The sequence below is a fragment of the Alkalibacterium sp. MB6 genome, from assembly GCF_009935905.1.
Classification (GTDB): Bacteria; Bacillota; Bacilli; order Lactobacillales; family Carnobacteriaceae_A; genus Alkalibacterium.
On the sequence record NZ_PREX01000020.1, the window covers coordinates 1 to 47,797 of the forward strand.

Below are 47,797 nucleotides of genomic sequence, written 5' to 3' on the forward strand. Positions count from 1 at the left end.
TGTGTGGTAACTTTAAGATTAAAGGTCTCGTTTCTTTTTGTCCAATTATATCAAATACCGAGGTTTATTTTACACTAACAATAAGTATGATAACAAGGAATAAAAGCATCTCACTTGTCTGTGTCTATTGTTTTTATGTATGCTAAACTATAACTAAGGAAAAACGAGAGGATGAGAGCTGTTGGTTAAAAATCGAAAAGATATATTTAGAATGGATACAAACCCACAAGCACCAGATGAGTCGATAGTTATATGGAAAAATTACCGTTTCACTGTATTAACCTCTGCATTAATTCGTGTCGAGTATAATCCAGAAGGTCATTTCGAAGATGAAGCCACCCAAACCGTACTGAACAGAAACTTTGAAACACCCGAATTTGAGGTTAGAGATACGGATGAGAATATTGAAATTTTGACATCCCATGCCCACTTGATTTTTTATAAGGAAGAAGGCGGTTTCACTAAACACAACCTCCGCATTGAAGCGATTGGGAATTATAGTCTGTATCACAGCACGTGGTATTTTGGTGAAATGCCAGAAACGTTAAAAGGAACGGCTCGTACCTTGGACTTTACAGACGGGGCGATTGAACTTGAAGAAGGCTTAATGAATAAAGACGGTTTTTCTGTATTTGACGACGGAAAATCCATGCGATTAACCCAAGACGGCTGGGTTGAAAAACGGCCGACTGATTTAGTCGACATGTATTATTTTGGTTATGGCCGGGATTATTTAGGAACATTAAGGGCGTATCACAAGTTAACGGGTAAAACGCCACTCCTTCCACGTTATGCTTTAGGAAACTGGTGGAGTCGGTATTACCCTTATTCGCAAGAAGGTTATAAAAAATTAATGATGGAATTTGAGAATAGAGGGATTCCTTTTTCAGTAGCTGTTATTGATATGGATTGGCATTTAACAGATGTTCCCCCTGAATATGGATCAGGTTGGACCGGTTATACATGGGATAATGATTTATTTCCTGATCCCGAAGAGTTTTTATCTTGGTTAAAAGATCACGGACTCTGGTCTACTTTAAACCTTCACCCGGCAAACGGTGTACAACCTTATGAAGAAATGTATGAACCGATGGCTAGAGAATTAGGGGTAAATGTTGAAAACAAAGAATCGATAAACTTTGACATAGCTAACCCCGAATTCCTTGATGCTTACTTTAGGCATTTACACCATCCACACGAAGACATGGGTGTTGATTTTTGGTGGATTGACTGGCAGCAAGGTGGGATTTCAAAAGTAGAGGGCTTAGATCCGTTATGGATGTTAAACCATTACCACTTTATGGATCATGGTCGCGGAGATAATCGCCCACTTATATTTTCACGCTATGCTGGATTAGGATCTCATCGATACCCTATTGGATTCTCTGGAGATACGGCCGCATCTTGGGCGACGCTTGATTTCCAACCTTACTTTACGTCAACTGCATCCAATGTGGGTTACAGTTGGTGGAGTCATGATATTGGTGGACATATGGGTGGAGAGAAAGACAGTGAGTTGTTTGTCCGTTGGGTTCAATACGGTGTGTTTTCACCTATTAACCGATTACACAGCCAGGACGGTGAGTTTAACGGTAAAGAACCTTGGCGCTACGGTAAGAAAGCAGAAACCATTGTGACGGACTTCATGAGACTGAGACACCGAATGGTTCCTTATCTCTACACAATGAATGTGTTGAATCACACAGATGACTTGCCACTCATTCGTCCAATGTACTACCATCACCCGTATCAAGACGAAGCGTACGATGTGCCTAACCAATACTACTTTGGGACGCAAATGATCGTTGCTCCGATTACGACGAAGGTAAATGATAACCTGAAGCTGGGTGGCGTAAAAGTGTGGTTGCCAGACGGCTTGTGGATGGATTTCTTTAATGGTCGCGTGTATGAAGGGAATCGTACGATAGACGTCTATAGACCATTATCGACCATGCCTGTGTTTGTAAAAGCAGGTGGGATGATACCGATGAGTCAAAGTTACAGCAACCATGTGAATAACCCTGAAGAGATGGAAATTAAGGTCTTTGCTGGGGCTGACGGAAACTTTACCCTCTATGAAGATGACGGTTTAGGAAAAGGCATCGAAACGGCATCGACAAAAATGTCTCTTATTTGGAAAGAGGAAAATGATGATTGGGCTATTTTCCAAATTAATCCCCCAGAAGGAAATACGGATGTGTTGCCTGAAGAGCGTCAATTCAAACTGACTATGATGAATGTGTCAAGCAGTCAAAAACCTGAAGTGTATGTCAATGATGAGTCGGTTGATGTAGAGGTCACCAGAAAAGGAAAAGTAATGACCATCACCATACCGAAACACGCCATTGATAGTTCTTATAGGGTTTATTTCAAAGGTGTGAGCATTAAAGGCAATGATATGCACGGCGAATTGTTCCGTTTCTTGGATCGTGCTGAGTTATCAACTGATTTAAAAGATAAGATTTACACGACAGTTGTGAAAGGTAAAACCAGTTCAAGAGTCATTAGTGCATTGTTGGCTCTCGACTTAGAGATGCATTTGCTGGATGCCATTAGTGAAATTGTCTGGGCCAATCCTCAAGAAGTAGATTAAGTCACTTAAATACAAGCCATGCGTTAAAAGATATATTAAAACATAAATGAAAAGGAAAGGAAATCGCTTGTTAGAAAGCTGATATTCTTTCCTTTTTTGCGAGTTTCCATTTAAAATACATGTTACAATATTGATTAGTTTGTAAGTGCGTAAAAGAGAATTTAATTAGAAAGAGAGAGCGGCATATGACGAAAACAGTATTTTTTGATATTGACGGGACATTGGTCAACAAGCATAATCAGATTCCAGAATCTGCCAAACGAGCAATTCAGCAATTAAAAGCAAATGGCATTGTTCCAGTTATTGCAACAGGACGTTCGCCTCTTTTGATTCATGACATTAGTAAAGAGTTAAGTATTCAAAACATCATCGCCATGAATGGGCAACTCATTATGTATGAAGGGGATATTATTTTTGATAATCCTATAAAAAAAGAAACCGTTGATAGATTGGTGAGTCAAGCAGCTGAGCGGGAAAACGGCATTATTTTATGTGGCAGTGAAGATATTTTCAGTAACAGCATCGTCTCTTTAGCTAAAAGAAGCTCAGTGTGGACGGCCTTAAAGACTCTTGGGAAATTAATTCCTGGTAAGTATCAACTGTCATTATTTAAACGAGCTATAAAAAGACCACCCAATCCTAAAGAATATGAAGGAAAAGCTATTTATCAAGTTATCTTGGAAACGTCTATGGAAGAAGAGGAGCAATACCGAGCGGACTTTCAAGACTTGCATTTTGCACGGTCCAATCTGTATACAGTGGATATCATCAGCGCAGGCATGTCAAAAGCGGTCGGCATCGAGAAGTTTTTAGAAAAAACGGGTGCTAAAAAAGAAGACACCTATGCTTTTGGAGATAGCCCGAACGATTTTGAAATGCTTAAGTATGTGCATACTGGCGTAGCCATGGGTAATGGATGGGATGAAATTAAAGACATAGCGGATCACGTGACAGCCAGAGTAGATGACGATGGCATTGAAAAAGCATTAAAACATTTTGGTTTAATTTAAGTCTAGGTTCATACCGAACTTTTTACTGGGCAAAAGCTATGCTATACTGGTAAAGATAAGCTGCTAAATTTTATAAAGAAAAATATTGAAGCATTGTAAAAGGAGGACATTCACGTGTCTGAACGAAACGCATTTTATATAACAACCCCTATTTATTATCCAAGTGGTAAGCTGCATATTGGCAATGCTTATACGACTATTGCCTGTGATGTCTTGGCCCGTTACAAGCGATTAAACGGGATAGACACTTTTTATTTAACAGGTACAGATGAGCACGGCCAAAAAATCGAAACAAAAGCTCAAGAAACTGGCCAAACACCTCAAGAGTATGTAGATAGTATGGCTGAGAGTATTAAGTCTTTATGGAATACTCTGGATATTTCACACGATAAATTTATTCGTACGACGGACCCTGAGCACAAAGCCGTTGTCGGTAAAATCTTTGAAAAGCTATTGAACAATGGTGATATTTACTTGGGTGAATACACTGGATGGTACTCTGTATCGGATGAAGAATTCTTTACCGAAACGCAGTTGGCTGAAGTTTACCGTGATGAATTTGGAAAGGTGATTGGTGGAGTGGCCCCGAGTGGTCACGAGGTGGAGTTAGTCAAAGAAGAATCATACTTCTTTAGAATGAGTAAATACGCTGATCGCCTGCTCACTTATTACGATGAACACCCCGACTTTATTCAGCCCGAATCGCGTAAGAATGAAATGGTTAATAACTTTATTAAGCCTGGACTAGAAGATCTGGCTGTTTCACGTACAACATTTGACTGGGGCGTCAAGGTACCTAGTGACCCTAAACATGTTATCTATGTATGGATTGATGCACTGACTAACTATATTACCGCTTTAGGTTACGATCCTGACTTGGGTGGCTATGATAACCAGCCTGAGCTCTTTAGGAAGTTTTGGCCTGCGGATGTTCAAATGGTTGGGAAAGAAATCGTTCGGTTTCATACCATTTACTGGCCAATTTTATTAATGGCCCTGGATTTACCGCTGCCGAAACAAGTTTTCGGTCATGGATGGCTGTTAATGAAAGACGGGAAGATGTCTAAATCAAAAGGAAACGTTATTTACCCTGAACAATTAGTCGAACGCTACGGCATTGATGCTGTAAGGTATTATTTAATGCGTGAAGTGACTTTTGGAAGTGACGGAGTATTTACTCCAGAGGACTTTGTACAACGAATCAATTCTGATTTAGCAAATGACTTAGGGAATTTACTAAACAGAACGGTTGCGATGATGAATAAGTATTTTGATGGCACTGTTCCTGCTTATAATGGAGATGTGACGCCATTTGATGCTGATCTTCGCTTAACGGCTTTAGAGTCGATCAATGAGTACACCATTCACATGGATAATATGCAGTTCAGTTTAGCTTTGCAAGAAGTATGGAAACTCATCTCTCGTACAAATAAATACATTGATGAAACAGAGCCATGGGTACTGGCCCGTGAAATGAAAGAAGATGAAGAAAAGAGAAATAGCTTAGCAAGTGTCATGGTACATTTGGCAGAAAGCTTGCGTATTACAGCTGTTCTTCTCCAGCCTATCTTACTTCATACATCAAAAGCCATTGCAGAACAACTAGGATTAACTGAAGAAGCGATTCATTTTGATAAAGTTGACTTCTTTAACTTCCCTGAAAATAGAACGGTTATTTCAAAAGGGACCCCTCTATTTCCACGTCTTGATGTAGAAGAAGAGGCCGCAGAAATTAAAAAATGGATGGGTGGAAGTGACACCGAAGAAACTGAAGAGGCGGCCATGGAAGACGCCTTTAATCCTGAAGAGGTCACTCTTTCTTCTGTAAAAGAGAAAGCAATTAAGTATGATGTCTTTGATCAAGTGGAATTAAAAGTGGCAGAAGTCATTGCTGTATCGAAAGTTGAAAAAGCAGATAAACTGCTGAAATTCAGATTGGATGCAGGTGATGAGGGTGGACACCGTCAAATACTATCAGGCATCGCTGAGTTTTATCCTAACCCTGAAGAGTTAGTCGGTAAAAAAGTGCTCGTTGTAGCTAACTTGAAACCTCGTAAAATGCGTGGTGAAATTAGTCAGGGCATGATTTTATCCGCCGAAGATACTGAAGGCAACTTAACACTAATCGAAGCACCCGCACACATGCCAAATGGCTCTACTGTAGCCTAATAAAAAAGTATTCCAGTGAAGAGGCTGACAGGCTTCTTTATTGGAATCTTTATTATGACAAGCTAGACTAGAAGTGACATGACGAACACAATAAAGGAGAAATAGGATGCTTTTTGATACGCATACACATATAAATGTTGACCAGTTTGAAGGAGAAGAAGAAGCTGTTATTCAGCGTGCTGCTGATCATTTGGTAACTAAAATGGCAGTGGTAGGATTTGATACAAAAACCATTCAAAAGTCAATGGAGTTGAGTCACCGACACGAGGGTATTTATTCCATTATTGGTTGGCATCCAACTGAGGCAGCTACTTATACAGAAGAAATAGAGCGTGTGTTAATCGAACAGCTCCAAGATTCTAAAGTAGTGGCTATGGGTGAAATGGGATTGGACTATTACTGGGACACCTCTCCAGCGTCCGTGCAAAAAGATGTCTTCCGTAGGCAAATACGTGTGGCTAAAGAATTAGGTTTACCCATTAGTATCCATAATAGAGAAGCCACTGAAGATACCTATGAAGTCCTCAAAGAAGAACATGCCGGTGACACAGGTGGGATTATGCATAGTTTTAACTTGGACACCTATTGGATGGAAAAATTTCTAGATATTGGGATGCATATTTCTTTAAGTGGTGTGGTCACTTTTAAAAATGCACCAGAAGTCAAAGAAGTGGCGAAATCCGTTCCTTTTGATAAGCTACTTGTTGAAACCGATGCACCCTATTTGTCTCCCATGCCGTATAGAGGCAGACGAAACGAGCCTGCTTACGTCAAATATATTGCAGAAGAAATCGCTAAGCAGCGCGACCTAGCTTTGGAAGAAGTGGCTCGCCAAACGACAAACAATGCACTGAAACTCTTTCAAATTGAAGAACGTGGGAGTCGCTAAGTGGAAAAGATAAAAGAAATTATCGTGGTTGAAGGTAAAGATGACACCAAGAGAATCTTACTTGCTGTTAATGCCGATACGATTGAAACGAATGGATCGGCGATTAATGAAGCTATTTTGAATCAAATTACCTTAGCTCATGAAACAAGAGGCGTTATAGTTTTTACTGATCCAGATGGACCCGGTGAAAGCATTCGAAAAATCATATCGGAACATGTCCCAGGAGTGAAGCATGCCTTTTTAACAAAGAGTGAAGCAAGAAACCGAACAAAAACGAAAGAAAGTATTGGCATCGAGCATGCTTCTATAGACGCGATTCAATCAGCGCTTAACCACGTGGTGGAAGAGAAAATAGACTATCAACCGACTATTTCCAAGGTCTTCTTGATGAAAGTTGGGTTAATCGGTACCCCTGAAGCAAGTGATAGAAGAGAGAAGCTTGGGGAGTATTTACGGATTGGTTATACAAATGGGAAACAACTTGAGAAACGTTTAAACATGTTTGGTTTTTCTGAGGAAGACGTGACGCAAGCGTTGGAGACCATACGAAAGGATAAAGTGGATGACAGATCATAAAGATATCGCAACACCTAAACGGACGATGGAGATCCTTAAACAATATGACTTGGCTGCGAAAAAGAGCCTAGGACAAAACTTCATTATTGATACGAATATCCTTGAGAATATAGTCAGTGCAGGTGATGTGACGAAGGACACGACAGTCATCGAAGTAGGGCCAGGTATCGGTGCATTGACTGAACAATTGGCTAAAAAAGCTGGGAAAGTGATTGCGTTTGAAATTGATGAACGCCTGCTTCCTGTATTAGAAGATACCTTGTCACCCTATTCCAATGTCACCATACTGCATCAAGATGTGTTGAAAGCAAATTTAGAAGAGGTGTATGAGACCTATTTAAAAGAGGCTAAAGATATTGTCATGGTGGCTAACTTACCATATTATATTACAACACCTATTATTATGCGGTTTTTAGAATCAAGCCTACCGATTGATCGCATGGTATTGATGATGCAAAAAGAAGTGGCTAATCGACTGTCTGCCAGTCCAAGTACGAAAGCATATGGCTCATTATCCATTGCCGTCCAGTACTATATGAAGGCAGAGGTAGCCTTTATTGTGCCTAAGACAGTCTTCGTACCTCAGCCGAACGTGGAATCAGCAATTATTCGGTTGACCAGATTGGAAGACAAGAAACTCGTCGTAAAAAATGAAGAGTTGTTTTTCGCTATAGCCCGAGCAGCCTTTGTCCAAAGACGTAAAACACTATGGAATAATATGGTCAATGCGTTTGGTAAAGAGCCGGAAGTTAAGGAGCAATTGGAAGCAGCGCTTAATGAGGCTGGAATAGATCCAAAGCGAAGAGGGGAAACCTTATCCCTCAACGAATTCGCGGTCCTTTCTGACACGATATCAGCTAGAGGCCTTGAGTTAAAAAGCGACAACCTTTAAACTAAAACAAAATTGAATAACCGAATACCCGAATACCCTGGGAGAGTTCTTGGTGGCCGATGTGCCATGAGTAGTCCTGAAAGTGGCGAATAAGCCTTATCCCTATCAGAAAAGTGAAAGCAATTCTGACGTGACCTGAACTGGATCATACCAGCGGAGGGAGTGGGTTAAGCAGTGTGGAGATGACTCTCTCTTAAGGTATGGAGCAGTCTCGTTTGTTTACTGACTTTACAGCACTTTATCTGTTGATTTAATTGACGGATAAAGTGCTTTTTTAATTGTTGGGACAACGTGTTGAGCCCCCTCAACTCCATAATAGCTTTACTAAGGTTACCTATCAGCTTCTAAAGGCTGGTAGGAAGCCTTTTTTAATTTCTAAACTTTGCTTACAAATGCTATATACCATTACTACTGGAAAAAGGGTAATGGTTTTTATTTTATTTCAGATATTATTATCCTGATTTTTAGTCAAGTCCATAATCCTGTGTAAAATACTATACAATGTTTTACAGGTCTCTCATTGATCAAACTTAATATATTTTCTTGTAGAACTAAGCCATTCATCATGAAGGTCCATAAGGACAGCACCAATTAATCGATTGGCGGACGATCGGTTGGGAAAAATCCTGATAATCTTTTCTCTTCTGCGGACTTCCTGGTTCAGTCGTTCAAGAAGGTTGGTGCTTTTTAGCCGATTGTGGCTACTTCCGATAACCGTGTATTGAAAGGCATCTTCAAAGCCATTATCTAATGTTTCGCAGGCTTTTGTATATTTAGACTGGTAGATATATTCACCGACTAAGGCATTCTTAGCTGTTCGAGCGAGTTCAATATCCGTAAACTTAAAAATCGTTTTTACTGCTTCTCTAAACGATTTTGAATTCTTTTTTGGGCGGGTCAGCGATTGTCCGGAAATTGAAGGACAGTACCTATCAACCGCAGCCGGTTAAACGGGTAGAAATACCCAAAGCAAACGGCGGTGTCCGTCGTTTAGGAATACCGACTGTCAGGGATCGTGTTGTCCAACAAGCGATTTTACAGGTCATTGACCCGATTATTGACCCACATTTCTCGGAATACAGTTATGGCTTCCGTAAAGGCCGGAACGCGCATCAAGCAATCGAGCACGTGATTGGCTACTATGAAGAAGGCTATCGAGTGGTGGTAGATTGTGATTTGAAGAATTATTTCGACACTATCAATCATCAGATTTTAAGAAATAATCTCGAATACTATATTCATGACAAAGTGATATTAAGAATTATCTGGAACTTTTTGAAGTCCGGTCTGCTTTGGTACCGGACTCCTGAATTTTTCCCATTTCCGTCCATACTTGGTCAAGAACTGTTCTTTATCCGTCTCTCTTAAAGATCTCCATAATTCGGGCAGTACATCGTCGAGCTGATGAATGATGGATTGGCATCGTCCATTTCATTCAGGCTCTCCATGTCACGTTTTTATCTTTTAATGGTTCCTTCTCCGTAAGTGTGTCACATTTTTTTGAGCGCAATTCCATGCAGTTTCACTTCTTTCTTAGACCAGTCCACCATTGTTTCCAGAGGAATAAATCCATAGTATTTTACACAAGGTTATGGGCTTGACTGAACTTGTAAAAGAAGCCCTCTAAAACAATTAAAATAAAACTTAGTGAGATTAATAAACGATTTAAAGACGATCTAACGAATAATTACTCTGTTTTTAATTTCTAGGACGGTCTACTTCTTTATTGTAGAACCGCTTCTCAACTATTGAAAAAATGGTAAACAGACATAAGTCTTTACTTGTAATTAATAAAAAATCGAAATGTTTGACAATGTAGATAGACAGCCATAAACTAAGAACATAGTCTATATCTACATCTGTAGATGAAACTTATTATTGGAGGAGATAAATTGCTGAGTCAATTGAAGTTAAACTGTAACAACGAATATTTATATGGTGGATTATCAGCCAACAGATGGGAGGAGGTCGCTCTTTATCATAAATGGTTTGTTGAAGAGGAATTAGTTCAATAATCACGATTGGTACATTAAAATACTTGTCGATTTTAAAATTTTTTAATAATAAAAAATTACTAAGAAAGGAAGTTTAACTGTGAATAAATATATACGTTTCGGATTAATGATTTTAACTTCTACTGTTGTGATGTACTTTCTAATGTTTGTGAATGTTAATGAATTTGCACATATTTACTTTAGTCAAACCCGTGTTTATATGGCTATTCTAATGGGGGCTGTCATGGCAATAATTATGATGGGTTTTATGTGGAAAATGTATGATAATAAAAAATTAAACGCCGTTATAATGGGGCTTTCAGTCTTACTCGTGTTGGGATCGTTTGGGCTTATTCAAAACCAAGTTGGCGTAGACGATACTGCTTGGATGAGAGCCATGATTCCACACCACTCTACCGCTATTATGACTAGTGAAAATGCCAATCTCACAGATTCACGAGCACAGCAATTAAGCGAAGAAATTATACAAGCACAAGAAGAAGAAATTGCTGAAATGGAACAATTGATAGAAGACATAGAGGAAAATGGGAAGCAAACTCTAGATGATTAAACAGCATAGATTGTCATACTAATCTAAACTGATTTCTGCGGTGGGAACGTAAAAGAATGTTCAAGTTACTATTAACCGACCCATTTTTATAATTGAATTTATAAAAGAATTATGTTAGTATGAACTTTAAATTTAGAGCTTTATTTTTTAAAATTCAGGAGGAAAAAAAATGAAACAGAATAAAAAATGGATAGGAACTATTTTACTGTCATCTGCCTTATTACTTGGAGCATGTGGCAGTGACGAGATAAATGAATCTACTGGAACAGATACAAATCAAACGACAACCGAAGAAACATCTTCAGAAAGTGGTGATCACGGTGGCATGGTGCACGATGAATCTGGTGAAATCCCAGCAGGTTTGGAAGAAGCTGAAAATCCTACCTACAACGTGGGGGAGACGGCAACAATCACAGACGGGCACATGGAAGGCATGGAGGGGGCAGAAGCCACGATTGTGGGCGCTTTTGACACTGTAGCCTACGAGGTATCCTATGATCCTACGAATGGCGGCCCGCGCGAAGAGAATCACAAATGGGTAATTCACGAGGAGATTGCGGATGCAGGAGAGGAACCTTTCGAACCAGGAGACGAGGTAACCTTGGAAGCCAACCACACGGAAGGCATGGAAGGCGCAACGGCTACGATTGACGATGCTAAAAGCACCACAGTATACATGATTGACTACCAGCCAACCACGGGTGGAGAGGAAGTCAAGAACCATAAATGGGTAACCGACTCGGAGCTTTCTGCTGAGTAAGAAACAGGGATGTATCTAAAAAAGAATATTGGAAGAGCAGCCGAGAGGAATTCTCAGCTGCTCTTCTTTTTAATTTTCCAAAAAGAACTATTGACGTGATTTGTTTACCTGAATAGGCTGCGAGCATACAAAGGAATACAATCGTAAACTAACGTAAGATTTAGATTCGACCTATCGAATTGGGCTTTCGATGAAACAAATTCTAAATTTATGATAAAGAATGTCTTTGAAGAACAACGAATTTTTTGTTCTTAACTAAGGATTAAATAGCTTGACAATTATAGTTTATAACTGTAATCTATAATCGTTAAGCAGATTACAGTTGTAATCAAAATAAAAAAAGAAGGAATGAGATTAAATGACAATAAAAATAGCTATTAATGGGTTTGGTCGTATTGGACGCTTAGCATTTCGCCGTATTAAAGAGTTGAGGGACTCAGAACTACAGGTTGTTGCAGTAAATGATTTAACAAATAATGAGGATTTAGCCTACTCTTTAAAATACGATACTGCATATGGGATTTTCCCTTATGATATCGAGGTAAGAGGCGATTCAATTCTGGTTGATGGCAAAGAAGTTAAAACATTCGAAGAAAAGGATGCCAAAAAACTACCATGGTCCGATTTGGACATTGATATCGTTTTGGAATGTACAGGCTTCTACACAACTAATGAAAAAGCACAGGCACACATAGACGCTGGAGCTAAAAAAGTAATTATTTCAGCACCAACTAAAGATGAAGAAACGAAAGTCGTTGTCTTTGGTGTCAACCAAGAGATTTTGAGTCCAAGTGACAAAATTATTTCCGCCGCTTCCTGTACGACAAATGGTTTAGCCTTAATGACAAAAATATTAGTGGACGAGTTTGGGATTCAACGAGGCCTGATGTCAGGATCGCGTGCCTATACAGCGACACAAAACATGCAAGATGCTTCCGGGGGACGTAAAAGTCGCGCAGGTGCTCAAAATGTCATTCCTGTTACGACTGGCGCTGCCAACGCATTAGGAAAAGTCATTCCAGAGGTTAAAGGGATCATTACGGGTACCACCACACGGGTTCCTGTCATTACTGCGGGCTTTGTAGAACTGTTCTCGGTTTTGGATAGAGAGGTAACCGTTGATCAGATTAACGAAGTGATGAAGGCAGCCGCGAATGATTCATATGGGTACACTGAGGATGAAATTGTTTCCTCCGATGTCGTGGGTGATACACATGGATCCGTTTTTGATGCAACGTTAACAGAAGTATTAGATGCAAATGGGAGACAATTGGTTAAAACAGTTGCTTGGTATGATAACGAATATGGCTTTGTAAGCAATATGATCCGTCTTGTAGAACACTTTTCGAAGTTGGTTTAACTCCTTATTCATCTGATGCCTGGTATCTATATGGAAGGTGCGTGTATCATCTAAAGGTAGATAGGTATTTTTAATGCTTTATATGAGACGCAATAAAAATTCCTTGACAACAACAGTTTACGAGTGTAGACTATGGTTGTAGGTTACGATTGTAAATGTAAAAGGGAAGTGAGAAATAATGGTGATGAATATCCAAATTAAAATTACAGACGCTGAATGGGAAGTCATGCGGGTTGTTTGGGCACACGGGTCAGTGACCAGTCGAGAAATCATCGAAATTTTAGAGAGTAAAATGCAATGGAAGGCCCCAACAATCAAAACGTTGATAGGCCGTTTGGTTGAAAAAGGCGCACTGGCTACTTCTCCAGAAGGAAGAAAGTTCATTTACACTGCGAAAGTTAGTGAGCAAGAGAGTATGGATGTATACACAGAAGATATCCTTTCTCGGGTTTGTAACAAACATAATGGCAAGGTCATTGCTGATTTGGTAGAGGAAGCAGCACTGAGCAAAAAGGATATTGCAAGTTTAATGGAACTATTGCAGAAAAAATCAGAAAGCGCTTTGGAAGTAGTTCCGTGTGAATGTGTAATGGGACAATGTGAATGTCACTTACATCATTCCTAACAGAGGGGGATAAGAATGGAAAGCAAAGTGTTTAGTATTGAAGGTATGACCTGTGCGTCTTGTGCGCAGACAGTAGAAAAAGCAGCAAAAAAGGTAAGTGGGGTAACAAAAGCTTCCGTGAACCTAGCAACAGAGAAGTTAAGTATTGAGTACGATGAACCAACTTTTTCGGTAGAAAATCTACAAAAAGCGGTGGATAATTCAGGGTATGAACTGATTGCCCAAGAGGGAAAGACGCAAACCTTTGCAATTGAAGGGATGACCTGCGCATCCTGTGCACAGACAATTGAAAAAGCCGTCGGAAAGTTGTCGGGCGTAGATAAAGCTTCCGTCAATTTAGCGACAGAAAAAATGCAAGTTTCCTATAACCCGTCGGCAATTTCAGTATCTGATGTGACTGGTGCTGTATCCAATAGTGGTTATGCAGCCGTATTAGAGACTACGGATACTCAAGATCATTCACGAGCAGAGAAGCGTGAGAAAAAAGAAAAAAGAATGAAGCAACTTTTAAATCGCTTTTGGGTATCAATTATATTTACGGTTCCTTTATTGATTATATCCATGGGTCATATGGTAGGCATGCCACTACCAAATATCATTGACCCAATGACAAATCCATTAAATATGTCTCTTTTACAAACTATTTTGACAGTGCCGATTATGGTAGTGAGCTGGGAATATTTTCAGAAAGGATTTAAAAGCTTGTTTAAAGGGCACCCCAATATGGATTCTCTGATTGCGCTTGGTACGGCTGCCGCGTTCGTCTACAGCCTTGCTGCGACAATCGGGACAGGCCTGGGTTACGGCAACTTTTCCGATTTACTTTATTATGAAGTAACTGGAGTTATCTTGGCGCTCCATACATTAGGGCTATTTTTAGAAGAACGCTCAAAGGGGCAAATGTCCTCAGCTATTGAAAAATTAGTTAACTTGGCTCCTAAAACAGCTCGAGTAATACGTAATGGTGTGGAACAAGAGATTACTGTGGACGAAGTCGCTTTAGGAGATGTTATTCGAGTTCGTCCGGGAGAAAGTATGCCTGTAGATGGTGTTGTTGTTGAGGGACGCACTTCAGTCGATGAATCAATGCTGACAGGAGAAAGTATCCCCGTGGAAAAGAAAAGTGGAGACGAGGTTATTGGGGCTAGTATCAATAAAAATGGTTCCATTGATTACCGCGCGACTCGAGTGGGAAGTGATACAACTCTATCTCAAATCATAAAATTAGTAGAAGATGCTCAAGGGTCTAAAGCACCCATTGCTCGAATGGCCGATATCATTACCGGATATTTCGTACCGATTGTTATAGCATTAGGCGTTTTAGCAGGGATTGCTTGGTTAATTGCAGGTCAATCTGGTATATTTGCTTTATCCGTTATCATAACAACCCTTGTCATTGCTTGTCCATGTGCCTTAGGTTTGGCGACTCCAACAAGTATTATGGTTGGAACCGGAAAAGGGGCAGAACATGGTGTCTTGATAAAAAGTGGTGAGGCGTTAGAAACCACTCATAATTTAGACACGATTGTATTTGATAAAACAGGGACACTGACAGAAGGGAAACCTATCGTGACGGATGTTTTGGTAACTCCTCTTATTACTAAAGAAAATCTTTTATATTATGCAGCTTCCGGTGAAACAGGTTCTGAACACCCATTAGGCGAAGCCATCGTACAGAAATCAAAAGAAGAGAACATGACATTAGCTAAACCAGATCATTTTGAAGCGATTCCTGGACACGGGATTCGAGTTGAAATTGAGGGCAAAGATATGTACATTGGAAACCGTAAACTGATGCTAGAGCAAAAGATTGATTTATCAAGCATGGAAAAAGAATCCGATCGTTTAGCAGACGAAGGAAAAACACCGATGTATCTCTCTGTTGATGGAGAACTAGCTGGAATTATCGCAGTAGCTGACACACTCAAGGAAAATAGTATGAAGGCTGTTAAAGAACTTAGAAGACGCGGTGTTGAAGTAATCATGATTACTGGAGATAACAAACGTACAGCCAAAGCGATTGCTAAGCAAGTGGGTATAGACAGTGTATTAAGTGAAGTATTACCTGAAGATAAAGCAGAGGAAGTCAAAAAACTACAAGAGGCAGGCAAGAAGGTAGCGATGGTTGGAGACGGCATTAACGATGCACCCGCATTAGCTCAAGCAGATATCGGAATTGCAGTTGGGTCAGGTACGGACGTGGCGATAGAATCAGCTGATATTGTCCTAATGCGTAACGATTTAACGGCTGTATTGACTGCGATTGATTTAAGTCATACAACGCTACGAAACATTAAACAAAACTTGTTCTGGGCTTTTGCTTACAACCTTGTAGGTATTCCAGTTGCGATGGGTCTCTTGTATATTTTTGGCGGACCATTGATGAGTCCAATGTTTGCGGCAGTCGCCATGAGTTTCAGTTCCGTATCGGTCTTGCTCAATGCTTTACGGTTAAGACGATTCAAACCAGCAGTTGTTTAGAAAACACGTAGCTTATCTGGGATTTAAACTTCTTCCTATTCTATATAATAGGAGAAGATAAAAAAAAAGGGGAATAAAATAATGAAAAAAGAAGTCTTATTAGATGGCGTAAAATGTGCAGGTTGTGCGAACACGGTGCAAGAAAGATTTTCAGCTATTGAAGGGGTTGAATCTGTAGAGGTTGATTTAGCGACTAAAAAAGCAGTACTGGAAAGTCAAACAGAGATTGATACCGAAACACTCAATGCTGCGCTAGCCGATACGAAATATTCTTTAGTGAAATAGAAACGAACTATAATTAGTGCAAATGTCACACGTATATTCATAAGACGGACCTCACATTTTTATATCAAGAAGAAAAAGTGAGGTCTTTTTTAGAAATTTAGGAGGAGCGTATATGGGTAATAAACACAGCAATCATTCGTCGCATAAACATACCGCGGACAATAAAATGAACCATAGCAAGATGGACCATAGTACGATGGATCACGGCAAGATGGACCATAGTCAGATGGATCACAGCAAGATGGATCATAGTGCGATGGATCACAGTGAAATGGATCATGGCGCAATGGGAGGGCATGCCCACCACCATCACGGTAGCTTTAAGGAGATTTTCTTGAAGTCACTCCCATTAGGAATTGCAATCTTACTCATTACTCCTATGATGGATATTCAGTTGCCTTTCCAAATTATCTTTCCTTATGCAGACGTTGTAGCAGTTGTATTGGCAACAATTCTATACATTTATGGCGGAAAACCATTCTACATGGGTGCGAAAGATGAGTTTAATTCAAAAGCTCCAGGCATGATGTCCTTGATTACTTTGGGAATAACGGTTTCTTATGCCTATAGTGTTTACGCAGTGGCCACTCGCTATGTGACCGGAGAACATGTCATGGACTTCTTCTTTGAGTTTGCAACGTTACTTTTAATCATGTTATTAGGACACTGGATTGAAATGAAGGCATTGGGTGAAGCAGGGGATGCGCAAAAAGCTCTAGCAGAATTATTGCCAAAAGACGCTCATGTTGTTTTAGAAGATGATTCGATTGAAACTCGTCCTGTGTCTGAACTTCAGGTTGGAGATGTTATCCGTGTTCAAGCAGGAGAAAATGTTCCAGCTGATGGTATCATTATTCGCGGAGAATCCCGTGTAAACGAGGCCCTCTTAACAGGTGAATCTAAGCCAATCGAAAAGAATGTTAAAGATCAAGTCATTGGTGGGTCAACAAATGGTAGTGGTGTCCTATATGTAGAAGTAACAGAAACAGGGGATAAGTCCTTTATCTCACAAGTACAAACATTAATTAGCCAAGCACAAAGCCAACCATCTCGAGCAGAGAATGTGGCTCACAAAGTAGCTAGCTGGTTGTTCTCCATTGCCGTTGTAGTATCTTTAATCGCTCTAATAGTCTGGATGATCATTGCGGACCTACCCACAGCCGTTATCTTTACTGTGACTACGTTAGTTATTGCCTGCCCACATGCTTTGGGTCTTGCTATTCCCTTGGTAGTATCACGTAGTACTAGTTTGGGTGCAAGCCGAGGATTACTGGTTAAAAATAGAGAAGCTTTGGAATTAACTACTAAAGCGGATGTTATGGTATTGGATAAAACAGGTACTTTAACAACTGGTGAATTTAAAGTGTTGGACGTCACTGTTTTGAGTGATAAATATTCTGAAGAAGAAATTACAGGCTTGTTGGCGGGTATAGAGGCGGGCTCCAGTCACCCGATTGCCCAATCGATTGTGAACCACGCTGAAGCGAAAGGCATTAAGTCAGTTTCCTTTGACTCCATTGAAATCGTTTCGGGAGCAGGAATAGAAGGGGAGGCGAACGGCCACCACTATCAATTAATCAGCCAAAAGGCATACGGAAAAGCATTGCGTATGGATATTCCGAAAGGCGCCACTTTAAGTATCCTTGTAGAAAATAATGAAGCAATCGGCGCTGTCGCATTGGGGGATGAACTGAAAGAAACCAGCAGAAACTTGATCGAGGCGCTGAAAAAATATGGTATTGAACCACTCATGGCTACTGGTGATAACGAGAAAGCCGCACAAGGGGTCGCAGAAATTTTAGGTATTCAATACAAAGCCAATCAATCGCCAGAAGATAAATATAACTTGGTAGAATCAATGAAAAATCAAGGTAAAACAGTCATTATGGTTGGTGACGGCGTTAATGATGCACCCTCCCTAGCGATGGCAGACGTAGGGGTTGCAATCGGAGCTGGAACGCAAGTAGCTTTGGATTCTGCGGATGTTATCCTTACTCAGTCTGATCCAGGGGATATTGAATCCTTTATCGAGTTAGCAAACAAGACGACACGTAAAATGAAACAAAACTTGGTATGGGGAGCAGGCTACAATTTTATCGCGATTCCAATTGCTGCTGGCCTCCTTGCTCCTATCGGCATTACCTTGGGTCCGGCCTTCGGCGCCGTCCTCATGTCCTTATCGACCGTTATTGTTGCCATCAATGCTATGACATTGAAATTAGAGCCAAAATAAACAGTTATTTGGCACATGAAATAATTGAATGACCTTATCGTGTAAAAATACAATAGTTTCACAGGAAAGGAAGAGATGGAATAATTTAAAAAATCATCTCTTCCTTTTTTAGTTTATAAGGAGGAAAAATTATGAGGCTGGTCCTTTTAGGGTTACCCGGTGCTGGGAAAGGCACTCAAGCTAAAAGAATCGCAGAGAAGTACCACCTGACGGCTATTTCAACTGGTGAAATGTTACGAGAAGCAGCCAAGGAGAAAGATACATTCGGACTCAGAGTGCAAGAATATATGAATAAAGGAGAGCTAGTTCCAGATGAGTGGATAAACTCATTGGTTAAGAGTCGCTTACAAGAAAAAGATGTTGAAAATGGCTTTGTTCTGGATGGTTACCCACGTACCCTACATCAAGCAAAAGTGCTCGAAGCTTACCTACAAAGTCAAAATCAGAATTTAGACGCTGTTTTCTTTTTAGATGTAAGTCAGGATACGTTAAGACATCGGTTAGCGCAACGAGGGAATCTTCGTTCAAAAGAAAAACAAGGAAATTCCCAAATCGAAGCAAAAAGGGAAAAAATTCGACTGGATGACAAACCAGAAGTGATTGAAAATAGGCTACACATTAATAAGGAATTAATGGAATCACTTATTCACTTCTACAAGGAGCAAAATCTGCTTTACGTTATCAATGGTGAAGGGGATTTTGACAATGTGTTTGACAATATAAATGAGGGTTTATTGTCTGTAAACAAATAACTACACAAATTGAACTTAAATTATGTGATTTAAAACAATTAACTAATGTAAGCTATGAAGGGGATTGAAGAATGAATGTTTTACTTAATGTAATCGATCCAGTTGCTATTTCAATTGGCCCGATAAAAATTTATTGGTACGGAATTATTATTGCTCTAGCGATGCTGATCGGCATTTCATTAGCTACAAAGGAAGCTCAAAAACTGGGACTTGAAGAAGATACCATGGTAGATATGGCATTATGGGCCATACCAATTGGCTTTATCGGTGCCCGACTTTATTACGTTTTATTCAAATGGGACTACTATATACAGAATCCGAGTGAAATCATCGCCATCTGGAATGGTGGAATTGCCATTTATGGGGGGCTAATTGCGGGTGGTCTCGCAGTATACTGGTTTGCAAGAAGAAAGAAAATGACGCTAACTCTTTTACTAGACATACTGGCACCTAGTGTCCTCCTAGCTCAATCGATTGGTCGCTGGGGAAATTTTATCAATCAAGAGGCCCACGGTGGAGCAGTGAGTCGCCAATTTTTAGAAACTCTTTATTTACCAGAGTTTATTATTGAACAGATGAACATCAACGGTACCTATTACCACCCGACATTTTTGTATGAATCGTTATGGAGTTTATTAGGTTTTATACTTCTTATTATCCTAAGGAATCAGAAAGGCCTATTACGTCGAGGAGAAGTTGCTCTTAGTTATGTCATCTGGTATTCATTTGGACGTTTTTTTATAGAAGGCATGCGCACCGATAGTTTGTGGATTGGGGATATTATGCGAGCTTCCCAAGTGCTATCACTCGTGCTGTTTATTAGCGCAATCGTGCTCTGGATTTATCGTCGGAGAGATTACCCATCAAAACCCTTTTACTCAGAAAGCCTAAAACTGTCTAAAAAGTAAAAAGTTCAAATATAAGTATTTAATTAGTCAGGAGGAAATAACGGTTGAGTCATTGTTTTAATTGGTTGAATCAACTTGGGATTAGTTCATTTCTTGGTTGACGCTGCTTACTGATGAGTATAAAATAACTATGCGATAAGCAATTACATTTGTAAACGGTTATTAGTAGTTACTTTTAAGTTGATAGAAGCATAAAGAGTATTGCCTTAACCTTCTGATAGAACCCATAAGAATAGAATTCTCGTGGAGACAAGGAGAATTTATATGAATAAAAAACGCTTGGTTCCATTATTGTTTTTCTTGGGAATCGCCTTGCTTGTGCTCGTTTTTCTTTTTTTTATGTTCTTCCCGCTTAACTTCGGTCCCTCTTTTGACCTTAATGACAATCCAATGGGAAATATGATGGGCGGCAGAAACGGCATGAATAGGGAAACAAACACAGTAGAATTAAAGGCACCCGAGCAGCCGTCTAGCAAATTACACTTACCCACTCTCCTTAAGAGCGATTATGAGACCGATACGGAAGTTTCCTATACCGTAGTAGCCGATGAAGGTCAGACTTCCTTCCGTGAAGGACCACTCACAGAGACGTACGGATATAATGGTTCTTATTTGGGGCCTGTTTTACAAGTGCGAAGAGGTCAGCAGGTTCATATCAATCTTCAAAATAAATTGGAAGAGGAGACCACTTTTCACTGGCATGGACTGAAGATCCCTTCTGATGTAGATGGAGGCCCTCACCATGCGATTGAAGCAGAAGGTAGCGCAGAGGTAGATTTTACAGTGGATCAGGAAGCGGCGACCCTTTGGTTCCATTCGCATGCACACCAAAAATCTGCTGAACAGGTCTATAATGGTCTCTCTGGATTGATTTTTGTGGAAGATGAGCATTCGGACTCTTTGGATCTCCCGAAAGAGTATGGAATCAATGACTTTCCCCTCATTCTACAAGAACGATTTTTTGATGAGGATAACCAGTTTAATTATGATACGGTCTATAATTTTGATGGGACCACGGGAGACACCCCATTGGTAAATGGGACGATTCGTCCCTATATCGAAGTAGGACAGGAATGGGTTCGCCTGCGTGTAGTCAATGGTTCCAATGCTCGAAACTATCAATTGCGTCTTTCTGATGACTCTTTATTTTACCAAATCGCTACAGATGGCGGTTTCCTAGGAACACCTGTAGAAAGAAAAGAGTTCCTTCTCTCACCGGGGGAACGGGCAGAAATTGTAGTGGACATGAGTAAGTATAAAGTGGGAGAGGAAGTTTCCCTTGTTGACATCTCGACAACAGAAATCCTAGCACTTCAAATAACAGGAGATAAGTCAGGAAGTCTTAAGCCTTTACCAGAAAAACTCAATGATTTACCGCCAGTGGAAGCTGACTCCTTACCAGATCGACAAATTGAGATGAGTGGAATGGGACACATGGTGACACTAAACGGAAGAAAATTTGATTTGGAACGCATTGACTTTACCGTTGAACAAGGTAAAAAGGAAGTCTGGGACATTGCAGTGCCGAATACCTCTATGATGATGGGGGACATGCCCCACCCATTTCATGTCCACGGTGTCCAGTTTCGTATACTTTCTCGGAACGGAAGTCCTCCAGAAGCCTATGAATCAGGGTGGAAAGATACTTTCCTCGTTTCTCCGGGGGAAGTTGTCAAAATTGAAATCGAATTCTCTCAACCGGGAATCTTTATGATGCATTGTCATATCTTGGAACATGAGGACAATGGAATGATGGGACAGGTTTTGGTAGAATAGAACCTAGAATAGAGAGTAGAAGGGGAAACTTATGAAGATTTTAATTGTAGATGATGAACCTAACATTTTAGAAATTTTGGAGGCGTACCTGATAGTCAAGAATTACCAAGTTTTCCGAGCTGTGGACGGACAAGAAGCCTTAGAGACAGCTGCGACAATAAGGCCAGACCTCATTGTCCTAGATCTTATGCTTCCAGATATATCCGGGATCGAAGTTTGTGAAAAAATCAGAGAGTCTTCTAACGCTCCAATTATCATGCTCACGGCTAAAACAACCGAACAGGACATCTTGAAAGGTTTACAAGTAGGAGCAGATGACTATTTGACAAAACCCTTTAGCCCTAAAGAGCTAGTGGCTCGAGCGGAAACAGTATTGCGACGTGCACGGCCCGAAACACAAGAAGAAAAATTGTCCTTTGAAGGAGGAGAATTGGAAATTTACCCTATCCGAAAGCAGGTCTTCAGGAAAGGAAAAGAAGTAATTTTAACACCAACTGAATACGCATTATTGGTTCTGTTGGCTTCTCACCCCACTCAACTCTTTTCCCGCGAGCAACTGTTAGATGCTGTGAAAGGATTGGAGTTTGAGGGAACGGATCGAATTATCGACACGCATATCAAGAATTTGCGAAAAAAAATAGAAGACAATAAAAGCAACCCTCATTATATTTTGACGGCATATGGAATGGGCTACCGATTTGGTGGTCAAAAGTGAAGCGTACAATAAAATGGCAACTTCTACTTTCCTTTATTTCTTTTTCCTTTATTCTTGTAGGCAGCTTCAGCTGGATAACACTGAATTTAATGGAAAGTCACTTTTCAGACTATGTATTAGAGAGGCAAGAGTCAGAGCTAGAAGAGTACAGTAATGAATTAGAAATTATTTATCAAGAAAACGATACCTGGGAGGGGCAGTCACAAGAACTCCAGATTTTGGGTAGAAATGCTCTTCGACGTACAATACTTCTTAAGATATATGATGAGGAGGAGCAGCTATTATGGAGTCCATCCCCGGATGAAGCAGAAGAGGCGAATGTTAGGGTTCATAATCATCTTCTAGACATGGAGAATGCGATGGAGAATACAGAAAGTGATCGCTCGCAAACTCAAATTCCCCTCTATAATAATGGTAGTGAACAAATAGGCACCGTTGAGATACAATTCGGAGGTCCTTTCGCTTATACACAACATGAAGCTCTTTTCATTTCTGATATGAGAAGTATCTTAATCTGGGTGGCCTTCATCTCTCTTCTCATTTCTCTTTTCTTTGCAATAATAGTAGCTAAGAAACTAAGTGCACCTATTGTCGCAATCAATAATTTTACCGGGGATATTAAGAAAGGTCATTACAGCCGTCTTTCTTTGGACGAATCAGGAGTTGGGGAGATTGACGATCTTAAAAATTCAGTGAATGAGCTTTCTCAGCAACTTCAACTTCAGCAGGTCATTCGAAATCGTTTGTCATCCGATATTGCCCATGAGATACGAACCCCATTAACGACATTAAAAGGAAATATAGAAGCTATGGTCGATGGTGTCTGGGAAGTCTCAGAAGAACGTCTCTATCGTTGTTATGAGGAGATTAATCGTATCACTCGTTTGATTAGTGAAATCGATCGAATCAATGAGATAGAAAGTCAGGAGTCCTTGCTACAAAAGTCAAGCTTCGACCTTAAAGAGTTATCCGAACAAATTGTGGACAATTTTCAAGCATTGCTAATGGACAGTAAACTTGATTGTTCAATTAGAGGGGATTCTGTTATTGTTTTCGCAGATCAGGATAAAATGCATCAAGTTATAACCAACCTTTTGTTTAATGCCATTAAATTTACTCCTACTGGTGGAAAAATTGATATTTATGTTTCACAAAGTAAGGACATTATTTCATTTCAAATAGTAGATAATGGAAAAGGAATTCCTCCTGATGAGTTAAGTCAAATATTTGAACGCTTCTATATGACGGAGCCATCCAGAAACAGTCAATTTGGTGGTCAAGGAATTGGACTTTCTATTGTAAAAAGCATAGTGCATGCTCATCTAGGGACTATTTCTGTAGACAGTATATATGGAAAGGGCACATCATTTACAATTGAACTTCCTAAAACTGAATAGAATTCATTAAAAGTGCTCCAAATTATGATAAGTCTCCTGAAAAAAGAAGATAAATGAGTATTTCCAGACGAAAAAAGCAGGAACTGTTTCCTGCTTTTTTTGGTTATTATTCAATTGTTTCAATCTAGATGTTTCTTTCTCTTCAAGTATTCTTCTTCTTTGATGTTTCCTTGTGCCAACTCTTTCTTAAGTATTTCTAAAGGTGTTTCTTTCCCTTCTCTATCACTTGTCCTATCAGTGAGATACTTGACAATATAATACCCAATCACAATTAATAGTATTATCCAAAATAATCCCATCCACATCATGGAGCCCATTCCTCCGTGCATTAATAGGTTCCAATAATCCGCCATGGTAAGCAGTCCTCCTTTAACTCTCAAATCCGTTTATTCTCTTCTTCAAACCTTAATCCCTTCTAGATAGTACGGTTTTGGCGGGTAGTCTCTCCTGCGATACGCCCAGATTCCTATGGCACCAATAAAAAGTAGGAGAGATAATCCTTGAGAAGCCCGTAGAAAGTCTCCAATCCAAAGACTATCCGTTCGCATACCTTCTATAAAAAACCTTCCCGCTGAGTACCATATAACATAGCTAAGAGCTACTTCTCCTTGTCTTAACAAGCCTTTACGGTTCCGTAGAATAATAATTACACCGACTCCTACAAGACTCCATAATGACTCGTAAAGAAATGTCGGGTGATAGTATAAACCATTAATTTGCATTTGATTAATGATAAAATCTGGAAGGTATAAATTCTCTAAAAAGGCACGTGTCACTTCTCCGCCATGAGCTTCTTGATTAATAAAGTTTCCCCATCTTCCAATAGATTGAGCTAACAAGACATAAGGTGCTAAAACATCCAACATTAACGCTAATGAGATTCCCTTTTTCTTTGTATAAAAGTAGATAGTTACCCCACCTGCAATCAAGCCTCCATAAATAGCGAGACCACCTTCCCAAATTGCGACAATCTTTAAGGGATTTTGTATGTAATGATCCAACTGAAACAATACATAATATAATCTTGCTCCTATAAAAGCAATAGGTATCGTCCAAAATATCATATCTGTAATAGTATCTTCTTCAAAGCCTCGTTTTTTTCCTTCCCTTGAAGCTAACGTGATAGCTAGCAACATAGCTGTAGCAATGATTACACCGTACCAATAGACGGTGATTGGTCCAATCGAAAAAGCGACTGGATCGATAATATTTGTTGTCATATTTACAATTTTTCTCCTTTTAATGCAGGTGTATAATTTATAGATAGATTAATAAAACAACTGCTATATATGATTTAATAATAGTAACGCGAGGTTAGCTGGAATTTTTTTAAAGACCGATATAAGGAGCTGGATTGACAGTAGAGCCATTTTTAATTATCTGGAAGTCCAAGTGAACACCTGTAGAATTTCCTGTTGTTCCCATGATACCAATTTGTTGACCTTGAGACACTTCTTGTCCCAGGGAAACAGAAAGATTTGGCTGCATATGAGAGTATATAGATTGATACCCATCTCCATGGTCAATTGTTACATAATAGCCTAAACCGCTATTGTAAGAGGCTTTTACGACTCTACCAGACCTCGCTGCTACGATAGGTCCGCTTCCGGCAATATCCACTCCATTATGAAATCTTCGATCACCAAAAATGGGGTGTGTCCGCCATCCATACGGCGAGGTAAATCGGCCTCTTGCAGGCATAATCCAACCAGAAGTCGTTACTTTCTCTTTAGGAGTATTGTCGGGTTTTGAAGAAGTGCTCGAACTTGTAATATTTGAATTCACATTAGTCTTATTATTATCTTGACTTTGTTCAACTGTTTTGGTTGTACTTACTTGTTCATTTTCTACTTCTTTCCTTTTTGCTTCTGCAATTTGACGTTCTTCTTCAGCTTTTCTTTCTTGTTCTGCAATTGATCGCTCTTCTTCAGCAATACGTTGTTGTTCTGTTTCAACTTCGTTTTGCAAAGTACTCATCTGCTTTGCAATAAATAATTGCTCGTTGATAAACGACTCTTTTTCTTGTGCAGTCAACTCGTATCGTTCAGCTACTTGCATAATATTGTTTTCTAAGGTTTTGCGTTGATCAACTAATTGTGATTGATTACCTTCTAATTGAACCTTAATTCTTTCTACTTCCTCTTGTTCAAATTTCAGCTGGCTTTCTGTGTCTTCTAACGTTAGTTGGTCATCTATCTGCATCTGTAAATTATTTTGATTGGCATTCAACAATCGCGTGACAACCCCAATGCGTCCAAATAAATCTGACACACTCTCTGCGGATATTAATACGTCCACAATATCTTGAGGATTCGCCTGAGTTTGAACAGAACGTGCTTGCGATGCTAATTGTTCATTACGCTGATTGATTTGAGTCTTTAGATCTTTGATTTCTTTCTGAAGAAGCTCAATGTTAGCTTCAAGTTGTTTAATTTCTTCTTTTTGAGTCTCTATTTCTCCTGTTAGATTATCAATATCTAGTTGCAATTCAGTGATGTTTATTTGTAATTGATTTTTTTCTTGTTCTAATGTTTTCAAATCTTGTTCTTTTTGTCCAATTTCAATATCTAACTCTTCTGATTGATTGTTTAATTCTGCCTCTTGTTGGAACAGTTCCTCCAGTTTTGTAGAACTGGCTTCCGCTTTTAAAGAACTGAAGGTTGGTGCAATTAATAGCAGAGTTGTTGCGATAGAAAAGATTTGTTTTTTATTCATGTCTGTTTCTCCCTATGTATAGTTTATTAAAATCTTGAAATAAATGCGTTTATTTAATTCCTACGAATACTTTATCAATGAAATATGTAGATTGTATGGAGTTCGTTCATCTCCATACAATCTACATATTAATATTCTATTATAGTTATATCAAACAAATGTCTGTATCTTTACGCTTTGTAACGAGGAGGAAATGTAAATGGAATCACTTATATTTATTGTGCTTATGCTAGCTGGTCATATAATCATGATGTTTATCATGCCTGGTATGCATGGCGGACATGGTCAAAATGGACATGATAATCATAATGAGAATTCAGACGAGATAACCAGACTGGAAAATGAAAACAAGGAATTAAGAGAAGAATTGAATGTATTAAAGTCAACATTGCAACGCACGCAAAGATAAAGGAGAAACTATATTGAAGAAAAAAATCATATTTTTATTAGGTTTAACGACCCTTTCGCTTTTTATACTGTCTCTTTCTGTAGCTATAACAATCAATTTCCTCCTTCTATATTATATGGATATTGACTATTTAAACATAACAGAGACTGTTGATTTATCTAAAGACCAAATAATACTAAATTATCAGGTTTTATTAAACTATTTGAATATACCTTGGATAAATGAACTGAATATGCCATATTTTCCTAGCTCAGCTAGTGGTCTTTTCCACTTTTTCGAAGTTAAAAAGCTCTTTATGCTCGATTACCTGATTGTAATCATTTCTGGGGTAGGATCATTTTGGTTTATTAAGTACCTAAATAGGAGACAGCAGTCTTGGAAGCTATTGCCCTACTTCCTTTGGGGGATGTTTATCCCACTTACAGTACTTTTGGCTCTACTAGTTAGCTTTGATACAGTTTTCGTGCTATTTCATCAGGTTTTCTTTAATAATAATGCCTGGCTTTTCAATCCTGCCACTGATCCTGTCATCTTAGCTTTACCTACGGAGTTTTTTATGCATAGCTTCCTTCTGGTTTTCGGATTGATTGAGGTCTCTCTGGTTTTAAGCTATCTCTTAGTCAATAAGATACTGCAAATGAATTTCAGTCCTATTAATGAATTTAAATAGATGTTTTCTAATGATAGCTTGAAAAAGTGCATAAAAAAAAGAAGTCGGAAACAAATTGAGGGAGCCCCTCTAATTTGTTTCCGACTTTTTATATCTCTATCCGTTGTTCCTGGAGTAATATTTACAAAACCTGGAGTAGGTACAGTTGGCTTAACAGAAGAACAAGCAAATGATAAGGCAATAAATGTTAAAACGTCAATCCTAGATTTAGATAATGTACCAAGGGCACTAGTTAATTATGATGCAACTGGGTTAATCAAGCTTGTTATCAACGCTCAAAATCAACAAATAATAGGCGTTCATATTGTTGCTGAAAATGCAGGCGAAGTCATTTATGCAGGGACTTTAGATGTTAAATTTGGTTTAACAGTCGAGGATTTAACGGACACAATGGCTCCCTATTTAACGATGACAGAAGGATTGAAACTTGTAGCACTTGGGTATAATAACGATGTTTCAAAGTTATCTTGTTGTGCAGGATAATATACAGAAATGGGCGGCAGTTCCTCAAATGAACTGCCGCCCATTTTAAATAATCTATGATCAATAGATACACTCTTCTATAAATAAATAATGGATTAACTAATTTTTAAAGGAATTTTCATACGAGGATATTAATTATTTCAATAATCACACATTTAAGATTTACTAAGAAAAAGTAAATATTTGTTACTTTGGAGTTTCCGAGCAATTAAAAACTACTATTTCTTATAAGTAAACATTCAAAAACAAACATGGAAAAAAGACTATTTTCCCCAGAAATAGTCTTTTTTATGTGCGCCCGGCATGGGCGATAACTTGGTGGTGAAAGTCCGCTACAGACTTGGCAGTAGGAACTGTTAGCGAAAATCAAGGGTGTCCGCCGTGAGGCGGAATCTGAAGGAAGACGGACGCAAATGCTTGCACTGACGAACAGAAACTTCATACAAAGGCTTGATAGAACGGATAAGCTTGCATAACAAAGTGAAGTCCGATACTGCCCGAATTCTATTGAGTAAATGAAGCAGTGACATGAGCAGAAGGTTGCCGTTCTTACCCGGGGAGGTCTCGTCAGCGCTTAGTAGTAACAACGAATGGCGAGAAGTCAGCCGAGGTCATAGTAGGGAAAATGTACCGAAGGACCGAACAGTATCAATACTTTGAAGATTGGAGGTTAGGCATTATGACAAACGCAGAAAACAACCACAAGGTTGGCAAGTTACAAAGGGATAAGCTGGAAGCGAAAGAGTATGTAGATGTGCGGAGTAATCGCCTAGGTGAACATAAAGACAAGTATGGTGAGTCTCTTATGAGTCTCGTTGTAAGTAAGAAGAATCTATTCACAGCAGCTAAAGTCGTCAGACGAAATAAAGGAGCTGCTGGAGTAGACGGAATGACAGTTAGCGAGGTGGAAAGTCATATATTAGAAGTTTATCCTTATCTGAGGAAGAAACTTCTAGACGGTTCGTATAGACCTCAACCTGTAAGACGGGTAGAAATTCCAAAAGCTAACGGTGGGATACGCAAACTAGGTATTCCCGTCGTGCGGGACCGAGTGGTCCAGCAAGCTATCAGACAAGTGATAGAGCCTATCATTGATAAACATTTTCTCCCACACAGTCATGGGTTCCGTAAAGGGAAAAGCAATCATACAGCTTTGAAAGAGTGTGTCGACTATTACCAACAAGGCTATAAAGTAGCTGTCGATTGTGACTTGAAACAGTGCTTTGATACACTCAATCATGATAAGCTGATGTACTATCTCGAACAGTATATACAGGATAAGATGATTCTAAAAATTATCCGTAAGTTCTTACAGAGCGGTGTCATAGATCTGTCTGGCGAATTCGTAGAAAGTAACACAGGCGCACCACAAGGTGGCGTGATTTCGCCCCTACTCAGTAACGTATACTTACATGAACTGGATAAAGAAATGAAGCAGAGAGGGCACCTTTTCGTCCGGTTCGCTGATGACTTCGTCATCTTTGTGAAGTCAAAACGAGCCGGTGAACGTGTGCTCCAAAGTATCACTCGCTTCATTGAAAAAGACCTGAAATTAACTGTCAACCAAGAGAAAAGTAAAGTGGGTTCCCCAACACGTTTAAAGTTCTTGGGTTGTCTGATAACCACAGTGAATGGGGTCTGTCGTTACAGACCTTCGAAAGAAGCCAAAGCGAAATTCATGCGTACCTTGAAACGCTTGACTAAACGTAAACGAGCAGGGAAGTTTGATGACATTGTCAAAGAAATAAACAGCCGAACAAGAGGCTGGATTAATTATTTCGGCACAGGTTTCATCAAAACCTTCGTAACGAAAGTGGAGCAATGGCTCCATCACCGTATCAGGCAACTCATTTTAAAAAGATGGAAAAATCCACGTACTAAGATTAGCAGATTAATGCGTTTAGGTTTAGATATGGACAGTGCTAAACGCATTGGTTACTCCAGAAAGAAATACTGGAGACTGTCAAAAACACCTGAAGTTCATTGGGTGCTTACAACGAAAAGACTCTACCGGTGGAACGTAGTTTCACTACGAGACCTGGCAGAGTCTGCTTACTTAAGATATTGAACCGCCGTATACGGAACCGTACGTACGGTGGTGTGAGAGGACGATAAATGAATTAATCATTTATCTCCTACTCGATTCGAATGTTTAAATGAATGTAAAAGATTGATATAAATCAATTCGCAAACAAAATATTCGGTCTATACTAACTGTGTAATCAAAACATTCAGAGTAATGACTAAAAAATAAAGGAGAGAGAAGATGACGACGATAACGTTTCAATTAGAAAAATTGACCTGTCCATCTTGTATGCAAAAAATCATAGACAATGTAAATGAATTAACGGGGATAGAAACAATAAAAATTTTATTTGATAGAAGCAAAGCAAGAGTAGTATTTGAAGACAATAAAATATCAGAAGAAGAAATTCTTCATAAGATTGAAGAGATTGGATATTCAGCAAAGAAAATATAATAACGTAAGAAAGTTGATTGGGATCAATTTTAAATGAAAAAGCGCAGGGTATACTGTAGTCAACAAGTTCAAACTAGGAGGAGAAAGAAATGGGTTTTCAGCAAAAAATATTAAGCAGTAAAAATAAAATCACACTTATCTCAGGAATTTTAATCGTTATAGGATTTATTGCACACTTTGGTTTTGGAAACACACAAGTTTTTAATATCGCATTCATTATCGCATCTATTTTAGGGGTGGTACCAATCGCCATTCAAGCTTTTGGGGCTTTAAAGGTAAAAGTAATTTCAATTGATGTGTTAGTAACCATCGCAGTAATCGGTGCTTTCCTCATTCAAAACTATGAAGAGTCAGCTATCGTAACGTTCTTATTCTTATTCGGTAGCTGGTTAGAGGCTCGCACATTGAACTCTACTCGTTCAGCGATTAAAGAATTGACAGAAATGGCACCAGAAGTAGCTTTTAAACAAATGGAAAATGGTGAATTTGAAGAAGTTGATGTATGGGATGTTGACGAAGGCGATATCCTACAAGTCCGTACAGGTGGAAAAGTTCCAGTTGATGGAACGGTTGTTATTGGTGAAGGTCACATTAACGAAGCATCAATCACTGGTGAAGCGGATCCGGTTCGAAAAGAAACAGATTCAGAAGTCTTCGCAGGTACAATTTTAGAAAATGGAACCCTACAAATTCGTGCAGACCGTGTAGGAGAAGATACAACTTTCGGTAAAATTATTGAGCTTGTTGAAGAAGCTCAAGATTCAAAATCAGAAGCTGAACGCTTTATTGACCAGTTCTCGCAGTGGTATACACCAGCCGTCTTAGTCTTAGCGTTTATCGTGTGGATTTTTAGTCAAAATGTCGAGTTGGCCATTACAATACTAGTACTCGGATGCCCAGGTGCATTAGTCATTGGAGTACCTGTTTCTAACGTAGCTGGTATCGGAAATGGTGCAAAAAATGGTGTATTATTAAAAGGTTCAGAAGTAATTCAGGACTTTAGTAAAGTTGACACGATTCTATTTGATAAAACAGGAACTCTAACTGTAGGTAACCCAGAAGTTGCCGAATTTAAAACCTATGGGGATGCAGATCAAGCACTAAGCTATCTGGCAAGTGTCGAGAATGAATCGGATCACCCACTCGCAAAAGCGGTTCTTTCACAGTTAGGCGATATTGAAATGTATCCAGTAGATGAAACAAACGTTGTAAAAGGTGGAGGAATCGTTGCAGAAGTCGATGGGCACCGCGTTGCAATAGGAAACGTAGCTTTAATGGAAAAAGAAAATATCCAATTAACAAAAGAAGCTCGTGAAGATTTTGAAGCCTACGAAAAACGTGGAAACTCATTAGTTATTACAGCAGTCGATGGTGAGTTGAAAGCTCTAATGGGGATTCGTGACCAAATTCGCCCAGGGATTAAACAAGATTTACAAGCGATGAAAGCTTTAGGTGTTAAGAACTTAATCGTACTATCAGGAGATAACCAAGGTACTGTTGATTTAGTCGCTGAAGAATTAGGATTAACAGAAGCCCATGGAAACTTACTGCCAGAAGATAAGGCAGACTACCTCAAAGAACTCCAAGCTCAGGGTCAAATTGTCGCATTCGTTGGTGATGGAGTAAACGATAGTCCTTCATTAGCCCTTGCGGATATTGGAATCGCAATGGGTAGCGGAACAGACGTCGCTATTGAAACTTCTGATGTCGTTTTAATGAACTCAAATATGAGCCGCTTGCCTCACGCTTTAGGCTTAACTAAAGCAACCGCCAATAATATGAAACAAAATATTGTCATTGCAGTTGGTACTGTACTTGTTCTTCTAGCAGCCGTTTTCTTCTCAGACTGGATGAACATGTCAATCGGTATGTTAGTACACGAAGGAAGTATCTTAGTCGTTATCTTAAACGGTATGAGACTATTGCGCTACAGACTCAAAGGAACTGATGTAGAAACGGCGAACGCAAAAGAGGTTTATGCATAAAAAATACAATAAAAACTAAATAGATTACGGTGGAATTTCCAATATAATATAGTCGAACAAATTTCAGAAACAATTAGGAGATTAATACTAATTCTTGATCTATATCAATTCAATCTATCTAGTCTTCGATTAGAATAGATGCATAAGAGGTAAGAAATGAAAATATTGAAATACAAAATACCTCGTTAAATTGATGTAGATCAAGATTAAAAACTTGAATAGCTGATATACTATAGATGTCAATAAGGTAAATCGAATGAATAAATAACAAATAAAAATTCAAAGGAGAATGTATCATGCAAAAAGCAACTATTCAATTAGAAACGTTAACTTGTCCATCATGTCTACAAAAAATCGAAAATGCTGTTGGTAACTTAAAAGGTGTGGATAAAGACAGCTTGAAAGTCATGTTCAATGCAAGCCGTGTAAAAGTAAACTTCGACGACACTGTATCAATTGAAGACATAGAAAAAGCTATCCAAGACTTAGGTTATGGCGTAAAAAGATCGCGTGTAAAAGCCGCATAGGTTTACTTAAAAATCAAAAAAAATAATGGAGGAATGAATCATGTCAGAAAAAACACCACAAGAAAGATTAAAAGAAGAACAAGAATATAAAGATCATGTGCATCATACGAAAATAAATGCAGCAGCCATTACAGACCATCTTTTAGGGAATATTCACACACTACATGTGAAGTTACATCAGTATCATTGGTATGTAAAGGGACCTCACTTCTTTACTTTACATGAAAAATTTGAGGAACTATATGATGATAATGAAAAATGGTTTGACCGTTTAGCTGAACAACTGCTAGCTTCAGGATATAAACCAGCTTCTACAACCAAAGAGCTTGTCGAGTATTCTATGCTATCAGAAGATCCAGCAGATAAATATATAAAAGCCGAAGAAATGGTTGACAATATCATCGATGATTTCAGAGAAACTCGTGAATTAACGATTCGTGCCATTCACTTGGCGCAAGAAGAAGAGAATGTTGTCTTTGAGGATACGCTAATTGAATTTAAAGATGACTTAGATACAAAAATCTGGATGTTGCAAGCCTTTTTAGGAAAAGAAGCCCTAGAAGATGATGATTACCACGATGAAGAGGAAGACTAATACAATATAGATGAAAAGGAACAAGTAACTGCGAATTTACAAAGTACAGTTGCGTGTTCCTTTTTTGTTTGTTAAATTGTTTCTATAATAGATGGTATTGATGGGCTAATTTTGATTAATTGACACCATTTTTGCTTTTGAAATGAAAAAAGATCAATGAACGCCTATGATTTAGTTACCAAACAAACCATGAGAAATTCACATGACTCAATTACAGTTAATACGAAAAACACTCGGATTTGTTCTGTAATAGATTACTGAAAATAGGTACAAAACACAACGGATTGATAGTAAAGAGAAGTGTTTAGGAAACTTTATAACTATGTAGCATAAAATATACTTCAAATAGAGTAGAAATTCTAAAGTGTGGTTAAGGCTTTTTCTTCACAAAACATAGGCGTATGCGTGAAAATTTAGTCTAAACCATTACCAAAACCATTACTATAGCACTATAAACGTTGATGTGAAGGGGCTTGGTTGAGCCCCCCCTCAACTCCATTTTAGATACAAAGCTCCACTAGGGAATTTCTTATTCCTGATGTGGGGCTTTTTTGTTTTATCGAGAACTCGTAAATGATACGAACCATTACCAATTCCATTACTACTTAGAAAAGGGTAATGGTTTTTATTTTCAAATGGCTAACTTAAACTTGAAATTTAAGTTTCTTTTAGAACTTGTAAAAGAAGTACTCTAGAAGTAATAAATATGAAACTTTACTGTTATTAGTAAGTGATTTAGAGACGATTTAACGGACAATGACCTTGCTTTCGATTTGAAATGCTCTCTGAATATTTGATAACATCAATCTTGATTTTAAAGAAGGTTCAAAAAAGGAGTAATTGGTTAATCATTATCAAACAAAAAAGGACGAGAGCAATGCAAATTGCGTTCTCATCCTTTGCTATCTATTGTTTTATCTTATACTTAACACCTGATAGTATTATAAGTTATTTCTTTAACACACGCATGGCGTTCAATACAGCAACAACTGTTACGCCAACATCTGCAAAAACAGCTTCCCACATCGAAGCAACACCAAGGGCACCTAAAACCAAAAATACCCCTTTGATGGCTAGTGCAAGAATGATATTTTGCCAGACAATTTGGCGAGTATCTTTGGCCACTTGCATGGCCGTTCCAATTTTAGACGGCTTGTCGTCCATGATCACGATATCCGCCGCTTCAATGGCTGCGTCTGATCCTAAGCCACCCATCGCAATCCCGATATCTGAACGGGCCAATACGGGCGTATCATTGATACCATCGCCCACAAAAACGACTTTGTCTTTTTTATTTTTGTGTGCCATAATCTCTTCCATTTTCTCCACTTTGTCTTGCGGAAGAAGTTCCGAGTGGATTTCATCGATCCCTAATTTATTCCCAACAGCTTCGGCCACCGCTTTTGAATCACCAGTAAGCATGATAATGTGTTCGACGCCTTTTTCTTTCATTAAGGCAATGCCTTCTGCAGCGTCATCTTTAATCGTATCGGCAATTAAAAGGTAACCAGCATAGGCTCCATCAATGGCTAGATAAACAATCGTTCCGACTTCCTCTACTGCTTTAAAGGGAATACTATATTTGGCCATTAATTTTGCGTTTCCTGCTAATATTTCTTTTCCATCAACAATCGCTTGGACTCCATGTCCTGAAATATCATTGTATTCATCAATTCGACGTTCATCAATTTTTTTCCCATAACGCTCTTTGATGGAATCCGCAATCGGGTGCGAAGAATGGGTTTCAGCATAAGCTGCTAGTTCTAAAAGTTCTTCATCACTAAAGCCTTCTGAAGCTTCTATATCGGTAATCTCAAATTTTCCTTTGGTTAAGGTACCTGTCTTATCCATGATGACATATTTGACATCGTTTAAACCTTCTAAAAAGTTGGCACCTTTCACTAAAATACCTTTACGTGAAGAAGCACCAATGCCACCGAAAAAACCGACAGGAATAGAAACAACTAAGGCACAAGGACAAGAAATAACGAGGAAAATGGCTGCCCGGTAGATTCCATCATTAAAGGTCATTTCAGGAACAATCAATGGTAAAAGAACAGCTAATAAGACAGCTAAAATGACCACGATCGGAGTGTAGTATCGAGCAAACTTCGTGATGAATTGTTCTGTCGGTGCTTTACGACTGCTCGCATTCTCAACGAGCTCAAGAATTTTTGTCACGGTTGATTCTGAGAATGGCTTTTCAACCACTATTTCTAGCAAGCCGTTTTTATTAATAAAACCACTTAAAACGTCGTCACCTTCTTTAACACTTCGAGGCATTGACTCACCCGTTAAAGCAGAGGTATCCACAGCAGAAGAGCCGACTATCACCTTTCCATCTAAGGGGACTTTTTCTCCCGGACGCACTAAAATCGTATCGCCAACTTTGATTGACTCTGGTGAAACTCGACGTGTACTGCCATCTGCTAATTTCACATTGGCATAATCAGGACGAATATCCATCAAATCTGCGATGGAGCGACGTGATTTGTTTACAGCCACATCTTGGAAAAGCTCTCCTACTTGGTAGAAAAGCATAACGGCTACTGCTTCGGGATATTCTTGCACATAGAAGGCAGCAAGTGTCGCGATCGTCATTAAAAAGTTTTCATCAAAGACTTGGCCATTAAAGATATTTCGGACGGCTCGCCAAATCACATCATACCCGGCCACAAGGTAAGCGACCACAAACAAACCAAAGTAAAGGGAAGGGGCGACTGGCGCAAAACTTGCGACCAGAGAGCTTGCTAGGAGCTCGCTCTCGCTCGGTCAGGGCTATAACCGCCCTAACAACCTTGAAAAACCCCTAGAAAGCCAAAAAACGCCAAACAAGGCGTCTTTTGGAGTTTGATACCTAAATTAAATTTAAAAGGGCTTGAATTGTACCGTTCTCTATCAGGATAAAGAATCCTAAGCCTATAAACACGACAGGCACAATAATTCGTTCGTATTTCTCTAATGTATCGGCGACAAAAGAAATTTGTGCTAATCGATAACTGATATAGCAAAGCACCGCGATGGAGATAGCAAAAACGACTAAAGCAATGATAATTTCTGAAAAAGAGATTGAAGCAAAATAAGGAATATAAATCCCTAAATTGTCGCCACCTGAAGCAATCGTTATTAAAGATACCGTCCAGAACAAGCGACTAGACCCCCCAGACTTTAATTTTTCGACAACTTCCTCTTCTTCTGCTTCTTCTTCGCCGACCATAGCAACTCGGATACCTAAATAAATAGGAATGAGTCCTAGAAGCCCGATAATCCAATCTTGGGGGATAAAATTCAGCACATAAGCAGCAAATAAACTAACGGCTACCAAAATGCCTGTCCCAAGATATTGACCTAAATAAATCTGACGAAGACCTTTTTTTGTCTGACTTTGGGAAAAAATGATCAGTAAAATAAATAAATAATCGATACTGGTAGAGATATACACAGCAATTGCTGAAAAAATAGTTTGTAACAAAATGATTTCCTCCAAATTAAGACGTCAAAGATAAGCTGCTTGGCATGTCTAAAACTGTACGAATAGTCGAAAGGATTTCTTCATTCGCTAACGAATAGTAGACTTCTTTTCCGTCTTTGTGTGATTTCGCCACGCCTTGATTTTTTAAATAACGCAGATGGTGTGACGTTTTAGCAATACTAGCGTCTAATACTTCGGCTAAATCACAGACACACATTTCTTTGAAGGTCTCTAAAGCATAGAATATCTTAATTCTAGAAGGATCACTAAAACATTTCCCTAACACAAGTAAATTCGACAAATCTTTATTTTCTAATTTATCTTTTACCACATCTACTTTTTCAGGATGTATGATCGTCGTTTGGCAGACTTCAGTCATTTCATTCACCTCTCATTCAAACGTCCATTTGATTATGATATGGATATTATACATTAGGCATGAGGAGATAGTCAAACGTTCGTTTGATTGTTTTTCGTTCATTTTTCTAGTCATATTAGAGTTTTGTAACATATTAAATAACGGAAGATTAAAGAATAAGTTTTCTTGAAAAATATAAATATACCTTGACCACGTACTATAGTACATGGTTTATAATGATGTAGAGGTGAAAAATAATGTATCTTATTAGTGAGTTTGCCGAAAAAAGCAGCGTTAACAAAGAAACAATACGATATTATGAAAACAAAAAATTATTAGAAGAACCAACTCGAACAGATTCTGGTTATCGATTGTATTCAGATGAAGATATTAAACGAGTAAAATTCATTAAACAAATACAAGACCTTGGTTTTTCTCTAAGAGAAATTTATAAATTGCTAGGTGTAGTCGATCAAGATAGTGTTCGTTGCCAAAACATGTTTGATTTTGTCTCTCAAAAGCAAGCAGAAGTCCAAAAACAAATAGAAAATTTAAAACGAATTGAAAAAATGTTAAGCGACTTAAAAGAACGTTGTCCAGATGAGAAAGAAATGTATGCGTGTCCGATTATTGATACATTAATTGATGAAGAATAAAGGGGTTTCCGTATGAAGAAATATAAGGTAAGTATTCAAAGTATGACTTGTACAAGTTGTGAAGAACAAGTGACAACGGCACTTAAAAACATTAGTGCAAAAGATATAAAAACGAGTTATCGTGAAAGAAAAACAGAATTTGATTTAGCTGACACTGTCGAAATTGAAAATATTGAAAAAGCGATTGAACAAACAAATTATCAGATAGAAAAAATTGAAGAAATATCTTCTCAACCCGTGTTGGCACTTAAAAATGAAGAGGATTATGATTATGATTTTCTGATTATAGGTTCTGGAAGTGCAGCTTTTTCAGCGGCCATTAAAGCGACTGAATATGGCGTGAGAGTAGGGATGGTTGAACGTGATACAATCGGTGGAACTTGTGTGAATATTGGTTGCGTTCCTTCTAAAACGCTAATTCGGGCAGGTTCAATTAATCAGTTCGTTAAAGAAAATCCATTCAATGGATTAAAAACAACAGCTGGAGAAGTTGATTTAAAAGCATTAGTGAAACAAAAAGGTGAATTAGTCGATACACTACGTCAACAAAAATATATTGATTTAATCGACGAGTATGGTTTTGATTTAATTGAAGGTGAAGCAAAATTTATTGCGGATAATGCTATAGAAGTAAATGGAGAAAAATTAACTGCAAAACGCTTTTTAGTTGCAACAGGTGCAACTTCATTCATTCCTGAAATTCCTGGAATTGAACATGTCGATTATTTAACAAGTACAACTTTGTTAGAGCTAGAAGAAGTTCCAGAAAGATTGACTGTTATTGGTTCTGGTTATATTGGGCTAGAGCTCGGTCAATTATTCCACAATTTAGGTGCTGAAGTAACGTTAGTACAGAGAAGTAAACAATTACTAAAAGATTATGATCCAGAAGTTTCGGCAGCAGTTGAAAAAGCTCTGCATGAACGAGGCATACAGGTTATTACTGGTATAAATTATGACCACATCGTACAAGACGGTGATATTAAAAAACTAACACTCACTAAAAACGGTATTCAAAAAACGATTGAGTCTGACCAAGTATTAGTTGCGACTGGTCGAAGTCCGAATACAGACGCTTTAAATTTAAATGCGGCTAGTGTTGATATCGGGGAAAACCATGAAATTTTAATGAATGAATACGGTCAGACAAGCAATGATCGGATTTATACGGCTGGAGATGTTACCTTGGGTCCTCAATTTGTATATGTAGCAGCATATGAAGGCAAGATTGTAGCAGATAATGCAATGGGTGGTTTAAATAAAAAGATCGATCTATCCGTTGTTCCTGGAGTAATATTTACAAATCCCGGAGTAGGTACAGTTGGGTTAACAGAGAAACAAGCAAAAGATATAGGTATAGATGTTAAAACATCAATCCTAGATTTAGATAATGTGCCAAGGGCATTAGCTAATCATGATACAACTGGTTTAATCAAACTTGTCGTCAATACTCAAAATCAACAAATAGTAGGCGTCCATATCGTCGCTGAAAATGCAGGTGAAGTCATTTATGCAGGAACATTAGCTGTTAAATTTGGGTTAACAATCGAGGATTTAACAGACACAATGGCTCCCTATTTAACGATGGTGGAAGGACTGAAACTTACAGCGCTTGGTTATTATAATGATATTTCAAAATTATCGTGTTGCGCGGGGTAAAAAAGGGTGCAATGGGAAAAGTTGATGTTCTACATGCACGTTTAAGCACTTTTAAGCGGACAATTGCCTTGCTTTCGAATTGAAATGCGCTCTAAATGTTTGTTACAGCAATGGTTACCGACAACAAAATAAAAAAATGGCTTTGCAGATTCTTACAGGATCTGCAAAGCCATTTTTTTGAAAATATCTTAAAATTTATTATTTACCAACTTCTTGAATGGCTTTCATTCCGCCTTCAATTACTTTAGGATTTAATCCTTTTGATCCAAGGAAGGATGCCGCTGCAGTACTTCGGTTACCAGATCCACAAAGCGTGACAATTTGTTTGCTCGTATCCAGTGATTGATAATCATTAACTAAATCTTCAAATGGAATATTGACCAAATTATTCTCAGGTGCTGGGCGTGTAATTTCATCTGGATGTCTAACGTCAAGTAATATAAAATCGTCTGATTGATTAAGGAATTCTTCGGCAGGTATAGTTTCCGTTGTTTGTAGATTTTCTTTAGGGACTTCATCTATCAAAAGATATCCATTGTTTTGAGTAAAACCTAATTCATCAGCAGACTCAGAGAGTTCTTCTAAATGACCTTCTTCCTCAGATCCAACGATAAAAATAACGGGTTGGTTTAAATCAAGATAATAAGTCGCATACTTTTCGAAGTTGCCTGGGTTAAGATTGAGTGAATTCTTAATATGGCCAGCTTGGTAGTCGTGTTGAGTTCGAACATCAATTAGTTGCTGATCATTGATATCTTTGTGATTTATTTTTTTCATTTGTGGTACTCCTCCTGATAGTTTTGTATTCATTTATTATTTACCTGTAGCTAAAGGAGATAGGGATTTTTCAAGAGATATCCCTAATTACCCTTCGATAAAATGAAGTAAATAAAAATGATAAGATTGCTTGACTAAACATAGATAGTTATCTATATTTAGTACATAGGCAAACTTCTATGTAAGTGAAGTATATGAAATTTAGTGAACTATTGCAAGTTTTTTTGTCACATAACTCACTTTTTTACACTGTACATAGACGAACTTCTATATAGGTCATTGATTGTGGAAACAAAATCAATCATTTCGTCCAAATAGTTTAACTTAGGAGTGAAAAATAGAATGGAAAATTTTAATCCAAAAGAACATATTGACACAAAGTATTTATTCTATACGGGTAAAGGTGGCGTCGGGAAAACAACGGCCGCTAGTGCAACAGCTATTCAATTAGCGAATGAAGGTTTCAAAGTTGTATTAGTGAGTACAGACCCTGCCAGTAATTTACAAGATGTTTTTGAACGAGAATTAGATGATAATGGAACAGAAATTGAAGAAATTCCTGGCTTAACAGTCGCTAACTTTGATCCAGTCAGTGCTGCAGAAGAATATAAAGAATCCATTGTGGGTCCTTATCGTGGAATTCTGCCAGACGCTGCAGTTCAAAATATGGAAGAACAATTAAGTGGTTCATGTACGACAGAAGTTGCTTCTTTTGATCAGTTCGCAAAATTTTTAACGAGCCCTGATATATCCGATCAATACGACTATATCATTTTTGATACAGCACCTACCGGCCATACATTGAGACTCTTACAACTGCCTTCTGCTTGGACAAACTACTTTGATGAAAATACTACCGGTACAAGCTGTATGGGTCAGTTATCTGGTTTAGATGAAGAGAGAGAAAGTTATAGCTTGGCAGTAGAAACACTTGCCAATGTTGAAATGACAACTTTAATCCTCGTGACTCGTCCTCAAGAAGGACCATTAGTCGAAGCCAATCGTGCGTCCGAAGAATTACGAGCATTAGGGGTTGAAAACCAGAAACTGATTGTGAATGGTCTTTTAGAAAATCCGACAGATACGATTTCTCAAAAATACTATGACATTCAACAAGGTGCTTTAAGTGAAATGCCTGAGAATCTTAAAAACTTACCGACTTTTGAAATTCCATTAAGACCTTACAATCTTGCAAGTATCGAAAGTATCGGTTTATTACTAAGTGAGGCACAACCTGAAATCAAGCATGAAGAAGTGCAGGCTCAAGAATTCCCACGCTTACAAACTGTTATTGATGATTTATACAAGACAAACAAACGAGTTGTCTTTACAATGGGTAAAGGTGGCGTAGGGAAAACAACCATTGCAGCCAGCATTGCGAAAGGTCTTGTAGAAAAAGGTAAAAAAGTGCATTTAACAACGACCGATCCTGCCGCTCACTTAAATTATATTGTGCATGAATCAGATACTCTTGGAATAAGCCATATTGATGAGAAAAAAGAGTTAGAGCTTTACCAAAATGAAGTTTTAGCTAAAGCGCGTGAATCAATGTCCGAAGAGGACTTAGCTTATGTAGAAGAAGATCTAAACTCACCTTGTACAGAAGAAATTGCGGTATTTAGAAAATTTGCTGAGATTGTTTCGATGACGGAAGCAGATGTGGTGGTCATAGACACTGCGCCTACGGGACATACACTTCTACTTTTAGAATCTTCGCAAAGCTATGCCAAAGAGGTGGAGCGAACTTCTGGAGAAATACCAGAGTCTATTACCCGACTCCTGCCTATTTTACAAGATCACAACCAAACAGAAGTGGTTATGGTGACATTACCTGAAAATACACCTGTCTATGAATCGATTCGTCTACAAGAAGATTTAGACCGCGCAGGGATTGCACATACTTGGTGGGTAGTTAATGACAGTTTATTATCAACAGGGACTACCAATGAAACATTGTTAGCTCGTGCAAAATCGGAAGAAGAATGGATCCAACGTGTCGATGGATTATCAAATGGACATTTTGCGGTCATCGACTGGAGTCCTTTTGAGTTAAAAGATGATGTTCTTGCTACAATTGTTTAATCTCAAAGGAGAATATAAATGAATTATGAATTGTTTGCGGAAAAAATGAAAGCTTTATCTGATCCAAACCGAGTAAAGATACTCGATTTACTATCCTGCGATACTTTATGTGCCTGTGATTTGCTCGAACACTTTGACTTTACTCAACCAACTCTCTCCCATCATATAAAAGTATTAAGAGATGCGGATTTAATTGTTACAGAAAAAATAGGAACTTGGCATCATTACTCGGTGAATCGAGAATTATCTACCGAGATAACAGAAGTCCTTCAAAGTGTTTTCTCAAGTTCGGAAAGATGTATTTGTCATACAACAATAAATGAAAAGGAAGATCAATATGAAAAAGTTAGCCCTTTATGAACCTGCCCTATGCTGTAGTACCGGAGTATGCGGCCCTTCAGTAGACGAGGATTTACTACGTATTACGGGTGTGATGAAGCAAGTGAAAGAAGAAGACGATGTAATGATGGTCCGTTACAATCTTGCCTCCAATCCTAATTCGTTTGTACGAAATCAAAACGTCATAGACACCATGCAAAATGAAGGACAAGACTCTCTTCCAATTACTGTATTAGATGGAGACATTGTCAAAACAGGTGCTTATCCATCAAATGAAGAAATTAGTGGATATTTAAATATTCAACTGGGCAAAGAAACGGTTCAGTAAAAGAAAAATGTTTGAGGTGTAAAAAAATGAGAAGGGAGGCATTTTTAGTAAAATATATCATTATAAATAAAACAGCATTTAAATTTTTTTATTGATGCTACTAAGTTAGTCACTGTACAATAAAGTTTCAAGTTGACTAAAGTACTTGAATAATTTCCACTTACAAGTGATAGTAAGGGTACAAAATGAGATTAGCTCTTAATGAGCAATACAAAGGGGCTGGGAAAAAAGTCACCTTTTAGTAATAATTTATAAATCTGAGTAATTAAAAACACCTTCAAATCAAGGATCATTTTTCCTAGATTTGAAGGTGTCTTCTAATTCAGCTAGTTATTTCCCAGCCCCTTTGTATGCACTTATTGTGATTACAAGCATGCTCAATAATTTATACAGGAGGTACTTGATATATTGGTAAAAAATTCTGCACAGACTGGTACAATGGTCTGCAATCACTGGTAAAAAGAACCGCAAGGTGGGGGTGCGGACATAATCTTGGACAACTATAAGTCAGGAGAATGTCCATGTACTCTTACGAAGAAAGAATAAAAGCTGTAAAACTTTATATCAAATACGAACACTCACTAGCGTCAGTTATTCAGGAACTGGGCTATCCTTCTTCAAAAGCTCTGTACAAATGGTTTAAGGAGTATGAAGAGAACGGTGATCTTTCTAAGACTTCAAAAAGAAAACGTGAATTTACTCAAGAAGAAAAGCAATTTGCTGTTGATCACTATATCGAATACGGGCGCAATTATTCTAGAACTGTTCGCATGTTGGGCTATCCAGACAGAAACATTCTTAGCGATTGGTGTAAAGAACTTGCCCCTGAAGCTCGTAAAATCAGGCGCAGTAAGTTAAACTATTCTCAAGAGCAGAAAAAAGAGGCCGTTATCCATCTTGTGAGCCGAGAAACCTCTGTCCAAAAAATTGCTGAGCGCCTGCAGGTCACCCGTAAAACGCTCTATGATTGGAAAGAGGAGCTCATCGGAGAGGAGCTTCCACCAAATATGTCGAATATGCCTGAGAGCCCCCAACTAGAAGGGTTGAAAAATGAAGTTGATGTTTTAAAACAAGAAGTCTATCGACTGCGAATGGAAAAAGATATCTTGGAAAAGTCTGCCGAACTTGTAAAAAAGAATGGGGCATCAATCCAAAACAACTCTCCAACAAAGAAAAAACACGAGTGATTGATGCATTAAAAACCTTTTATCCATTGGCACTTTTACTAGAGAATCTGGATTTAGTTAAGAGTAGTTATTTTTACCACAGAAGTCAGGCTAAGCTTCCGGATAAATATGCTGATCTACGGGTAATGCTTAAAGACATTTTTATTGAAAGTCGTCGTACCTATGGCTATCGTCGTATGCATGACGTTCTAAAAAAACGACATATTGTCGTTTCCGAGAAAGTTGTTAGACGACTGATGAAAGAAGAAAAGCTCATTGTTCGGTCAGTAACCAAGAAAAAATATAGTTCTTATGCCGGTGAAATCACTCCAGCTACACCTAACCTTATTCAACGAGACTTCAAAGCTGAAGCGCCTGATGAGAAATGGTTGACGGACATTACAGAATTTCGGATTTCAGCCGGAAAAGTCTATCTATCACCCATTATCGACTGTTTTGACGGGGCTATAGTTAGTTGGACTATCAGTACCCAACCGAATGCGGAGCTCGTTAATAGTATGTTTGATCTGGCACTTGATACACTCGCTGATAATTCAAAGCCAATCATACACTCTGATCGCGGAGCACACTACAGATGGCCAGGGTGGATTGAAAGGATTAAAACCAATGGTTTGACACAGTCCATGTCTAAAAAAGGATGTTCACCGGATAACTCGGCTTGCGAAGGGTTTTTCGGTAGACTTAAAAATGAGTTCTTCTATGGCTTTAAATGGGACGATATTTCAATTGACACATTCATTGAACTACTTGATGATTACTTGAATTGGTACAATAACAATAGAATAAAATTGTCTCTAGGAGGACTCAGTCCGATCAATTATAGAAAGACACTGGGTTTAATTGCTTGAAAAAGTCCAAGAAAACATCCGCACCTCCTTCTTACATGAAGATTATAGATAACGATTATGTAGTATTAGAAGGGTCCACAATTGTTAAAGAGGGAAGACAAAACATTCCACCGGGAGTTTTGGAAGCTAGACAGACACTGATAAATAAAGGTTATCTAGTAAAAGATCAGAATAATAAATTGTATAAATTGACTGAAAATTATGCGTTTCAAAGTCCTAGCTATGCGTCAGGATTTGTAGCAGGAGGAAATGATAACGGCTGGACTTCATGGAAATATAATGGGAAAACAATGTCAGAATTGGAAGATAATAATAACTTGTAGATTGGTGATGTTGCTACCAAGTAAAATACAGATTTAGTGGGAAGCCATATAATCAAATATAGCACTTATAATTACCAAATACTTTATACGAAAATATAGGGAGAGTCATAATGGCATTATTAAAAGATGAATTAACAATAATATCGATAGGAGATTTACTTAGTATAGATTTAACATTGCCATCCTATCAGAGGCCCTACAGATGGAAAATTTCCTCTGCAAATACTTTGTTTATTGATACGTTTGAAGCTTACAAAAATAGTGTGGAAGAATATCGTTTAGGAACCGTTATTTTACATAAAAATTCGTTAGGTACTTATAATATTGTAGACGGCCAGCAAAGAATCACAACACTTTCTATTCTATTATATTCTTTAGGTGATAAAAAACAAAAAATGTTAGAAGAAAGTTATAGTCATTTATCAAATGATGCTGTTGTTAAAAATTTCCGGATTTTATCTAGAAGAATCAATGAATTAAATGATGATGAACAGAATAAATACAAAAAATATTTATTGGAACAATGCACTCTGGTTCAAATTGTAACAGATAGTGAACAAGAAGCATTCCAGTTTTTTGATTCTCAAAATACTCGTGGAAAAGAATTAGCTCCTCATGATCTATTGAAATCCTATCATTTACGAGAAATGGATAAGGAATCGGAGGATTTAAAAGTTCAGATTATAAACCAATGGGAAAACATAAATACGAATATACTAAAAGATTTATTCAGTATATATCTCTATCCACTAACACAATGGTATATGTTGAGAGATGGTTTAAATTATTCATCCACTAAAATTGATTCATTTAAGGGGATTAAAGGAAATAACATTTATAATTTTTCTCTCTACCACAAGGCCAGCAATTTATACGTGGAACAGTTTAATAAAAGTGGAAACAGTGAACTTCTGGCTTCTAATCATTTAAATCAATTTCAACTAACTCACCCTTTAATTGCCGGGAAAAGATTTTTTAATTATTCCTTTCATTATAAAGAACTCTTGGAAAAGGTTAAAAATTTAATTAGTAACTTTCACAGTAGTGAGGGTGAGGCGATTCCAGACAGACGTTCTGGAGATATATACATAAAGCAATTGTATGAATCCGTAGCATTATTTTTTGCTGATCGGTTTGGCATAGAAAATTTGACAAAGTCTGTTCTTCAGCAGTTATATACATGGAGTTATTCATTAAGATTAAGTATGTATGCGGTCTATCCTCAAACAATTAATAAATATGCAAATGGTCTACATGAACGAGTAAATGAAGGACTAGCAATGTTCTCAGTTATCAGTCAGATGAATGATCCAGAGGAATTAAAGTTAATCATACTTGAACAACCAGAAATAAGAGAGAATAATGGTGAAAGATATAAAGAGTCTTATAAATTATTATGTGAATGGAATGGGTGGTATAAATAATGACTAAAAATCCATTGCAACTACCAGTTTCTAAAGTTTTCGAGCATAACTATCAGGTGCCAATCTATCAACGTAACTATGCATGGACTGAAGTCGAAATCATTCAATTAATTGAAGATATTGATAGTTCAATTGAGAAGCCGGGTGAAAGTTATTTTTTAGGTAATTTAATTGTTAATCAATTTGATAATAATGCTTATGAAGTAATAGATGGTCAACAACGTCTAACCACATTGTATCTCTTAGGAAAATATTTAAATTTATCTATTCCACCTAGGGCATTACACTTTGAAGCTCGAGAGAAATCAAATCGAACCTTAGAATATATAAGAGATCACTAGTGTTGCATAAAACTAGAAATCACTGTTGATTGCAGTTTGTTAATTAAATCACAATTAGTTTTCTTTAAAATTTTCAAAAAAGTCAAATGCTGGCGCAGCGGATGACTTTTTCCAGAATTTTTTTGACTTATTCAGTTGTGGATAAATCGATTTG

At 38.2% G+C, this 47,797-nt stretch carries 43 protein-coding genes and 2 pseudogenes; 37 read left to right on the forward strand and 8 right to left on the reverse strand.

Annotated features, from left to right (window positions below; all coding sequences use genetic code 11):
* The first annotated feature begins 181 nt into the window (after window positions 1-181).
* The 6 genes from C3945_RS08380 to rsmA all read left to right on the forward strand — a co-directional run bounded on the left by C3945_RS08380 (window position 182) and on the right by rsmA (window position 8,129).
* Entirely contained in the window at window positions 182-2,593 is a 2,412-nt protein-coding gene (locus tag C3945_RS08380) for a glycoside hydrolase family 31 protein (RefSeq protein WP_202623328.1), read from the forward strand.
* 185 nt (window positions 2,594-2,778) lie between these two features.
* Window positions 2,779-3,603 (forward strand): Cof-type HAD-IIB family hydrolase, encoded by an 825-nt coding sequence (locus tag C3945_RS08385; protein WP_161879251.1) that lies wholly within the window; start codon window positions 2,779-2,781, stop codon window positions 3,601-3,603.
* Window positions 3,604-3,717: 114 nt separating this feature from the next.
* Entirely contained in the window at window positions 3,718-5,772 is a 2,055-nt protein-coding gene (gene metG / locus C3945_RS08390; RefSeq protein WP_161879252.1) for a methionine--tRNA ligase, read from the forward strand.
* A gap of 106 nt (window positions 5,773-5,878) precedes the next feature.
* Window positions 5,879-6,661: a TatD family hydrolase gene (locus C3945_RS08395; RefSeq protein ID WP_161879253.1), complete on the forward strand. Its 783-nt coding sequence runs from the start codon at window positions 5,879-5,881 to the stop codon at window positions 6,659-6,661.
* Window positions 6,662-7,237 (forward strand): ribonuclease M5, encoded by a 576-nt coding sequence (gene rnmV, locus C3945_RS08400; RefSeq protein WP_161879254.1) that lies wholly within the window; start codon window positions 6,662-6,664, stop codon window positions 7,235-7,237.
* On the forward strand, window positions 7,224-8,129 hold the full coding sequence (rsmA, locus tag C3945_RS08405; protein ID WP_161879255.1) for a 16S rRNA (adenine(1518)-N(6)/adenine(1519)-N(6))-dimethyltransferase RsmA: 906 nt from the start codon (window positions 7,224-7,226) through the stop codon (window positions 8,127-8,129). Before rnmV ends, rsmA begins: the two co-directional genes overlap by 14 nt.
* A 517-nt stretch (window positions 8,130-8,646) precedes the next feature.
* Here the strand turns inward: rsmA and C3945_RS08410 are convergent.
* Window positions 8,647-9,021 (reverse strand): annotated as a pseudogene (locus tag C3945_RS08410) (transposase); the annotation flags it as partial.
* Between the two features lie 23 nt (window positions 9,022-9,044).
* Here C3945_RS08410 and C3945_RS08415 point away from each other — a divergent pair.
* The 14 genes from C3945_RS08415 to C3945_RS08475 all read left to right on the forward strand — a co-directional run bounded on the left by C3945_RS08415 (window position 9,045) and on the right by C3945_RS08475 (window position 23,986).
* Window positions 9,045-9,497 (forward strand): reverse transcriptase domain-containing protein, encoded by a 453-nt coding sequence (locus tag C3945_RS08415; protein WP_237585523.1) that lies wholly within the window; start codon window positions 9,045-9,047, stop codon window positions 9,495-9,497.
* Between the two features lie 524 nt (window positions 9,498-10,021).
* Window positions 10,022-10,144, forward strand: a complete 123-nt coding sequence (locus tag C3945_RS12055; RefSeq protein WP_272928091.1) for a hypothetical protein — start codon at window positions 10,022-10,024, stop codon at window positions 10,142-10,144.
* Between the two features lie 79 nt (window positions 10,145-10,223).
* Window positions 10,224-10,694, forward strand: a complete 471-nt coding sequence (locus C3945_RS08420) for a DUF305 domain-containing protein (RefSeq protein WP_161879256.1) — start codon at window positions 10,224-10,226, stop codon at window positions 10,692-10,694.
* A gap of 169 nt (window positions 10,695-10,863) precedes the next feature.
* Window positions 10,864-11,454, forward strand: coding sequence for a YdhK family protein (locus C3945_RS08425; RefSeq protein ID WP_161879257.1), 591 nt, complete (start codon window positions 10,864-10,866; stop codon window positions 11,452-11,454).
* 358 nt (window positions 11,455-11,812) lie between these two features.
* A complete protein-coding gene (gap, locus tag C3945_RS08430) occupies window positions 11,813-12,814 on the forward strand; it encodes a type I glyceraldehyde-3-phosphate dehydrogenase (protein ID WP_161879258.1) in 1,002 nt (333 codons plus the stop codon).
* A 175-nt stretch (window positions 12,815-12,989) separates the two neighbouring features.
* Window positions 12,990-13,439: a CopY/TcrY family copper transport repressor gene (locus tag C3945_RS08435; RefSeq protein WP_202623329.1), complete on the forward strand. Its 450-nt coding sequence runs from the start codon at window positions 12,990-12,992 to the stop codon at window positions 13,437-13,439.
* Between the two features lie 15 nt (window positions 13,440-13,454).
* Window positions 13,455-15,920, forward strand: a complete 2,466-nt coding sequence (locus tag C3945_RS08440; RefSeq protein WP_161879260.1) for a heavy metal translocating P-type ATPase — start codon at window positions 13,455-13,457, stop codon at window positions 15,918-15,920.
* An 81-nt stretch (window positions 15,921-16,001) separates the two neighbouring features.
* On the forward strand, window positions 16,002-16,205 hold the full coding sequence (locus C3945_RS08445) for a heavy-metal-associated domain-containing protein (RefSeq protein WP_161879261.1): 204 nt from the start codon (window positions 16,002-16,004) through the stop codon (window positions 16,203-16,205).
* Between the two features lie 112 nt (window positions 16,206-16,317).
* The gene (locus C3945_RS08450; protein ID WP_161879262.1) at window positions 16,318-18,438 is read left to right on the forward strand and encodes a heavy metal translocating P-type ATPase; all 2,121 of its coding nucleotides are present in this window, start codon (window positions 16,318-16,320) and stop codon (window positions 18,436-18,438) included.
* Between the two features lie 131 nt (window positions 18,439-18,569).
* On the forward strand, window positions 18,570-19,190 hold the full coding sequence (locus tag C3945_RS08455; protein WP_161879263.1) for an adenylate kinase: 621 nt from the start codon (window positions 18,570-18,572) through the stop codon (window positions 19,188-19,190).
* 71 nt (window positions 19,191-19,261) lie between these two features.
* Entirely contained in the window at window positions 19,262-20,098 is an 837-nt protein-coding gene (lgt, locus tag C3945_RS08460; RefSeq protein WP_161879264.1) for a prolipoprotein diacylglyceryl transferase, read from the forward strand.
* A 264-nt stretch (window positions 20,099-20,362) separates the two neighbouring features.
* Window positions 20,363-21,874 (forward strand): multicopper oxidase family protein, encoded by a 1,512-nt coding sequence (locus C3945_RS08465; RefSeq protein ID WP_237585522.1) that lies wholly within the window; start codon window positions 20,363-20,365, stop codon window positions 21,872-21,874.
* 31 nt (window positions 21,875-21,905) lie between these two features.
* Entirely contained in the window at window positions 21,906-22,589 is a 684-nt protein-coding gene (locus tag C3945_RS08470) for a response regulator transcription factor (protein ID WP_161879265.1), read from the forward strand.
* Window positions 22,586-23,986 carry a sensor histidine kinase gene (locus C3945_RS08475; RefSeq protein WP_161879266.1) on the forward strand — a complete coding sequence of 467 codons (1,401 nt, stop codon included), beginning with the start codon at window positions 22,586-22,588 and terminating at the stop codon, window positions 23,984-23,986. The genes C3945_RS08470 and C3945_RS08475 overlap by 4 nt, the downstream gene beginning before the upstream one ends.
* A 119-nt stretch (window positions 23,987-24,105) precedes the next feature.
* On the opposite strand, the gene C3945_RS08480 is transcribed toward C3945_RS08475, so the two are convergent.
* The 3 genes from C3945_RS08480 to C3945_RS08490 all read right to left on the reverse strand — a co-directional run bounded on the left by C3945_RS08480 (window position 24,106) and on the right by C3945_RS08490 (window position 26,701).
* Entirely contained in the window at window positions 24,106-24,339 is a 234-nt protein-coding gene (locus C3945_RS08480) for an SHOCT domain-containing protein (RefSeq protein ID WP_161879267.1), read from the reverse strand.
* Window positions 24,340-24,384: 45 nt separating this feature from the next.
* The gene (lgt, locus tag C3945_RS08485) at window positions 24,385-25,206 is read right to left on the reverse strand and encodes a prolipoprotein diacylglyceryl transferase (protein ID WP_161879268.1); all 822 of its coding nucleotides are present in this window, start codon (window positions 25,204-25,206) and stop codon (window positions 24,385-24,387) included.
* Window positions 25,207-25,315: 109 nt separating this feature from the next.
* Entirely contained in the window at window positions 25,316-26,701 is a 1,386-nt protein-coding gene (locus tag C3945_RS08490) for a M23 family metallopeptidase (protein WP_161879269.1), read from the reverse strand.
* A 199-nt stretch (window positions 26,702-26,900) separates the two neighbouring features.
* Between C3945_RS08490 and C3945_RS08495 the strand changes: the two genes are divergently transcribed.
* From C3945_RS08495 to C3945_RS08530, 8 genes and pseudogenes are all read left to right on the forward strand, one after another.
* On the forward strand, window positions 26,901-27,110 hold the full coding sequence (locus C3945_RS08495; RefSeq protein ID WP_161879270.1) for an adhesion protein: 210 nt from the start codon (window positions 26,901-26,903) through the stop codon (window positions 27,108-27,110).
* A 13-nt stretch (window positions 27,111-27,123) separates the two neighbouring features.
* The gene (locus tag C3945_RS08500) at window positions 27,124-27,780 is read left to right on the forward strand and encodes a TIGR01906 family membrane protein (protein ID WP_161879271.1); all 657 of its coding nucleotides are present in this window, start codon (window positions 27,124-27,126) and stop codon (window positions 27,778-27,780) included.
* A 90-nt stretch (window positions 27,781-27,870) separates the two neighbouring features.
* A pseudogene (locus tag C3945_RS08505) lies at window positions 27,871-28,263 on the forward strand (mercury(II) reductase); the annotation flags it as partial.
* A 679-nt stretch (window positions 28,264-28,942) separates the two neighbouring features.
* Complete coding sequence (ltrA, locus tag C3945_RS08510) at window positions 28,943-30,331, forward strand: group II intron reverse transcriptase/maturase (protein WP_161879273.1); 1,389 nt, start codon at window positions 28,943-28,945, stop codon at window positions 30,329-30,331.
* A 198-nt stretch (window positions 30,332-30,529) separates the two neighbouring features.
* Complete coding sequence (locus C3945_RS08515) at window positions 30,530-30,742, forward strand: heavy-metal-associated domain-containing protein (protein ID WP_161879274.1); 213 nt, start codon at window positions 30,530-30,532, stop codon at window positions 30,740-30,742.
* An 89-nt stretch (window positions 30,743-30,831) separates the two neighbouring features.
* A complete protein-coding gene (locus C3945_RS08520) occupies window positions 30,832-32,727 on the forward strand; it encodes a heavy metal translocating P-type ATPase (protein ID WP_161879275.1) in 1,896 nt (631 codons plus the stop codon).
* Window positions 32,728-33,023: 296 nt separating this feature from the next.
* Window positions 33,024-33,254 (forward strand): heavy-metal-associated domain-containing protein, encoded by a 231-nt coding sequence (locus C3945_RS08525; protein WP_161879276.1) that lies wholly within the window; start codon window positions 33,024-33,026, stop codon window positions 33,252-33,254.
* A 40-nt stretch (window positions 33,255-33,294) separates the two neighbouring features.
* Window positions 33,295-33,849, forward strand: a complete 555-nt coding sequence (locus C3945_RS08530) for a Dps family protein (protein ID WP_062470279.1) — start codon at window positions 33,295-33,297, stop codon at window positions 33,847-33,849.
* Between the two features lie 948 nt (window positions 33,850-34,797).
* On the opposite strand, the gene C3945_RS08535 is transcribed toward C3945_RS08530, so the two are convergent.
* The 3 genes from C3945_RS08535 to C3945_RS08545 all read right to left on the reverse strand — a co-directional run bounded on the left by C3945_RS08535 (window position 34,798) and on the right by C3945_RS08545 (window position 37,700).
* The gene (locus tag C3945_RS08535) at window positions 34,798-36,525 is read right to left on the reverse strand and encodes a heavy metal translocating P-type ATPase (RefSeq protein ID WP_337249275.1); all 1,728 of its coding nucleotides are present in this window, start codon (window positions 36,523-36,525) and stop codon (window positions 34,798-34,800) included.
* Window positions 36,526-36,706: 181 nt separating this feature from the next.
* Window positions 36,707-37,321 (reverse strand): CadD family cadmium resistance transporter, encoded by a 615-nt coding sequence (locus tag C3945_RS08540; RefSeq protein ID WP_161879277.1) that lies wholly within the window; start codon window positions 37,319-37,321, stop codon window positions 36,707-36,709.
* Between the two features lie 16 nt (window positions 37,322-37,337).
* On the reverse strand, window positions 37,338-37,700 hold the full coding sequence (locus C3945_RS08545) for an ArsR/SmtB family transcription factor (protein WP_161879278.1): 363 nt from the start codon (window positions 37,698-37,700) through the stop codon (window positions 37,338-37,340).
* A 233-nt stretch (window positions 37,701-37,933) separates the two neighbouring features.
* Between C3945_RS08545 and merR the strand changes: the two genes are divergently transcribed.
* Window positions 37,934-38,335: an Hg(II)-responsive transcriptional regulator gene (gene merR / locus C3945_RS08550; RefSeq protein ID WP_161879291.1), complete on the forward strand. Its 402-nt coding sequence runs from the start codon at window positions 37,934-37,936 to the stop codon at window positions 38,333-38,335.
* 12 nt (window positions 38,336-38,347) lie between these two features.
* The gene (gene merA / locus C3945_RS08555; RefSeq protein WP_161879279.1) at window positions 38,348-39,994 is read left to right on the forward strand and encodes a mercury(II) reductase; all 1,647 of its coding nucleotides are present in this window, start codon (window positions 38,348-38,350) and stop codon (window positions 39,992-39,994) included.
* A gap of 198 nt (window positions 39,995-40,192) precedes the next feature.
* On the opposite strand, the gene C3945_RS08560 is transcribed toward merA, so the two are convergent.
* A complete protein-coding gene (locus C3945_RS08560) occupies window positions 40,193-40,771 on the reverse strand; it encodes a rhodanese-like domain-containing protein (protein WP_161879280.1) in 579 nt (192 codons plus the stop codon).
* A 342-nt stretch (window positions 40,772-41,113) separates the two neighbouring features.
* Here C3945_RS08560 and arsA point away from each other — a divergent pair, with 342 nt between their 5' ends.
* From arsA to C3945_RS08595, 7 genes are all read left to right on the forward strand, one after another.
* A complete protein-coding gene (arsA, locus tag C3945_RS08565) occupies window positions 41,114-42,853 on the forward strand; it encodes an arsenical pump-driving ATPase (RefSeq protein ID WP_161879281.1) in 1,740 nt (579 codons plus the stop codon).
* Window positions 42,854-42,871: 18 nt separating this feature from the next.
* Entirely contained in the window at window positions 42,872-43,213 is a 342-nt protein-coding gene (locus C3945_RS08570; protein ID WP_073294667.1) for an ArsR/SmtB family transcription factor, read from the forward strand.
* Window positions 43,191-43,520, forward strand: coding sequence for an arsenite efflux transporter metallochaperone ArsD (arsD, locus tag C3945_RS08575; protein WP_161879282.1), 330 nt, complete (start codon window positions 43,191-43,193; stop codon window positions 43,518-43,520). Before C3945_RS08570 ends, arsD begins: the two co-directional genes overlap by 23 nt.
* 521 nt (window positions 43,521-44,041) lie before the next feature.
* Window positions 44,042-45,555 (forward strand): IS3 family transposase gene (locus tag C3945_RS08580; RefSeq protein WP_161879283.1). Its coding sequence is split into 2 segments (ribosomal slippage): window positions 44,042-44,660 and window positions 44,660-45,555, totalling 1,515 coding nucleotides; the frame shifts between segments, so codons are not numbered across the junction.
* Window positions 45,552-45,878, forward strand: a complete 327-nt coding sequence (locus C3945_RS08585; protein ID WP_161879284.1) for a DUF4357 domain-containing protein — start codon at window positions 45,552-45,554, stop codon at window positions 45,876-45,878. The genes C3945_RS08580 and C3945_RS08585 overlap by 4 nt, the downstream gene beginning before the upstream one ends.
* A gap of 110 nt (window positions 45,879-45,988) precedes the next feature.
* A complete protein-coding gene (locus tag C3945_RS08590; protein WP_161879285.1) occupies window positions 45,989-47,302 on the forward strand; it encodes a DUF262 domain-containing protein in 1,314 nt (437 codons plus the stop codon).
* Window positions 47,302-47,643, forward strand: a complete 342-nt coding sequence (locus tag C3945_RS08595) for a DUF262 domain-containing protein (protein ID WP_161879286.1) — start codon at window positions 47,302-47,304, stop codon at window positions 47,641-47,643. The genes C3945_RS08590 and C3945_RS08595 overlap by 1 nt, the downstream gene beginning before the upstream one ends.
* The last annotated feature ends 154 nt before the right edge of the window (window positions 47,644-47,797 follow it).

Excerpts from the sequence above, each read along its gene's own strand:
- merA (WP_161879279.1), top strand. The coding sequence starts at position 38,348 with ATGAAGAAATATAAGGTAAGTATTCAAAGTATGACTTGTACAAGTTGT.
- C3945_RS08480 (WP_161879267.1), bottom strand. The coding sequence starts at position 24,339 with ATGGCGGATTATTGGAACCTATTAATGCACGGAGGAATGGGCTCCATG.
- C3945_RS08470 (WP_161879265.1), top strand. The coding sequence starts at position 21,906 with ATGAAGATTTTAATTGTAGATGATGAACCTAACATTTTAGAAATTTTG.
- C3945_RS08545 (WP_161879278.1), bottom strand. The coding sequence starts at position 37,700 with ATGACTGAAGTCTGCCAAACGACGATCATACATCCTGAAAAAGTAGAT.
- C3945_RS08490 (WP_161879269.1), bottom strand. The coding sequence starts at position 26,701 with ATGAATAAAAAACAAATCTTTTCTATCGCAACAACTCTGCTATTAATT.
- C3945_RS08495 (WP_161879270.1), top strand. The coding sequence starts at position 26,901 with ATGGAATCACTTATATTTATTGTGCTTATGCTAGCTGGTCATATAATC.
- C3945_RS08455 (WP_161879263.1), top strand. The coding sequence starts at position 18,570 with ATGAGGCTGGTCCTTTTAGGGTTACCCGGTGCTGGGAAAGGCACTCAA.
- C3945_RS08570 (WP_073294667.1), top strand. The coding sequence starts at position 42,872 with ATGAATTATGAATTGTTTGCGGAAAAAATGAAAGCTTTATCTGATCCA.
- C3945_RS08440 (WP_161879260.1), top strand. The coding sequence starts at position 13,455 with ATGGAAAGCAAAGTGTTTAGTATTGAAGGTATGACCTGTGCGTCTTGT.
- C3945_RS08465 (WP_237585522.1), top strand. The coding sequence starts at position 20,363 with ATGAATAAAAAACGCTTGGTTCCATTATTGTTTTTCTTGGGAATCGCC.
- C3945_RS08525 (WP_161879276.1), top strand. The coding sequence starts at position 33,024 with ATGCAAAAAGCAACTATTCAATTAGAAACGTTAACTTGTCCATCATGT.
- C3945_RS08385 (WP_161879251.1), top strand. The coding sequence starts at position 2,779 with ATGACGAAAACAGTATTTTTTGATATTGACGGGACATTGGTCAACAAG.
- C3945_RS08515 (WP_161879274.1), top strand. The coding sequence starts at position 30,530 with ATGACGACGATAACGTTTCAATTAGAAAAATTGACCTGTCCATCTTGT.
- C3945_RS08450 (WP_161879262.1), top strand. The coding sequence starts at position 16,318 with ATGGGTAATAAACACAGCAATCATTCGTCGCATAAACATACCGCGGAC.
- C3945_RS08395 (WP_161879253.1), top strand. The coding sequence starts at position 5,879 with ATGCTTTTTGATACGCATACACATATAAATGTTGACCAGTTTGAAGGA.
- lgt (WP_161879264.1), top strand. The coding sequence starts at position 19,262 with ATGAATGTTTTACTTAATGTAATCGATCCAGTTGCTATTTCAATTGGC.
- C3945_RS08590 (WP_161879285.1), top strand. The coding sequence starts at position 45,989 with ATGGCATTATTAAAAGATGAATTAACAATAATATCGATAGGAGATTTA.
- C3945_RS08520 (WP_161879275.1), top strand. The coding sequence starts at position 30,832 with ATGGGTTTTCAGCAAAAAATATTAAGCAGTAAAAATAAAATCACACTT.
- lgt (WP_161879268.1), bottom strand. The coding sequence starts at position 25,206 with ATGACAACAAATATTATCGATCCAGTCGCTTTTTCGATTGGACCAATC.
- rsmA (WP_161879255.1), top strand. The coding sequence starts at position 7,224 with ATGACAGATCATAAAGATATCGCAACACCTAAACGGACGATGGAGATC.
- ltrA (WP_161879273.1), top strand. The coding sequence starts at position 28,943 with ATGACAAACGCAGAAAACAACCACAAGGTTGGCAAGTTACAAAGGGAT.
- gap (WP_161879258.1), top strand. The coding sequence starts at position 11,813 with ATGACAATAAAAATAGCTATTAATGGGTTTGGTCGTATTGGACGCTTA.
- C3945_RS08530 (WP_062470279.1), top strand. The coding sequence starts at position 33,295 with ATGTCAGAAAAAACACCACAAGAAAGATTAAAAGAAGAACAAGAATAT.
- C3945_RS08560 (WP_161879280.1), bottom strand. The coding sequence starts at position 40,771 with ATGAAAAAAATAAATCACAAAGATATCAATGATCAGCAACTAATTGAT.
- C3945_RS08595 (WP_161879286.1), top strand. The coding sequence starts at position 47,302 with ATGACTAAAAATCCATTGCAACTACCAGTTTCTAAAGTTTTCGAGCAT.
- arsD (WP_161879282.1), top strand. The coding sequence starts at position 43,191 with ATGAAAAAGTTAGCCCTTTATGAACCTGCCCTATGCTGTAGTACCGGA.
- C3945_RS08445 (WP_161879261.1), top strand. The coding sequence starts at position 16,002 with ATGAAAAAAGAAGTCTTATTAGATGGCGTAAAATGTGCAGGTTGTGCG.
- C3945_RS08425 (WP_161879257.1), top strand. The coding sequence starts at position 10,864 with ATGAAACAGAATAAAAAATGGATAGGAACTATTTTACTGTCATCTGCC.
- arsA (WP_161879281.1), top strand. The coding sequence starts at position 41,114 with ATGGAAAATTTTAATCCAAAAGAACATATTGACACAAAGTATTTATTC.